Annotated in this window: 53 protein-coding genes, 1 tRNA gene and 1 pseudogene (2 of these 55 only partly in view); 15 read left to right on the top strand and 40 right to left on the bottom strand. The window is 72.5% G+C overall.

Translation table 11 applies throughout. The features are described from left to right. Positions 1-922, bottom strand: partial view of a methylmalonyl-CoA mutase small subunit gene (gene mutA, locus OG764_RS07490; protein WP_328967606.1) — the 5' portion only. 932 nt of this gene lie to the left of the window's left edge; only the first 922 of its 1,854 coding nucleotides appear in the window; the start codon lies at positions 920-922; its stop codon lies off the left edge, out of view. Positions 923-2,032: 1,110 nt separating this feature from the next. Here mutA and OG764_RS07485 point away from each other — a divergent pair. The 9 genes from OG764_RS07485 to OG764_RS07445 all read left to right on the top strand — a co-directional run bounded on the left by OG764_RS07485 (position 2,033) and on the right by OG764_RS07445 (position 14,043). Continuing rightward, positions 2,033-3,037, top strand: a complete 1,005-nt coding sequence (locus OG764_RS07485; protein ID WP_328967605.1) for a TauD/TfdA dioxygenase family protein — start codon at positions 2,033-2,035, stop codon at positions 3,035-3,037. Positions 3,038-3,123: 86 nt separating this feature from the next. After that, on the top strand, positions 3,124-3,687 hold the full coding sequence (gene ssuE / locus OG764_RS07480) for an NADPH-dependent FMN reductase (protein ID WP_328967604.1): 564 nt from the start codon (positions 3,124-3,126) through the stop codon (positions 3,685-3,687). Between the two features lie 153 nt (positions 3,688-3,840). After that, complete coding sequence (locus OG764_RS07475; protein ID WP_328967603.1) at positions 3,841-4,890, top strand: ABC transporter substrate-binding protein; 1,050 nt, start codon at positions 3,841-3,843, stop codon at positions 4,888-4,890. Positions 4,891-4,895: 5 nt separating this feature from the next. Beyond that, on the top strand, positions 4,896-5,762 hold the full coding sequence (locus OG764_RS07470; RefSeq protein ID WP_328967602.1) for an ABC transporter ATP-binding protein: 867 nt from the start codon (positions 4,896-4,898) through the stop codon (positions 5,760-5,762). Between the two features lie 422 nt (positions 5,763-6,184). Further along, complete coding sequence (locus OG764_RS07465; RefSeq protein WP_443056192.1) at positions 6,185-6,973, top strand: ABC transporter permease; 789 nt, start codon at positions 6,185-6,187, stop codon at positions 6,971-6,973. Between the two features lie 139 nt (positions 6,974-7,112). Next, positions 7,113-8,459 carry an LLM class flavin-dependent oxidoreductase gene (locus OG764_RS07460; protein ID WP_328967600.1) on the top strand — a complete coding sequence of 449 codons (1,347 nt, stop codon included), beginning with the start codon at positions 7,113-7,115 and terminating at the stop codon, positions 8,457-8,459. Between the two features lie 130 nt (positions 8,460-8,589). Further along, positions 8,590-8,781, top strand: coding sequence for a hypothetical protein (locus OG764_RS07455; protein ID WP_328967599.1), 192 nt, complete (start codon positions 8,590-8,592; stop codon positions 8,779-8,781). 522 nt (positions 8,782-9,303) lie between these two features. Then, positions 9,304-11,085 (top strand): S8 family peptidase, encoded by a 1,782-nt coding sequence (locus OG764_RS07450; protein WP_328967598.1) that lies wholly within the window; start codon positions 9,304-9,306, stop codon positions 11,083-11,085. A 219-nt stretch (positions 11,086-11,304) separates the two neighbouring features. Beyond that, positions 11,305-14,043 carry a helix-turn-helix transcriptional regulator gene (locus OG764_RS07445; RefSeq protein WP_328967597.1) on the top strand — a complete coding sequence of 913 codons (2,739 nt, stop codon included), beginning with the start codon at positions 11,305-11,307 and terminating at the stop codon, positions 14,041-14,043. Positions 14,044-14,608: 565 nt separating this feature from the next. On the opposite strand, the gene OG764_RS07440 is transcribed toward OG764_RS07445, so the two are convergent. After that, on the bottom strand, positions 14,609-15,403 hold the full coding sequence (locus OG764_RS07440) for an alpha/beta fold hydrolase (RefSeq protein ID WP_328967596.1): 795 nt from the start codon (positions 15,401-15,403) through the stop codon (positions 14,609-14,611). Between the two features lie 101 nt (positions 15,404-15,504). On the opposite strand from OG764_RS07440, the gene OG764_RS07435 reads away from it, so the two are divergent. Next, complete coding sequence (locus OG764_RS07435; RefSeq protein ID WP_328967595.1) at positions 15,505-16,482, top strand: helix-turn-helix domain-containing protein; 978 nt, start codon at positions 15,505-15,507, stop codon at positions 16,480-16,482. 147 nt (positions 16,483-16,629) lie between these two features. Here the strand turns inward: OG764_RS07435 and OG764_RS07430 are convergent, their stop codons facing one another. Continuing rightward, entirely contained in the window at positions 16,630-18,234 is a 1,605-nt protein-coding gene (locus OG764_RS07430; protein WP_328967594.1) for a bifunctional phosphatase PAP2/diacylglycerol kinase family protein, read from the bottom strand. Between the two features lie 318 nt (positions 18,235-18,552). Between OG764_RS07430 and OG764_RS07425 the strand changes: the two genes are divergently transcribed. Together OG764_RS07425 and OG764_RS07420 are read left to right on the top strand one after the other, a co-directional pair. Then, on the top strand, positions 18,553-20,259 hold the full coding sequence (locus OG764_RS07425; RefSeq protein WP_328967593.1) for a glycoside hydrolase family 71 protein: 1,707 nt from the start codon (positions 18,553-18,555) through the stop codon (positions 20,257-20,259). 281 nt (positions 20,260-20,540) lie between these two features. After that, entirely contained in the window at positions 20,541-21,701 is a 1,161-nt protein-coding gene (locus tag OG764_RS07420; protein ID WP_328967592.1) for an aminotransferase class V-fold PLP-dependent enzyme, read from the top strand. 139 nt (positions 21,702-21,840) lie between these two features. Here OG764_RS07420 and cobF read toward each other — a convergent pair whose 3' ends face one another. Further along, positions 21,841-22,593, bottom strand: coding sequence for a precorrin-6A synthase (deacetylating) (cobF, locus tag OG764_RS07415; protein WP_328967591.1), 753 nt, complete (start codon positions 22,591-22,593; stop codon positions 21,841-21,843). A 181-nt stretch (positions 22,594-22,774) separates the two neighbouring features. Between cobF and OG764_RS07410 the strand changes: the two genes are divergently transcribed. Beyond that, positions 22,775-23,167 carry a VOC family protein gene (locus OG764_RS07410; RefSeq protein WP_328967590.1) on the top strand — a complete coding sequence of 131 codons (393 nt, stop codon included), beginning with the start codon at positions 22,775-22,777 and terminating at the stop codon, positions 23,165-23,167. Positions 23,168-23,192: 25 nt separating this feature from the next. Here OG764_RS07410 and OG764_RS07405 read toward each other — a convergent pair whose 3' ends face one another. Next, a complete protein-coding gene (locus tag OG764_RS07405) occupies positions 23,193-23,696 on the bottom strand; it encodes a DUF309 domain-containing protein (protein WP_328967589.1) in 504 nt (167 codons plus the stop codon). Positions 23,697-23,801: 105 nt separating this feature from the next. Here OG764_RS07405 and OG764_RS07400 point away from each other — a divergent pair. After that, a tRNA-Pro gene (locus tag OG764_RS07400) sits at positions 23,802-23,875 on the top strand. A gap of 99 nt (positions 23,876-23,974) precedes the next feature. Here OG764_RS07400 and OG764_RS07395 read toward each other — a convergent pair. Beyond that, positions 23,975-25,210 carry a tyrosine-type recombinase/integrase gene (locus OG764_RS07395; protein WP_328967588.1) on the bottom strand — a complete coding sequence of 412 codons (1,236 nt, stop codon included), beginning with the start codon at positions 25,208-25,210 and terminating at the stop codon, positions 23,975-23,977. A gap of 1 nt (position 25,211) precedes the next feature. After that, positions 25,212-25,463 (bottom strand): helix-turn-helix transcriptional regulator, encoded by a 252-nt coding sequence (locus OG764_RS07390; protein WP_328967587.1) that lies wholly within the window; start codon positions 25,461-25,463, stop codon positions 25,212-25,214. 696 nt (positions 25,464-26,159) lie between these two features. On the opposite strand from OG764_RS07390, the gene OG764_RS07385 reads away from it, so the two are divergent. Continuing rightward, the gene (locus tag OG764_RS07385) at positions 26,160-27,038 is read left to right on the top strand and encodes a DUF5655 domain-containing protein (protein ID WP_443056191.1); all 879 of its coding nucleotides are present in this window, start codon (positions 26,160-26,162) and stop codon (positions 27,036-27,038) included. A gap of 209 nt (positions 27,039-27,247) precedes the next feature. On the opposite strand, the gene OG764_RS07380 is transcribed toward OG764_RS07385, so the two are convergent. The 33 genes and pseudogenes from OG764_RS07380 to OG764_RS07220 form a co-directional block, all read right to left on the bottom strand. Further along, positions 27,248-28,540 carry a DUF317 domain-containing protein gene (locus OG764_RS07380; RefSeq protein WP_328967585.1) on the bottom strand — a complete coding sequence of 431 codons (1,293 nt, stop codon included), beginning with the start codon at positions 28,538-28,540 and terminating at the stop codon, positions 27,248-27,250. A 28-nt stretch (positions 28,541-28,568) separates the two neighbouring features. Next, positions 28,569-29,684, bottom strand: a complete 1,116-nt coding sequence (locus OG764_RS07375; RefSeq protein ID WP_328967584.1) for a DnaB-like helicase N-terminal domain-containing protein — start codon at positions 29,682-29,684, stop codon at positions 28,569-28,571. Then, entirely contained in the window at positions 29,684-30,922 is a 1,239-nt protein-coding gene (locus tag OG764_RS07370; RefSeq protein WP_328967583.1) for a DNA cytosine methyltransferase, read from the bottom strand. Before OG764_RS07370 ends, OG764_RS07375 begins: the two co-directional genes overlap by 1 nt. Next, positions 30,919-31,788 (bottom strand): hypothetical protein, encoded by an 870-nt coding sequence (locus OG764_RS07365; RefSeq protein ID WP_328972909.1) that lies wholly within the window; start codon positions 31,786-31,788, stop codon positions 30,919-30,921. The genes OG764_RS07370 and OG764_RS07365 overlap by 4 nt, the downstream gene beginning before the upstream one ends. A 201-nt stretch (positions 31,789-31,989) precedes the next feature. Continuing rightward, positions 31,990-32,826, bottom strand: a complete 837-nt coding sequence (locus tag OG764_RS07360; RefSeq protein WP_328967582.1) for a hypothetical protein — start codon at positions 32,824-32,826, stop codon at positions 31,990-31,992. A 147-nt stretch (positions 32,827-32,973) separates the two neighbouring features. After that, the gene (locus OG764_RS07355) at positions 32,974-33,408 is read right to left on the bottom strand and encodes a hypothetical protein (protein ID WP_328967581.1); all 435 of its coding nucleotides are present in this window, start codon (positions 33,406-33,408) and stop codon (positions 32,974-32,976) included. Positions 33,409-33,551: 143 nt separating this feature from the next. Further along, positions 33,552-34,361, bottom strand: a complete 810-nt coding sequence (locus OG764_RS07350) for a hypothetical protein (RefSeq protein WP_328967580.1) — start codon at positions 34,359-34,361, stop codon at positions 33,552-33,554. Positions 34,362-34,560: 199 nt separating this feature from the next. Then, a complete protein-coding gene (locus OG764_RS07345) occupies positions 34,561-36,351 on the bottom strand; it encodes a type IV secretory system conjugative DNA transfer family protein (RefSeq protein WP_328967579.1) in 1,791 nt (596 codons plus the stop codon). Positions 36,352-36,390: 39 nt separating this feature from the next. Continuing rightward, positions 36,391-37,167, bottom strand: a complete 777-nt coding sequence (locus tag OG764_RS07340) for a DUF317 domain-containing protein (protein WP_328967578.1) — start codon at positions 37,165-37,167, stop codon at positions 36,391-36,393. Then, on the bottom strand, positions 37,164-38,405 hold the full coding sequence (locus tag OG764_RS07335; RefSeq protein ID WP_328967577.1) for an ATP-grasp domain-containing protein: 1,242 nt from the start codon (positions 38,403-38,405) through the stop codon (positions 37,164-37,166). The genes OG764_RS07340 and OG764_RS07335 overlap by 4 nt, the downstream gene beginning before the upstream one ends. Before the next feature lie 34 nt (positions 38,406-38,439). Continuing rightward, positions 38,440-39,036: a hypothetical protein gene (locus OG764_RS07330; RefSeq protein WP_328967576.1), complete on the bottom strand. Its 597-nt coding sequence runs from the start codon at positions 39,034-39,036 to the stop codon at positions 38,440-38,442. 19 nt (positions 39,037-39,055) lie between these two features. Then, positions 39,056-39,883, bottom strand: coding sequence for a DUF317 domain-containing protein (locus OG764_RS07325; protein WP_328967575.1), 828 nt, complete (start codon positions 39,881-39,883; stop codon positions 39,056-39,058). Then, positions 39,874-40,239, bottom strand: a complete 366-nt coding sequence (locus OG764_RS07320; RefSeq protein WP_328967574.1) for a hypothetical protein — start codon at positions 40,237-40,239, stop codon at positions 39,874-39,876. The genes OG764_RS07325 and OG764_RS07320 overlap by 10 nt, the downstream gene beginning before the upstream one ends. Positions 40,240-40,392: 153 nt before the next feature. Continuing rightward, complete coding sequence (locus OG764_RS07315) at positions 40,393-41,178, bottom strand: DUF317 domain-containing protein (RefSeq protein ID WP_328967573.1); 786 nt, start codon at positions 41,176-41,178, stop codon at positions 40,393-40,395. After that, positions 41,175-41,564 (bottom strand): hypothetical protein, encoded by a 390-nt coding sequence (locus OG764_RS07310; RefSeq protein WP_328967572.1) that lies wholly within the window; start codon positions 41,562-41,564, stop codon positions 41,175-41,177. The genes OG764_RS07315 and OG764_RS07310 overlap by 4 nt, the downstream gene beginning before the upstream one ends. A gap of 38 nt (positions 41,565-41,602) precedes the next feature. After that, on the bottom strand, positions 41,603-41,845 hold the full coding sequence (locus OG764_RS07305) for a hypothetical protein (RefSeq protein ID WP_328967571.1): 243 nt from the start codon (positions 41,843-41,845) through the stop codon (positions 41,603-41,605). After that, positions 41,842-42,609, bottom strand: a complete 768-nt coding sequence (locus OG764_RS07300; RefSeq protein WP_328967570.1) for a hypothetical protein — start codon at positions 42,607-42,609, stop codon at positions 41,842-41,844. Before OG764_RS07300 ends, OG764_RS07305 begins: the two co-directional genes overlap by 4 nt. 25 nt (positions 42,610-42,634) lie before the next feature. Beyond that, positions 42,635-43,288 (bottom strand): hypothetical protein, encoded by a 654-nt coding sequence (locus tag OG764_RS07295; RefSeq protein WP_328967569.1) that lies wholly within the window; start codon positions 43,286-43,288, stop codon positions 42,635-42,637. Beyond that, a complete protein-coding gene (locus OG764_RS07290; RefSeq protein ID WP_328967568.1) occupies positions 43,285-44,178 on the bottom strand; it encodes a hypothetical protein in 894 nt (297 codons plus the stop codon). Before OG764_RS07290 ends, OG764_RS07295 begins: the two co-directional genes overlap by 4 nt. A gap of 74 nt (positions 44,179-44,252) precedes the next feature. Then, a complete protein-coding gene (locus OG764_RS07285) occupies positions 44,253-44,669 on the bottom strand; it encodes a hypothetical protein (protein ID WP_328967567.1) in 417 nt (138 codons plus the stop codon). A 106-nt stretch (positions 44,670-44,775) separates the two neighbouring features. After that, positions 44,776-45,249 (bottom strand): hypothetical protein, encoded by a 474-nt coding sequence (locus OG764_RS07280; RefSeq protein ID WP_443056189.1) that lies wholly within the window; start codon positions 45,247-45,249, stop codon positions 44,776-44,778. A 226-nt stretch (positions 45,250-45,475) separates the two neighbouring features. Next, positions 45,476-47,275 (bottom strand): hypothetical protein, encoded by a 1,800-nt coding sequence (locus tag OG764_RS07275; protein WP_328967565.1) that lies wholly within the window; start codon positions 47,273-47,275, stop codon positions 45,476-45,478. Beyond that, positions 47,272-48,414, bottom strand: a pseudogene (locus OG764_RS07270) (AAA family ATPase). The gene OG764_RS07275 and the pseudogene OG764_RS07270 overlap by 4 nt, the downstream one beginning before the upstream one ends. Before the next feature lie 194 nt (positions 48,415-48,608). Further along, the gene (locus OG764_RS07265) at positions 48,609-48,830 is read right to left on the bottom strand and encodes a hypothetical protein (protein WP_327419415.1); all 222 of its coding nucleotides are present in this window, start codon (positions 48,828-48,830) and stop codon (positions 48,609-48,611) included. Between the two features lie 393 nt (positions 48,831-49,223). Further along, entirely contained in the window at positions 49,224-49,940 is a 717-nt protein-coding gene (locus tag OG764_RS07260) for a hypothetical protein (protein ID WP_328967564.1), read from the bottom strand. Between the two features lie 373 nt (positions 49,941-50,313). After that, complete coding sequence (locus OG764_RS07255) at positions 50,314-50,739, bottom strand: hypothetical protein (protein ID WP_328967563.1); 426 nt, start codon at positions 50,737-50,739, stop codon at positions 50,314-50,316. Between the two features lie 27 nt (positions 50,740-50,766). Further along, positions 50,767-51,903 carry a hypothetical protein gene (locus tag OG764_RS07250; protein ID WP_328967562.1) on the bottom strand — a complete coding sequence of 379 codons (1,137 nt, stop codon included), beginning with the start codon at positions 51,901-51,903 and terminating at the stop codon, positions 50,767-50,769. Between the two features lie 2 nt (positions 51,904-51,905). Further along, the gene (locus OG764_RS07245) at positions 51,906-52,670 is read right to left on the bottom strand and encodes a glycosyltransferase family 2 protein (RefSeq protein WP_328967561.1); all 765 of its coding nucleotides are present in this window, start codon (positions 52,668-52,670) and stop codon (positions 51,906-51,908) included. Positions 52,671-52,681: 11 nt separating this feature from the next. Further along, positions 52,682-52,921: a hypothetical protein gene (locus OG764_RS07240; RefSeq protein WP_328967560.1), complete on the bottom strand. Its 240-nt coding sequence runs from the start codon at positions 52,919-52,921 to the stop codon at positions 52,682-52,684. Between the two features lie 365 nt (positions 52,922-53,286). Next, positions 53,287-54,066 (bottom strand): hypothetical protein, encoded by a 780-nt coding sequence (locus OG764_RS07235; RefSeq protein ID WP_328967559.1) that lies wholly within the window; start codon positions 54,064-54,066, stop codon positions 53,287-53,289. A 29-nt stretch (positions 54,067-54,095) separates the two neighbouring features. After that, on the bottom strand, positions 54,096-55,589 hold the full coding sequence (locus OG764_RS07230) for an ATP-binding protein (protein ID WP_328967558.1): 1,494 nt from the start codon (positions 55,587-55,589) through the stop codon (positions 54,096-54,098). 25 nt (positions 55,590-55,614) lie between these two features. Further along, entirely contained in the window at positions 55,615-56,037 is a 423-nt protein-coding gene (locus tag OG764_RS07225; RefSeq protein WP_328967557.1) for a DUF6238 family protein, read from the bottom strand. A gap of 46 nt (positions 56,038-56,083) precedes the next feature. Then, a protein-coding gene (locus OG764_RS07220) for an SCO6880 family protein (RefSeq protein WP_328967556.1) crosses the window boundary here: on the bottom strand, positions 56,084-57,224 show its 3' portion. 317 nt of this gene lie beyond the right edge of the window; 1,141 of the gene's 1,458 nt are visible here — the last part of the coding sequence; its start codon lies off the right edge, out of view — the gene reads right to left on this strand; the stop codon is at positions 56,084-56,086.

Raw genomic sequence — 57,224 nt, 5'->3', positions numbered from 1 at the left:
CGTGCTGGCGCTGGGCACCGGCGTCGGGGGCCCCGCAGGCCTCGGCCACCCGGGCCCACAGCCGGCGCGCGGCGCGCAGCTTGGCGATGGTCAGGAACTGGTCGGCGCTCGCCGCGAAGCGGAACTCCAGTTGCCCGCAGGCCTCTTCGACGCTCAGGCCGGCGCCGGTCAGCGCCCGCAGGTAGGCCACCGCGGTGGCCAGTGCGAGACCCAGCTCCTCGCCGGCCGAACCGCCCGCCTCGTGGTAGGGCAGCGCGTCCACGGTGAGCGCGCGGATGCCGGGCCAGTCGCGTGCGCACTCGTGCGCGAGAGCGATCGCATCCGCGAAGTCGAGGGCCTCGCCGGTACGCGCCTCATGGCCGAGCGGGTCGGCGCCGAGCACGGCACGCGCGTCCTCCCGGACCACCCCGCGCTCCTCGTACAGCCGCAGCAACTCCCGTGCCGCGGCGGCCGTGTCGGCGCCCGCGTCGAGGACCACCGGGGCCAGGTCGAGGTAGACCCCGTCCAGGACCCGGGCGAGCCCGGACACGGGTACGCCGCCCCGGCCCACGGTCAGCCACAGCGAGGTGACACCGTTCTCCAGGTCGGCCAGGGCCGCTTCGTTGAGGCGGGCGGGGTCGGTGCCGGCGAGCCGCTGGCGCACGTCCCAGCCGGTCGTGGCGCCGCCCTCCGCTCGTCCGCCCCGTACGAACGGGGCGAAACCGGGGTAGCCGGCATCGGGCGCGGAATTCCGCGCGGTGTACAGGGGCCGGGTGCTGAGCCCGTCCTCGAGCGTCGTGGACAAGGCGTTCTCGGCGGCTTCGCCGGAGACCTCCTTGCCCGCTTTTCGCAGTACGCCTTCCACCAGGCGCTGCCACTGCTCATGCGTCGCATCAGGGAACTCGGCGGCCAGCGAAAGCCCGTCGTCAGGCAGGACCGTCATGGCTCAGACTGTAGGGCAGCGCACTAGAGAGGCAGCAGAGCGTAACGGTGTGACCTTGACCTCTCCGTTTCCTCCGCGGTGGAGCACGGCGCAGCGGCCGGTGCGGCGAGTGGCTGGGGGTACCGCCGGTAAGGTCGGCCGGCGCTCGGGCCGGGGCGTGCCGCGGCGGGTGCCCCGCGCTCCCCGCGTTCCCCCGGACGGGTCGGGCGGCCGCTTCCGCTTCCGCCGGATTCCCTTCCGTGTGCCCTTCCGGAGCTCCCTTCGTGTGGGGGCGCGGGGGTCCGTTTCGCCGCGGGCGTGGCAGTGGTGTTGCGGGGCGGTGAAATCGAGACGGTGGCCTGAACCGGTTCCGGGCGGGCCGCGATCTTGTGGTCGGAGACGTGGCGACCGGCGGGAACGAGCAGGTCAGAGGCCTTGCGGAGAGGGCTTCGGGCAGGTGTCCGGCGTTGCCCCGCAGGCACTGATCCAGCCAGGTGGGGAGAATGTTGCGGGCCCGGTGACGGCCTTGACCGGTGCCGGGAGCGCTGACACGCTCCGGCCCATGACCGCGACGCACTTCCCCGCCCCGCGGCTCCACACCCGCCTCTGTCCCCCGGCCGGGTGTCCGGGCCGCTGTCGGGCCCCCGGCCGCATCTGACGCCGGTCCGGCCCGCCCCGCCCCGGCGCACGGCGCCCGTACGGCACGTGCCGTAGGCCTTCCCCACCCTTGGGGACCTGCGCGAGCGGTGACGTCCTGCCGCGCCGGCCGCACGGCACGTCCGTGCGGATGCACGGGCTCCACGGATGCAGTGGCTCCAGGAATGCACGGGCTGTACCGGGAGCGTGTCCGCGTCCGCCGGACGTGACCGTCGCCGTGCCGCCGTGCCGTTCGGCCCTCGCCATCCGATCCCCGGGCAGCCCGGACTCCGTATCCCGTACTCGTACCCCTCTCCTCCGTCGTCCGGGCCCGTTGACTCACCCGAGTCACCTGACTCACCGATCCCGTCCGCGTCCAGGACCCCGTCCGACCGGCGGCGGCGACCCCGCCTGCCCGGACGGTCCTTCCGGCACACCCTCCGACGCATCCCGCACCACCGCCCCGCCGTACCCACCCACCCCGAGAGGACCGTCATGACCACCACCACCCACGCCCACACCGCACCCGGCACGCACACCGGCCGCGCCGACGGGCCCGCGGTCCCCGTCGTCACCCGGACCGGCGGGCGCATCGGCGCCCTGATCGAGGGGGTCGTGCTCGGTCCCGACCTCGACGAGTCCGTCGTCGCCGCGGTGCGCGCCGCACTGCTCCGGCACAAGGTCGTCTTCTTCCGGGACCAGCACCACCTCGACGAAGACGGCCACGAGGGCTTCGCCCGGCTGCTCGGCGAGCCGGTGGCGCACCCCACCGTGCCGTCCGCGGACGGGCGTTACGCCCTCGGCATCGACTCCGAGCACGGCGGCCGCGCCAACCAGTGGCACACCGACGTCACGTTCGTCCCCGCCTACCCCGCCTTCTCCATCCTGCGCGCCGTGAGCATCCCCCCGTACGGCGGCGACACCCTGTGGGCCAACACGGTCGCCGCCTACGAGAACCTCCCCGAGCCGCTCCGGGTCCTCGCGGCGAGCCTGCGGGCCGTCCACTCGAACGAGTACGACTACGCCGCGCTGCGCCCCGACGCGCTCCCCGAGGCGCTCGCCCAGTACCGCGAGGTGTTCACCTCGACCGCCTTCCTGACCGAGCACCCGGTGGTCCGCGTCCACCCCGAAACCGGCGAACACGCCCTGCTGCTCGGCAACTTCGTCCAGCGCGTCAAGGGACTGACCGGGCGGGACTCGCGGGCGGTCGTGGACCTCCTGCAGTCCCACATCGAGCTGCCCGAGAACACCGTCCGCTGGCAGTGGCGCGCCGGCGACGTCGCGATCTGGGACAACCGGGCCACCCAGCACTACGGCGTGGACGACTCCGGCGACCACCAGCGCACCCTGCGCCGGGTCACCGTCGACGGGGACGTCCCCGTCGGGCCGGACGGGCGCGGCTCGGTGCTCCTGAAGCCGGAGGCGGTACCCGCGCCCGCGTTCGGGATCCCCTCCGGCGCCTCGGGCGACCGGCAGCGCGGGGTCGCCGACGCCGTGTGACGCGGCGGACGGCGCCGGCGCGCCCCCACCCGCCGGCGCCGTCCACCCGGACAGCCCTCATCTCCCTTATCTGCCCAAGGAGTTCCGTGTCCCGCCTCCTCGCCGTCTCCGGCAGCCCCTCCGCGGTCTCCCGGACCGCCCTCCTCGTGGACCACGTGCTCGACCGCCTCGCCGGGGCCGGCTTCGACACCGGTCACCTCGCCGTGCGGGACCTCCCGGCCGCCGACCTGCTCGCTGCCCGCACCGGGCAGCCCGAACTGCGCGGCGCGCTCGCCGCGGTCGCCCGCGCCGACGGCATCGTGATCGCGACCCCGGTGTACAAGGCCTCGTACACCGGCCTGTTGAAGTCCTTCCTCGACCTGCTCCCGCAGAGCGGACTGGCCGGCAAGACCGTGCTGCCGCTCGTCACCGGCGGCAGCCTCGCGCACGTCCTGTCGATCGACTACGCCCTGCGCCCGGTGCTGTCCGCGCTGGGAGCGCGGCACGTCGTCGCCGGCCGCTTCGTCCTCGACTCGGCGATCGGCCGGGGTCCCTCGGGGGCCGTCCTCGAACCGTCCGCCCTCAGTGAAGTCGCGCAGGCGGTGGCCGAGTTCAGCGAAGCGCTGCGCGTGGGCGCCGCCCTGGAATACGCGCTCAGTCCGACGCCCTGAGCCCCGCCCGTACGAGCCCCGCCCGTACGAGCCCCGGCCGTACGAGTAGCAGCCGTACGAGCCCCGGCTTGCCGGGCCCCGCGCCCACCCCTCGATCCGCACTTTTCAGACCGTCCCCCGGCGCCATCCCGCCCGACCCGACAAGGACCCGTCATGCGCACGACCGTAACCGTCCCGACGCCGGCCTCCCGGCGCGCCTTCCTCACCGTCCTCGGCCTCTCGGCGGCCGCGGTGGGCTGCGGCCGGGCCACCGCCACGGGCGGCTCCCGCGGGGCTGCACAGACCAAGAAGCTCCGCTACCAGGGCTCCGTCGGGCAGGTCACCCTGCCCGAACTCGCCGAAGACCTCGGCTACTTCGGCGACGTGAAGCTGGAGTGGGTCGGCAACACCATCAGCGGCCCGCAGGACATCCAGTCCGCCGCCACCGGCCAGACCGACTTCGGCGGCGCCTTCAACGGCGCGGTGGTCAAACTCGCCGCGGGCAAGGCCCCGATCAAGGCGGTCATCAGCTACTACGGCGTCGACAAGGACACGTACAGCGGCTACTACGTGCGCGCCGACAGCCCGCTGCGAGGGGCCGGGGACCTGGCCGGCAAGAAGGTCGGCATGAACACCCTCGGCGCCCACGCCGAGGCCATGCTCGACATCTACCTCAAGCGCGCCGGCCTCTCGGCCTCCGAGGCCGACCGCGTGGAAGCGCTGGTCGTGCCGCCCGTCAACACCGAACAGACCCTGCGGCAGCGGCAGATCGAGGTCGGCGTGCTCGGCGGGGTGCTCCGAGAGAAGGCCCTCGCCGCCGGCGGGATCCGGCCCCTGTTCAGCGACTACCAGTTGCTCGGCCGGTTCAGCGCCGGTACGTACGTGATGACCGACCGGTTCCTGAAGCAGAACCCGGACACCGCGCGGACGTTCGTCACCGGAGTGGCGAAGGCCATCGAATGGTCGCGGACCACCCCGCGCGAACAGGTCATCGCCCGGATGGCCGACATCATCCGCAAGCGCGGCCGCAACGAGGACGGCTCCGTCCTCAAGTACTGGCGCTCGTACGGAGTCGCCGAGACGGGGGGCCGCATCGGCGACCGCGAGTTCCAGCTGTGGATCGACTGGCTCGCCGAGCGCGGGGACATCCCGAAGGGCCGCATCAAGGCGGCAGACCTGTACACCAACGCGTACAACGGCCTCGGCGCGAAGGCCGGGGGCTGAGCGACATGTCGAAGATCGTGTTCGAGCGGGTCGGGAAGACCTTCCCGGTCAAGGCGTCCGGCCGGACCTCCGGCTTCGGCTCGGGCCGCCGGCGGCCCGGCGAGTTCACCGCACTCGACGGGGTCGACCTGGAGATCGAGGCGGGCGAGTTCCTCGTGGTCGTGGGTCCGAGCGGCTGCGGCAAGTCCACCCTGTTGGACCTGCTCGGCGGCCTCACCCCGGCCACCTCCGGCCGGATCCTCCTGGACGGCCGGCCCGTCAAGGGGCCGGGGCTGGACCGCGGCATCGTCTTCCAGCAGTACGCGCTGCTGCCCTGGCGGACCGCCCAGGGGAACGTCGAGTTCGGGCTGGAGGCGATCGGGGTGCCGCGCCGTCAACGGGCCGCGAGGGCCCGGGAGTTCCTGGAACTCGTGGGGCTCGCCGGATTCGAGGACCGGCACCCCCACGAGCTGTCGGGCGGCATGCGTCAACGCGTCGCCATCGCGCGGGCCCTCGCCTACGACCCGGACGTCCTGCTGATGGACGAACCGTTCGCGGCGCTCGACGCGCAGACGCGGGAAGCGTTGCAGGACGAGCTGCGGGGGATCTGGGAGCGGACCGGCAAGACGGTCGTGTTCATCACCCACGGCATCGAGGAGGCCGTGTATCTGGGGCAGCGGGTGGCCGTGATGACGTCGCGGCCCGGCCGCATCAAGGAGGTCGTACCGGTGGAACTCGGGTCCCGCACGGGTGCGGGTGCCGGTGCCGGTGCCGGTACCGAGGACGTCCGGTCCAGCCCGGAATTCGCCCGTCACCGGCGCGAGATCTGGGGGCTGCTGCACGACGAGGTGGCTCGCGCCCGGCAGCTCGAAAAGGAAGAGGTCACCGCATGAACGGCCGCGTTCAGCCGTATCGGCTCATCTGGGACCGCCTTCAGCTGCGCGGGCGCGCGGGGAATTACCGGCCTGGCCGGGGCGTGAGGCGCGGGTCCGGGTGGAGCCCGGTGCCCGGCGGAGCCGGGTTGTCCTTCTGGGGCTCCGCCCCAGACCCCGCGCCTCAAACGCCGGCGGGGCTGGGATGGGCGTCGCCCGAGGCTGCGCCTCAAGCGTCGGCGGGGCTGGGGGTTGCCCGTGAGGCCGTTGTGCCTCAGGCGCCGGCGGGGCTGGGATGGGCGTCGCCCGAGGCCGCGGCTCAAGCGTCGGCGGGGCTGGGAGTTGAACCTCAGGGTGCCGGCGAGGAAGGGGTGGGTGTCGGCCGGCCCGCGGCTCAAGCGCCGGCGGGGCCGGAGGTGCCTGGTGTTGTGCCTCGGTCGGCGGTGGCCCTGGGGTTCGGGTGGGTCGGGCGGTGGGTGGGGACCGTGCTGCTCCGGTCGGTCGCGGTCGCCGCGTTGCTCCTGGTCTGGGAGGCCGCGCCGCGGCTCGGGCTGGTGGACCGTACCTTCCTGCCGCCCTTCAGCGAGGTGGCCCGCGCCTGGTGGGAGCTGCTCGGTGACGGTCAGCTGGGGGAGCACACCCGGGCCAGCCTGGTCCGCTCCTTCGGCGGCTTCGGGATCGCCGTCGGCGTCGCGATCCCGCTGGGGCTGCTCATCGGCTGGTACCGGCCGGTCGCCGATCTCCTCGGCCCGCTGCTGGAGGTGTTCCGCAACACCGCCGCCCTCGCCCTGCTGCCCGTCTTCACGCTGCTGCTCGGGATCGGCGAGACGTCCAAGGTCTCGATCATCGTGTACGCGTGCCTGTGGCCGGTGCTGCTCAACACCATCAGCGCCGTGCGCAACGCCGACCCGACGCTGGTGAAGCTGGCCCGCTCCATGGACCTGTCGACGCCCAGGCTGTTCCAGAAGGTGATCCTGCCCGCCTCCGTCCCGGCGATCTTCACGGGCATCAGGCTCGCGGGCGCCGTGTCGATCCTGGTCCTCGTCGCCGCCGAGATGATCGGTGCCAAGGCGGGCCTCGGCTACCTGATCAACGCCTCGCAGTTCAACTTCGCGATCCCGCAGATGTACGCGGGCATCGTCACGATCTCCGCCATCGGGGTGGCGTTCAACCAGGTCCTCGTCACCGTGGAGCGGCGCCTCGGCAGCTGGCGGGTCCCCGCCTCACCGTGACCCCCGGCCGCTCGGCCGCCCAGGGCTCGCCGTTCCCCCCGGCCCCCGGGCCCTCCTCCACGCCCCCGCTCCATCCGTCCGTACCCGAACCCGTGCCGGTACCCGTACCCGTACCCCCGCTTCCGAAGGACTCGACCACATGACGTCTGCCGCGCCCCGTCAACTCCACCTCAACGCCTTCCTGATGAACGCCGGCCACCACGACGCGGCCTGGCGCCACCCGGACAGCAGTCCCGAACGCGTCACCGACCTGGCCTACTTCCAGGAGCTGGCCCGTACCGCCGAACGGGGCAAGCTCGACTCGATCTTCTTCGCCGACGGGCTCGCCCTGTGGGGGCAGGCCCGCTACAACGCCCTCGGCGGCTTCGAGCCGTTGACGCTGCTGTCCGCGCTGGCCGCGGTCACCGAGCGGGTCGGACTGATCGCCACCGCTTCCACCACCTTCAACGAACCCTTCCACCTGGCCCGCAAGTTCGCCTCGCTCGACCACATCAGCGGTGGCCGGGCCGGCTGGAACATCGTGACGTCCGGCACCGTGGACGAGGCCCGGAACTTCGGCCGCGAGGAGCACCTGGAACACCGTCTGCGCTACGAGCGGGCCGACGAGTTCCTCGACGTCGCGACCAAGCTCTGGGACAGCTGGGAGGACGACGCGATCGTCCTCGACAAGGAGCGGGGCGTCTACGCCGACACGGACCGGCTGCACCCCGCCGCCCACCGCGGCGCCCACTTCGGCGTGCGGGGCGCGCTCAACGTGCCCCGTTCGCCCCAGGGCCACCCGCTGCTCGTGCAGGCCGGATCCTCCGAGGACGGCAAGGAGTTCGCCGCCCGGTACGCGGAGGCCGTGTTCACCGCCCAGCAGACCCTCGGCGACGCCCAGACCTTCTACAAGGACCTCAAGTCGCGCCTGGCGCGGCACGGTCGTTCCGGGTCCGACCTGCTGATCCTGCCGGGCATCTGCCCCATCATCGGTTCCACCGAAGCCGAAGCGAGGGCTCTGGAACAGGAATTGACGGATCTTCAGATCCCTGAGTACGGGCTGGCGCAACTGTCCGGGATGCTCGGCACCGACCTCACCGGGCTGCCCCTCGACGGGCCGCTGCCCGAGCTGCCCGAGGAGCGGGACATCAACGGCAACAAGAGCCGCTTCACCCTGGTGGCCGAACTGGCCCGCCGGGACGGGCTCACGCTGCGGCAGCTGATCGCCCGGCTCGGCGGCGGACGCGGCCACCGGGTGGTCGCCGGCACCCCCGAGCAGATCGCCGACCAGCTCCAGGAGTGGTTCACCCGGGGCGCCGCGGACGGCTTCAACATCATGGCGCCGATCCTGCCCACCGGGCTGACGCACTTCGTCGACCAGGTCGTCCCCGAGCTCCAGAGCCGCGGCCTGTTCCGCACCGAGTACACCGGCCGCACCCTGCGCGAGCACTACGGCCTGCCCCGGCCCGCCAACCGGTACGCGGGGGAGGCGCGGCTCCCCGCCTGACGGGAGGGGGTGGCGAGGCGCGCGGGCCGGGAGGTGCGAAATGGTGCACATGGGCTGTATTCGGACGCACGCCGGATCGGGCGCGCGCCTCGAAGGGCGGGAGCGGCACGATGGAGCTGACCGGGACCTCGTGACCTCGCGCCGGGACCGGTTCGGCCCGCTCCGTCGCCTGGAGGACTTCGCCCGGGCCGCGGCCGGCGCCAGGGTGTGCGTGCGGACCCTCGTCCTGCCCGCCGACGGACACGATTTCGACACCTGGCAGCGCATGTATCCCGAGGTCATCCCCTGGCTCGGCGAGAGGCTGACCGCACCGAAGGGCTGACGGGGGGCGTACGGCAGGAAGGTGCGGAACAGGACATCACGGGACGGCGGGGTCGCGCGGGACGCGGCCCCGCCGTCCCGCGTCCCCGGCCGGGCTCGTTGATCTTCAATATGTGCGTTGACCAGGCAAGTTGGTGCGTCGCGGCGGCAAGGGCGGCAAGGGGACCAGGGCTGTAACAGGGGCCGGACAAGGGTTTCCCCTGTATCGAGTTCATCCGCCGGTTGCCTACTGTCTGCCCACCGGCGAACGATTCCGGCCGAACGGCCCACCCGCCAACCCCACATGGCGGGATGAGCCGACCGGGCCGGACGGATCCCGGTACTGCCGTTGCCCCCGCCCCGCAGAAGCGGCAGGGGCAGCGCGGCGCGCAGCGGTGGCCGGGGCGGCTGGAGCGAGCCAGCCCCGGTCCCCGCGGCGCCGTACACCTCCCACACCGCACCAAACCGGCCGGACCGGCCCGTCATTGGCGGAACGGCCGCGAAAGGGAACAACGTGCACGCATCACGACGTAGGCTGATATCCGTGGCGGCGATCTCCGTCACCCTGCTCGCCGGCACCGCCACCTCCTCCCTCGCCCTCTCGCAGCCCGCCGCCGCCCCCGCCGTGCCGGCCGCGGCCGCGATCACCCCGCTGCCGGTCGCGCCCGTCGAGAACCTGATCGTCGGCTACAAGTCCGGTGCCACCGAGGCCCGTTCCAACGCCGCCGCCGCCGACGACGCCACCGCGAAGGGCCGCAAGGCCGGCGAGAAGGTCGCCTTCGAGCGCCGCCTGGGCACCGGAGCCGCGCTCGTCGACCTCGGTGGTGCGCAGAGCCCCGCCGACGCCGCCGCCGTGATGACCGCCTTCCGCGCGGACCCGGACGTCGCCTACGTCGAGCCCGACTCCCGTGCCTACGCGATGGCCACTCCCAACGACACCGAGTACGCCAAGCAGTGGGACCTCTTCGAGCCCACCGCCGGCATGAACGTGCCGACCGCCTGGGACAAGACCACCGGCTCCGGCGTCACCGTCGCCGTGATCGACACCGGCTACGTCGCCCACTCCGACGTCGCCCCCAACGTCGTCGCCGGCTACGACTTCATCACCAGCTCCTCCGCCGCCCGCGACGGCAACGGCCGCGACAACAACCCGGCCGACCAGGGCGACTGGAGCGCCGCCGGCGAGTGCGGCACCGGTTCCAAGGCCAGCGACTCCTCCTGGCACGGCACCCACGTGGCGGGCACCATCGGCGCGGCCACCAACAACGCCAAGGGCGTCGCGGGCATCGCGTACGACGCCAAGATCCAGCCGGTGCGCGTGCTCGGCAAGTGCGGCGGCGCCACCTCGGACATCGTCGACGCGATCACCTGGGCGTCGGGCGGCTCCGTCCCCGGCGTCCCGGCCAACGCCACCCCCGCCAAGGTCATCAACATGAGCCTCGGCGGCTCCGGCGCCTGCGGCACCAGCTACCAGAACGCGATCACCGCCGCCGTGAACCGCGGCACCACCGTGGTCGTCGCCGCGGGCAACAGCAACGCCGACGCCAGCGGCTTCTCGCCGGCCAGCTGCAACAACGTGATCAACGTGGCCGCCAGCAGCCGCTCCGGCGACCGCTCCTTCTACTCCAACTACGGCTCGATCATCGACGTCGCCGCGCCGGGCGGTGAGACCCGCCGCGCCACCGACACGCCCGGCACCGTCACCACCCCGGAGAACGGCATCCTCTCCACGATCAACAGCGGCACCACCACGCCGTCGGCCGAGATCTACAAGCCGTACCAGGGCACCAGCATGGCCGCCCCGCACGTCGCCGGCCTCGCCGCCCTGCTCGTCGCCGCCAAGCCCTCGCTGACCCCGGCGCAGGTCGAGTCGACCATCAAGACCACCACCCGCCCGCTGGCCGGCACCTGCACCGGCGGCTGCGGCACCGGCCTCGCCGACGCGACCGCGGCCGTCGCGGCCGTGACCTCCGGCCCGGTCACCCCCACCTTCGAGAACACCACCGACGTGGCCATCCCGGACAACGGCGGCGCCGTCTCCTCCTCGATCGCCGTCACCGGCCGCACCGGCAACGCCCCGGCCGCCCTCAAGGTGAACGTGGACATCCGCCACTCCTACCGCGGTGACCTCGTCATCGACCTGGTCGCCCCGAACGGCACCGTCAAGCGCCTGCAGAACTCCTCCAGCGACAGCGCCGACAACGTGATCACCACTTACACCGTCGACGCCTCGGCCCTGCCCGCCAACGGCACCTGGCAGCTGCGCGTCCAGGACGTCGCCGCCGCTGACACCGGCTACATCAACTCCTGGAGCCTGGGCTTCTGAGCCGCCCGGACCCCTCCCGCACCGACCGCCTGACCCGCGGTTAGTACGGACCAACACAGCCCGCGGGACCTGCCGGTACATCCCATACCGGCAGGTCCCGCGGTGTTTCCGGCCCGCCGGCTGATTTCTGCGTCACAATCCGGGCCCGCCACGCGGCCGACCTCGTATCCTCAGCGCTCACAGGACAGGCACAGGACTGCGAGAGGCGGGTGGCCGTGCGTGGCGGCGACGGGGAACGCTGACACGAGCGTCGGGCGAGCCGAGCTCATCGAGGCCGTCGGCCGTGCGCTGACCACGCACGGCCGCGCGATCCTCACCGGCCCCGCGGGGGCCGGCAAGACCACCGTGGCCGCGGAGCTGGCCGACGCCGCCGCGGCCCGCGGCGAGTGCGTCCTGCGGCTCGCCCCGGAGGCCGCCGACCGCTGGATACCCGAGGCGTCCGCCGCCGCCCTGCTCGCCTCCGTACCCGGGGACGCGCTGGAACGCCTGGCCGGACCCCAGCGCACCGCCATCGCCTGGCTGCGCCGCGAAACCGACGCGCCGCGCGCCGGCCGCGACCACGTCGCCCTGCGCCTCGCCGTCGTCGCGGTCCTGCGGACCCTCGCCGCCGCCGACCCCGTCCTGCTCGTCGTCGACAACGCCCAATGGCTCGACGCCGAGACCACCGACCTGCTGCGCTTCGCCCTGCGCCTGACCCCGCCGCGGGTCCGGGTACTCGTCGCCGAATGCGTCCAGGGCGGCGCCCCCGTCGCCGAATCCCTCTGCGGCCCCGGCACCCCCGGCCTGCGGGTGCCCCCGCTCGGCGCCGACGACCTCGCCGAACTCCTCGTACGGCACGGGCTGCCCGCCCGCCTCGCCGGCCGGATCCACCAGGCCAGCGGCGGCAACCCCCGCCTGGCCCTGGCCCTGGGCCGCTCGCTCGCCGAAGCCCGCGAAGGCGTCCACCACGCCGACACCCTGCCCATCTCCGGACAGGCCCGCGAGGTCGCCCGTCGACTGCTCGCCGAGGCACCCGCCCGCACCCACCCCACGCTGCTGCTCGCCGCGCTCGCCGCCCGCCCCACCACCGCCCTGCTCCGCCGGGCCGGCCGCCCCGACGCCGAAACCGAACTCGCCGAGGCCGAACGGGCCGGACTCGTCACCGTCGGCGAGGACGGCGCGGTGCAATTCACCGCCGGCGCCCTGCCCACCGCCCTGGCCGCCGACGCCGGCTGGCCCGACCGCGCCGCCGGACACGCCGCGCTCGCCGGAGCCGTCGACGACCCCGTCGAAGCGGTCCGCCACCGCGCCCTCGCCGTGGACACCCCCGACGAACCCCTCGCCGAAGAGGTCGCCCGGGCCGCCGCCGACTGCCGGCGCCGCGGCAACCGCGCCCTCGCCGCGGAACTCGGCCTGCTCGCCGCCGAACGCACCCCCCTCGCCCGCCCCGCCGCCGCCCTCGCCCGGCTCGTCGGCGCCGCCGAGGACGCCGGCTGCGCAGGCCGCGCCGACCTCGCCCGCCGCGCCACCCTCGCCGTCCTGGCCCGCGACTCCACGCCCACCGACCGGGTACGCGCCCGCCTCGCCGTCATCGACGCCGCCGGACAGGCCCTCGCCGACCTCGACGAGACCTTCGCCCACGCCATGGACGACGCCGCAGACGACCCGGCGCTGCTCGCCGCCGTCCAGCTGCGCCTGGCCTGGAAGCTCAACCTCAGCGACGGCGACCCGGTCGGCTCCTGCGCCGCCGCCGCGCACGCGGGCCGGCTGGCCGCCGCCGGCGGCGACCCCGGCGCCCAGGCGATGGCCCTGACCGTACGGGCCCGGATGGGCCGGATCCTCGGGGACCCGGCAGCCGAGGACATCCTCGCCGAGGCCCTCGCCCTGCCCGCGCCCGACGTGCCCCTCGTCATGCGCAACGCCCCGCAGTTCCTCGCCGTACGGCACGCCCTGTTCGACGACCGGCTCGCCGACGCCCGCGCCCAGCTCCTCGTCCTGCTGCCCGCGGTCGAACGCTCCGGCTCCGCCGAGGACGTCTTCGAGGTGCTGCGCAGCTTCACCGAAGTGGAACTGCGCCGCGGCCGGTGCGCCGCCGGCGCCGGACACGCCCGGCGCGCCCTCGAACTGACCATCGCCGCGGGCCTGTCACCCGGACCGGCCTGGTACGTCGCGGCCATGGCCGAGGCCACCGGCGGCAGCTTCGCCCGCGCCGCCGCGTACGCCCGCCGGGGCATCCAGGCCTCCGAAGAGGAACGCGACCAGGTGTTCCTCTCGCGCAGCCTGTACGCCCTGGGCCTGGTCGAGCTGGCGATGGGGGAGACCGCCAAGGCGGTCGCCACCCTGCGCCGCGTCGCCGAGCTGGAAGCCGCCCAACAGGTGGTCGACCCCTCCATCCTGCGCTGGCACGGCGAACTGGCCGAGGCGCTGGTCGCCGCCGACGAACCGGAAGTGGCCGCCGGACTCCTCGACGAGGTCCGCGCGGTCGCCGCCGACCTCGGCCGGACCTCGGTGCTCGCCGCCCTCGACCGGGCCCGCGGGCTGTGGCTGTCCGCCTGCGGGGAACCGGCCGCCGCGGTCGCCCTGCTGGAGGCCACCGCCGACCGGTTCGGGCGCCTCGACCTGCCGCTGGAACGCGGCCGTACGCTGCTCGCGCTGGCCCGGGTGGAACGGCGCCGGCGGCGGCGCGCGCCGGCCCGTGCGGCGTTGTTGGCCGCGGCCGACGTCTTCGCCCAGGCGGGCGCGAAGCCGTGGGCCGAACTCGCCCGGGAGGCTCCGGCCGGGCCCGGCCATCCGGGGGCCGCGACCCTCACCGAGGCCGAGACGCGGCTCGCCCTGCTCGTCAGCCAGGGCGCCAGCAATCAGGAGGCCGCGGACAAGCTGTTCCTCAGCGTCAAGACGGTCGAAGCGCGGCTGACCCGCATCTACCAGAAACTCGACGTCCGCTCCCGAGCCCAACTCGCCACAGCCCTACGCCGCTGACCCCGCCGACAGCCTTGCCGGTGCCGGGGTGCAACCTCCAGCCTCGCCGGCGTTTGAGGCGGGCCTGAGCGGGGCCCACCCCGGCCTCGCCAATGCCCTGGGGCGCAACACTCCAGTTTTGCCGGTGCCCTGCGGCGCAACACCCCAGCCTTGCCGGTGCCGGGGGCGCAACACCCCAGGCTTGCCGGTGCCGGGGCGCAACATCCAGCCTCGCCGGCGTTTGAGGCGCGGGGTTTGGGGCGGAGCCCCAAGGACAACCCGGCTCCGCCGGGCACCGGGCTCCGCCCGGACCCGCGCCTCAAACGCCGGCGAGGCTGGAGGTTGTCCCTCGGGCAGCCGGGGAGGCTGGAGGTTGCGCCTCAAACGCCGGCGAGGCTGGAAGTTGTCCCTCGGGCAGCCGGGGAGGCTGGAGGTTGCCCCTCAAACGCCGGCGAGGCTGGGAGTTGCCCCTCGGGCAGCCGGGGAGGCTGAAGACGCTCCAGGGTGTCGGCGAGGCTGAAGGTGCCCCGGCGAGGTAACGGGTGGCACGGGTCGGCCGGCGGAGCCGAGGCGCGCCCGTAGCCGGTCAGGCGGTCGGCGTGAGGCGTACGCCCTCGCCCGCCGCCGCACGCACCAGCACGTCCGCCAGTTCCTCCGGCGCGGAGAACATCGGCCAGTGCCCGGTGCCGAGTTCGAAGAAGCTCACCGCGGGATCGGCCAGCACCCGGAACCGGGGATCACCCGAATCCAGCGCCGCCTGCGCCATCCCGATGCCGAACCCGGCGGCCGTGCAGAACACCCCGGTCGACGGCAGCGCGGCCGCCGCCCCCGTCAGCCGCAGCGGCGAGGCGTACGTACCCAGTGGCTGCGGCGCCGCCAGCCGCACCATCCGGGCCAGGCCCTCCTCCGGGACACCGGTCACGTTCCCCCAGATCTCCCGCTCGCCCGCCGCGGGCGCCGGCACCGACCGCCCGTCCGGGCTCTGCGCCGCCCGCTCCCGCACCATCGCCGACACCGCCGGGTCCGGCAGGGTGCTCAGGACCGAGTCGCCGTCCCGCGGCATCGGCGCGTCCACGTACACCACCCGGGAGATCCGCTCCGGCCGCCGGTCGGCGGCGCCCAGCACCGGGAAGATCCCGTAGCAGTGCCCGACGAGCACCACCTCCCGGCCGTCGGCGTGGTCGATGTGGTCGATCACCTGGACCACGTCATCGACGTGCGTGTCCAGATCCGTGTCCGGGCCCGCCAGGTGACGGCGGTCGCCCATGCCGGTCAGCGTCACCGGGTACACCTCGGCCCCGTCCCGCCGCAGCCGCGCCGCCACCTCCCGCCACGCCCAGCCCCCCGTGAACCCGCCCGACACCAGCACGAACGTCGTCATGACTGCCTCCTCGCATCCCTCGGTACGGACGCCCGGCCGGCCCGTTTCGCCGTCCGCGTCCGCCGGTACGGTAGGAACTCCCCCTGAGGGAGGTTCAAACCGTGTCACCCGACGACACCTGGAGCATCGGCGAGCTCGCCGAGCGCGCGGGCGTTACCGTCAAGACGGTGCGCTTCTACTCGGACGGCGGCCTGCTGCCCGAAGCCGGCCGCAGCGGCGGCGGCCACCGCCGTTACGGCCCGGAGGCCCTCGACCGGCTCCGCCTGATCCGCTCGCTGCGCGCCCTGGACCTGCCGGTCCCCGACGTGGGCCGGGTACTGGAACGCGAGGACCTGCGCGACGGCGTGCTGGAGGACGTCATCGCGGACCGGCTGCGCGAACTCGGCTCCCAGATGGCCGCCTTGCGCTGGCGCGAGGCCGCCCTCCAGCTCGTCCAGGACTGCCCCGCAGCGGAACGGGCCGACCGGCTGCGGCTGATCGGCGCCGTGTCCGCGCCGCCCAGCACGGCCCCGATGGCCGCGTTCTGGCGGGGGCTGCTGCCGCCGCGGCTGTCGGCCGGGTTGCGCTCCGCCATCGTCGAGGCGGCCGTCCCGCAGCCGCCGGCGGACCCGACTCCCGCCCAGGTGCTGGCCTTTGCCCGGCTGCACGCCCTCGTCGCCGAGGTCCTCCCGCACGTGGATGCCTGCCGGCCCACCGCCCGCCGGAGCGACGGGGCCGGGCGGCCGGACGTGCTCTACAGCGGGCTCGGCGAGGCGTACGCGCTGGCCGCCGACGCGGTGCGGGCGCGGCGGGTGCCGCAGGGGGGTGAGGCGCTCGACGCGTTCGTGGGTGCGTATGCGGGGGCGCGTGGGGTGCGGGACACGGGGGCGTTCCGCCGGGAGCTCGGCGTGGTGCTCGCGGGGGCCGCGGATCCCTTTCTCGACCGTTACTGGCGGCTTGTGGGGGAGGTGTCGGGCGGATCCGCCGGGGCGGCCGAGCCGAACATGGGTGACGCGCATGAGTGGCTGCGGGCCGCGTTGGGTGACGGTGTCACCGTGGGGACGGTCCAGCCCAGCGCGGGTGCCGGCGCGGCGACTTGACGGCCACGGGCGTCACAGCCCTCGGGGCTCCGCCCCGGACCCCGCGCCTCAAACGCCGGCGGGGCTGGGGTGGGTTTCGCCCGGGACCCCGCGTCTCAAACGCCGGCGGGGCTGGGGTGGGCTGCGGGCCGGTGGTTGTCTCGGGTGCTACGGGGTCGTGGCCGGGCGGTAGACGAGTAGGGCTTCCGGCAGTTTGTCCAGGCGGAATTCCGTGGGGGCGGTCGCGTACTCGCCGTCGTACGCGAGGGGGGTGCCCGGCGGGACGTCCGAGATGCGCAGGGAGCGCACCCGGGTGGCCAGGTGGACGGGGGAGCGGGTCAGCGGGCCCGCCATGGCTGCGGCGAACAGCCGTGGTCCCGGGCGGCCGCCGCCGCGGACGACCCGTACGTCCAGCAGTTCCTCGCCCAGGCCCAGTCGGCGCTTGGGCGTCGGTCCGGTCCCGTGGTACGTGCCGTTGCCCGCGAACAGCAGCCACACCGGGCGCGGCCGCCCGGCCAGCCGGAGCCGCACCGGCCGCTCGGTGCGCAGCACCCGCCAGGCCGCCAGCAGCGCGGCCGGCCCCCCGCCGATCCGCGGCGCCCACCGCAGCCGGTGCCCGAGCAGCTCCGGATACACGCCGATGCTGAACGTGTTGAGGAAGTAGCCGGGCTCCGACGCACGCCCGGGCCCGTCGCCCGGCCCGCCCTCGGGCCCCCCGTCCGGGCCCGGCGGGCGCACCGGTTCGGGGCCGGGGGTGAAGCGGCCCACTCCGACGCGGACCGCTTCGCCCGCGGTGAGGGCGCGGACGGTGTCCATCGCGTCCAGGATGCCGAGGTCCTGGGCGAAGTGGTTGAGGGTGCCGCCGGGGAAGACGGCCAGGGGTACGCCCGCGCGCAGGGCGGCCGTGGCCGCCGCGTTGACCGTGCCGTCGCCGCCGCACACGCCGAGCACCGTGCAGCGCGCGGCCGCGGAGGCCAGCGTGTCGGTGAGTTCCGGGCCCGTGCACGTGACGAGTTCTGCCCGGGGCAGCCCGGCCAGCACGTCGCCGGCCGTGTTCGCCGTACCCGACTGCGAGTTCGCGACGAGCACCAGCCCGGCGCCGTCGGGCAGCGCCGGCGCCCCGTCCGCCTGGGCCGGGCCGCCCGGCACGGTCCGGATCCGGGCGGCGGCCGCCGTCGCCGCGGCCGCGTTCAGGGGGCGCACGACGAGCCCGGCGGTCACCCCGAGGGCCGCGCCGGCCGCCACGTCGGCCGGGTAGTGGACCCCGGTGTAGACGCGGGAGAACGCCACCGACGCGGCCACCGGACCGAGCAGCACGCCCCAGGCCGGGGCGAGCGAGGCGACACCCGCCGCGAACGCGAAGGCCGAGGCGGCGTGCCCGGACGGGAACGACGTGGTCAGGGGCGCGCGCCGGAGCTGCCGGATCGGCGGCACGGCGTCGATGACGGGCCGGGGCCGGCGTACGGACCACTTGCCGACGGTGTTGACGGTCGCGGAGGCCAGCGCCAGTGAGGCGAGGCCCGCGCCCGCCGCCCGGCGGGTACGCGCCGAGCCGCCCACGGCCAGCGCGGCGGCCAGGCCCGCCCACAGCACGCCGTGGTCCGCGGCCCGGCCCAGCCGCGGCAGGACGCGGTCCGCGCCGGGCCAGTGCCGCCGGGCGACCGCGTCGAACAGCTCACGGTCGACACGGGCGAGCGCGCCCTGCCAGGTCACGGTCGCCTGGCGGGCCGCGGCGCCGGCCTTCAGCGGATGGAACCGGAATTCGGCGGGCATGGTGATGAGCCTCCCTCGCGTCTGGTCGTATGTTGCCTCTCGTACCCGCAAACGTAGCTGCAAACGTAGCCGCGGACGGCGCCGTGCGGCGGGTCTGCGCGGGTGGTGCGCGCGGCGCCCGCGCGCGGCGGGGCGGTGGCCGGCGGGCGGCGCGCCGGTGGCCGCGGGGCGGCGCGGCGGCGTAGTCGGCGTGGTCACTGTGACGTACGTGCCGGAGCGCGACCCACAGGAGAACGGTTGTCCGCGGGCCGCGAATCCGCTCTACTGCTGAGATGCCTGCGGCGCAGGCATATTCACAGGCAAGCCCCTGGAGGGACGATGAGCGCGGATCCGGTGAAACGACATGGCCGGCGACGGCCGTTGACGCACCGGCGCAAAGGCCGCGGCGGCAGGAGATCGCTGCTGGCGTTCCTCATAGCCGGCTTCCTTGTCGTCGGCGCGTTCGCGGCCACGGGCATCGCCTGGGACCCCTTCACCGTCGGCGCGCGCGCCGAGCGGCCCGCCGCCCCGCAGATCGGCAAGGCCTGGTCCGCCGGGCCGGTGGACGGCCGCGGCGACGGGCGGGACGGCGACGCCTCGGCCACCCCGGCGCCCCGGCCCTCCCCGAGCGCCTCGCCGCGCACGGTGCGCCCCCTCGTGCCGCCGCGCACCACGCCCAAGGGCACCTGGCGGCCCAGCGCGGCGCTCCCCTTCGACATGCCCTCGCCCGCGCGGCTGCGCAAGAGCGGCAAGCTGGTGTTCGCGCACTACTTCACCCCGTACCCGCTCTCCCTCGACAACGCCCGCCCGGAGCGCGACTACTACACGCGCAACTACCTCAACCCGGCCGGTGAGAGCGGAAAGCACGAGAAGTACGGCGGGCTGCTGCGCGACCGGCCGCTTCCGGTGGCCCCGAAGACCGGCAACTGGGAGCTGGCCAACCTCAAGCAGGAGGTCCGCACCGCGCGCGACGCCGGGCTCGACGGCTTCACGCTCGACCTGCTGTCGCTCTCCGGGAAGAACTGGGAGCGGTCCGTGATGCTGCTGGACGCGGCCCGCGCCGTGGACCCCGCCTTCAAGATCATGCTGATGCCGGACATGACCTCCCTCAACACCGATCCGGCCGGCCTCGCCAACTCCCTCGCCAAACTCGCCGGTTCACCGGCCGCGCACCGGCTGGGCGACGGGCGGCTGGTCGTCTCCCCGTTCAAGGCCGAGGCGAAGAGCCCGGCGTGGTGGTCGCAGGTCATGGACAACCTGCGGCAACGGCACGGCATCCGCACCGCGTTCGTGCCGCTGTTCCTCGACTTCGGCGCGCACTCGGGGGAGTTCGCCCCGATCAGCTACGGCTTCTCCGAGTGGGGCAGCCGCAGCTACGTCGGCCAGGAGAGCGCCACCCGCGACGTACGGCGCGCCCACGGCATGGGCAAGGTGTGGATGCAGCCGGTGTCGGTCCAGGACGCCCGCCCCAACCAGGGGATCTACGACGAGGCCGGCAACACCGCCACCCTGCGGTCCACCTGGAACCACGCCATCGACGACGGCGCCGACTGGGTGCAGCTGACCACCTGGAACGACTACTCCGAAGGCAGCCAGTTCGCGCCCTCGCTGCACAACGGGCACGCCTACCTCGACCTCACCTCGTACTACCTCACCCGCTTCAAGACCGGCAGCTGGCCGGAGATCGTGCGGGACACGCTCTACCTGAGCTCCCGGGTCCAGTTCACCGGCACCGACCCCACCGGAAGGCAGTCCCTGGTGATGTCGCTGCGCCGCGGCTCGGCCGCGCCCCGGGACCGGGTGGAGGTCCTCAGCTTCCTGACCGCCCCGGCGGACGTCCGCACCGAGACGGGCCGGACGCGCGCCACCCACCGGGCCCCGGCCGGAGTCCACTCCGAGCTGGTCCCGCTGCGCCAGGGCTTCAGCTCGGCCACGGCGCTCCGCGGCGGCCGCACCGCCGCCGAAGTCCTGTCCGGCTACCCGGTCCAGCGCGTGGTCGAAGTCCAGGACCTCCAGTACTACGGGCACACCAGCGGGAGGCGCTGAGCGCGGGGAACGGGCGCGGCGCCGGCGGCGGACGGAACGCGGCCGCGGCGCCGGGGGGCCCGCTTCGGCGGGGTGGTCTTTCCGGGTACGGGGACTTGCTCCCGCGCCGGGGACCCGCTCCCGCGCCGGTGGCTCGTGCCGGGGACGGGTTCCGGTGACGGCGCCGGAGCGGCATGATCACAGGGACACCCATCGGTGCCCGGACCCGGGCCCCGCGCGGCCGACCCGGCTGCCGGGACCGGGGCACCCGTACCCCGCCGCACACCCTGGAGGCGCCTGCCGTGAGCCAGACGATTCCCGCACCCGTCCCCCCGTCCGTCTTTCCCGAGGGCCCCGGACTGTTCCGGCTCGACCCCGGTGTCGCGCACCTCAACCACGGCTCGTTCGGCGCCGTGCCGATACCGGTGCGGGACGTGCAGGTGGGACTGCGGGCCGAGCTGGAGGCCGATCCGGACGCGTTCTTCCTCGCCGCACCCGACCGCATCGAGGCCGCCCGCCGCCGGATCGCCACGCACCTCGGGGCCGAGCCCGACGGCATCGCCTTCGTCTCCAACGCCACCGAGGCCGCCAACATCGCCTTCGCCGCGCTCCGGCTCGCCGAGGGGGACGAGATCCTCGTCACCGACCACGGCTACCCCACCGTCAGCGCGTCCGCGGCCCTGCTCGCCCCGCTGCGGACCGTCACGCTCGACCCCGCCCTCCCCGACGAGGACGCGGTCTGCGAGGCGGTCCTGGCCGCGCTGACGCCCCGCACCAAGGTGGCCGTGCTCGACCACATCACCTCGCCCACCGCCCGCATCGTCGCGGGCCCCCGGCTGCTCGCCGCCCTCGCCGAGCGCGGCGTCACCACCATCGTCGACGGCGCGCACGCCCTCGGCATGCTGGCGGACCCGCTGGCCGGCGGCGCGGACTTCTGGTTCGGGAACCTGCACAAATGGGGCTACGGGCCCGCGGGCAGCGCGATCCTCGCCGTCGCCGAACGCCACCGCGGCTCCGTCCGCGCCCTCGTCCCCTCGTGGGAGGACCACCACGGGTTCCCGCGCAGCATCGAGAACCGGGCCACCGCCGACTACACCGGCTGGCTGGCCGCCCCCGAAGGCCTCGACGTCCTGAACCGGCTCGGCGCCGACAAGGTGCGCGCCCACAACACCGCGCTGGCCGCGTACGGCAGTTCGCTGCTCGCCGAGACGGCCGGGCTCACGCCGCTCCCGTACAGCGAAGGCGTCGCCATGCGCACGCTGCGGCTGCCGCCGGGCGTCGCCGAAACGCAGGACGCGGCCCGCGCCCTGCGCGTCGAGGTCTTCGACCGGCTGCGCGCCCGCGTCAACACCTTCGGCCGGCCGGGCGGCGGCGGCCTGCGCGTCTGCGGCCAGATCTACAACCGGCCCGAGGAGTACGAGGCCCTGGCCACCGGAGTCGCCCGGCTGCTCGACGGCCGCTGAGCCGCCGGGCGGCGGGGCGGCGGGCCGTCCACGGCATCCGCCGGCCCGCGGCGGTCCGGCCAGGTCCGGCCAGGTCCGGCCAGGTCAGGTCCCGGCCGGTCCGGCCCGGTGGGGTCCGGTCCGGCCGGGCCGGACCGGCTCAGTTGCGGCGCAGCAGGTACGTGTCCATGATCCAGCCCTTGCGGGCACGGGCCTCGGTGCGCAGTTCCTCGATGCGCCCCGCGACCTCCGCGAGCTTGCCCGAGACCAGGATCTCGTCCGGAGTGCCCACGTAGGCGCCCCAGTAGATGGTGAGGTCCTGGTCGAGGTGGCGGGTGAAGGCGTGCCGGGCGTCCAGCATCACCACCACGTCGTCGGCGTCCTGCGGCCAGCCCTCGGCCAGCCGGCGGCCGGTGGTGATCTGGACGGGACGCCCGACCCGGTTGAGGTTCGTGCGGTGCTTCGCCAGCAGCGCCGACACGCTGCTGATGCCCGGGACCACCTCGTACACGAACGGCACCCGGCCGCGCTCGGTGACCTCTTCCAGGATGGCGAGCGTCGAGTCGTACAGCGACGGGTCGCCCCACACCAGGAACGCGCCCGTGCCGTCCTCGGCGAGGTCCTCGGCGATGAACCGCTCGAAGATCTCCGCCCGGGCGCTGCGCCAGCCGTCGACCGTCGGCGCGTAGTCGGCCGGCGTGCGGTCGCGGTCCGGGTCGCGGCCCTCGACCAGCCGGTGACCGGGCCGGGCGTGCGCCGCCAGCATCGCGCGCCGCAGGCCGGTGAGGTCCGCCTTCTCCTCACCCTTCTCCAGGATCAGGAACGCGTCCGTGGCCCCGATCGCCCGGACCGCCTGAAGGGTCAGGTGGTCGGGGTCGCCCGCGCCGATGCCGATGACATAGAACTTTCTCACCCGGCCGAGTCTGCCCCATGCCCTCCCGCCCCCGGCCGCCAGGTCCCCGCAGACCGCGCCGTCCGGGACGGTCTCCGTGCCGTGACCGTGCACGCCCCTCCGGCGGCCCCGCACCGGGATCGGAGGCGGGCTCGGCACCGGGATCGGACGAATGCCCCGTCCCTGCGGTGACAATGACCCCATGCCCACGCACATCGCACTGACCGCCCTCGTCGTCACCGACTACGACGAGGCCATCGACTTCTACACCCGGGCCCTCGGCTTCGACCTCGTCGAGGACACCGCGCGCCCGGACGGCTCCCGCTGGGTCGTCGTGCGCCCGCCCGGCGCCACGGAGTCGGCCCTCCTGCTCGCCCGCGCCAAGAACGACGCGCAGCGCGCCCGGGTCGGCGACCAGACCGGCGGGCGCGTCGGGTTCTTCCTGTACACCGCCGACTTCGCCACCGACCACGCCCGGATGACCCGCGCCGGCGTGCACTTCCTGGAGGAGCCGCGCCACGAGGCGTACGGATCGGTGGCCGTCTTCGAAGACCTGTACGGCAACCGCTGGGACCTGCTCCAGCCCGCCGGCTAGTGCTGTGACCGGCAAACCTTGCCGGTCACAGCACCAGCCGCGGCGCCTCGGCCGCCGCGTCCACCGGTTCCGAGGCGGCCGAAACCCGCCCGGCCAGCTCCCGCGCCCACTCCACCAACCCCGGCACGTCGATCCCGGGCACGTCGGCCCCGGGCGCGGGCGGTACGGGCTCCAGGCCGGCCAGCACCTGCGCTCCGCGCAGCAACAGCCGGGCCCCGCCGACCGCATTGCCGCGCGCCGCATGGGTCAGCCCGACGGCCAGCTGCGCCAGCCCCCGCCACAACCCGGCCTCCGCCTCCGGCCGCGACTTCCACGCGTCCTCGAAGACCTCGTGCGCGTGGAAGGGCATACCCGCGTCCAGTAGCCGCTGCGCCTCGCGAACCGTCTCCGCCGGCTCCCGCACCACCCCCTCGGGCTGCCGCCCGACGCCGGTCTGCCCGTACGGCAGCGGCCGCCCCAGCCCGTCCCGCGGCCGCGCACTGCGCGCCCGCCCCGTCTCGTCCCGATCCCGCCCGTCCGTCCCGTTCACATCCCCATCCTCGCCCGGCCGGTCACAGATGTCAGGGCACCCCTCTGCGTGGGGTAATGTTCCTTCTGCACGCCGACGCGGGGGAAATCCCAGGTCAGCAGGCATCGGGACGTGGCGCAGCTTGGTAGCGCACTTGACTGGGGGTCAAGGGGTCGCAGGTTCAAATCCTGTCGTCCCGACTCGAAAGAGTCGCAGGTCAGAGGCCGTTTTGGAGCAATCCAAAACGGCCTCTTGATCGTTTTTGGGGACCAGTTGGGGACCAACGCGGTCAGTGCGGGTCAGACGGCGATAACGGCCGTGACTGGCAGCGAACGAGGTGCACGGAGCACCATGAGGTGCGCAGACAGCGCGGCACCAGCTGCGGTGATCTGGCCGGCGTCGGGGTGCAGGTAGCGCTGAGTGGTGGTCAGCGAGCCGTGTCCAGCGATCTTGCGCAGGACATGCAGGGGGACGCCTGCGTCGGCGAACCAGGTCAGCCCGGTGTGGCGCAGGTCGTGTCGTCGAAGGTGCTCGAAGCCGAGCTCGGTGACGACGTTGTCCCAGTGAGTGGCGTCGCGCAGGACGGCGGTGGAGATGCGTCCGCCGCGGGGGCCGAAGAAGATCCGGGCGTCGGGGCTGTTGCCAGCGGCGAGCAGGCGTTGGGCCACCATCGGCCGTACCTCTTCGATGAGGGGCACCTTGCGGGCGCGCTTTCCCTTGGTGGCCTTGTCGACGAGCCCGCCTCGGGCGGGGGTGGTCTGCCGTCGTACGGTCCAGATCCAGTTGTCGGTGTCGATGTCCTTGACGCGGACTCCGGAGACCTCACCGATACGGGCTGCCGTGGATGCGGCGAAAGTGACCACGTCGCCCCAGCCCTGGTACTGGCCGTATGAGCGAGCGACCAGGGCCTTGGCGAGGGCCTGTAGGGTCTCCCAGTCGGGCAGGGCGAGCGCACGCGGGTCGTTCAGCTCGTCCTCGACTTGCTGGTACTGGCGCTGCCAGCCGCTGACCCGGGCGGGGTTGACCTTGATGAGCCCGTCTCGAACGGCCTGCTCCATGACGCGAACGAGGACGGCGATGGTGTTCTTCACGGTGGAGCGGCTGTATTCGTCAGCGATCCATCGGTAGACGGTGCGGTCCACTGCACCGTTGGTGATCATCCGGACCGGTAGGTGCCCGAGGGAGGGCACTACGCGCAGACGCCAACCGGCCATATAGGGGTCGAGCGTCTTGAGTTCCAGCCCTCGAAGCGCGAGGTCCATGTTCGCGGTGCCGTAGTCGGCCAACGGCATGGTGGCAAGCGACGGGTTGATGCCGGCCTGGGCGGCATCGACCAGGGCCGAGATCCACTCCTGGGCTTCGTCCTCGGTCTCCTTGGCCTCGGAGATGGACTTGCGGGACTTTGTCGCGGGGTCCCACCAGCGCACCCGAGCTCGGTAGGGCGAAGGCCGGTTGGGTCGGTATTCGACATCAGCGGTGAGGCGGACGCCAACCGGCACGGCCTCGACGGCGGAAGGAGGTGTCGCTATCGCCATGTCAGGCCGCCTGTTCGGGATCGACACGGCGTCTGCGCAGCCAGTGCTCGATGTCGATCGCGCTATAGAGGGTGACGCGATCGGACACCGGAACAAACGGCGGCCCTTGTGGAGGGCGAGCTGTGCGCCATCGTCGGAGCGTGGAGGGGTCGATGTTCAGGATGCCCGCGAGCTCGTCGGTCGTGAGCCATTGGCCCGTGACGAGCGTGGGTGAAACGTTTCGTCCACTATTCGTGGATTCCTGGAGTGGCATGGGGTCCTTGCGATGGCACACAGTGCCGATTGGGCGAGTCGGTGCAAGAGGCAGGTCGGTCACGCTCCCTGTCCGGAGTAGGGGTGGACGACGACCATAGGGGGAACGTGGGAAAAGTCCAGCGAAAGACCACCGGATTCGCACACGGAGAACAACCTCTCCGACGAGGTCGGCGAGCGGCTGGGCGCTCTGAGTCACCCTCCGCGCTTGGAATGCGGGTCACGGTGGTCGCTATGTATAACTAAGTCAACTTTCCCTCTAGTTGGCGTAGGGGCAGTGCGCGGATCGAGCTGTGGCGCGATGGCTCGCCAGGGGGAGTGGCGCGATGGACTAGATGCGTGCCTTTCGACAAGCGGGCATTGGCGGTGGAGATTCGATCATCCGGACGATCCCCGGTTTCGGAAACCGGGAATGGGCGGCTATATTTCGCCCGCTGACTAGGCTGTGGGTCGGTAGGCGCTGGGAGTTGGCAGACTCGAAATTGGCTGCTGGTTCCTGGGGGCGCCGTGACTTGGTCCCTGGTAGCTCGCTGCTTCGGTGGGGCCGCACTGCCGCGGTCCCTCGGGGTTTCTGGCCGTCCTTGCTGCGAAGATCGCCCCGTTGTCGGAACGTAAATTCGACGAGCTCCCTGCCTGAGCCGGAAATAGTCGCGACCTCTCCTGTGTTGAGTCAGTTCTACGGAGGGGGTGGCGGGGGCTGAAGCTGTTCAGCACGAAGGGCGGCGTAACGGAGGTTGCGCCGAGACTGGCCGACGAAGAGGCGGAGGTGCAGGGTCTCGTCGAGGCCCACATGGAGGCCATGCTCGGGGTGCGCTTCCTGGCGAGCGAGTACAGCACCGGCCCGGTGCACGGTGGCAGGATCGACTCCCTGGGCTTGGACGAGAACGGTGCGCCGGCGATCGTGGAGTACAAGAGGGCGACCGATCCAGGCGTGATCAACCAGGGCCTTTTCTACATGTCGTGGCTGGTGGACCATCGGGACGCGTTCCGGCGCCTCGTCCGCGACCGGCTCGGACGCGAGGCAGCTGCCGCGGTGCTGTGGAGCGCTCCGCGACTGATCTGTGTGGCCGGCGACTTCACCCGCTACGACATCCATGCGGTCCGCGAGCAACGGCATTTGATCGATCTGGTGCGCTATCGGATCTTCGGAGACGATCATTTCGGCCTGGAGACCATCGCGTCGGGCGGCGGAGGCCAGGCGTCACCGAAGGCGTGGCGCCGGCGAGGACCGGCCTCCGAACAGCGTGCCAGCGGACCGGACAAGGTGACGGCTGAACTGGCCGCGGCTGCTGACGAGGTCCTGCTTGGGCTAGGCGAGGGCATCACCAAGGTCGAGAATCAGACCTATATTGCGTACCAGCGGCTCCAGAACTTCGCCTGCTTGGTGCCGCGGAAGGCCAGGCTGCTCGTCTATCTCAAGGCCAGCCCGGCCAAGGTCGACCTGATCCCCGGGTTCACTCGGGATGTGACAGGGCTCGGCCATCAAGGCACCGGCAACCTGGAGGTGCAACTGCGCTCCGTGCGCGACGTGGAACGGGCTCAGGAGCTGTTCCGGATGAGCTACGCCGCCGCGTAGCCATAAACGATCTCGCAGCATCCTCACCGAGGCCGCCGTCGGCAGCTGCACCAGGAAGCAGCAGCCATCAACTCCGGAGACGAACCAACAGCCCGGACCAGCCTCGTCGGAAAACGGACGTCACATTACGAACCACTCTCACCGTGGCAGTCCTCGTGACGGTCCTGACTCGGTAGGGCGCCACCTGCACTGTGCCGTGGTTGCCGGGCTCAGCGGACCCGGGCCCGCGGCTGAGGAAGGGGCGGGGGAAGACGGGGAAGGGGAGGTGACCGCCGTGCTGCGAAAGGTGGAGGAGAAGCCAACTCGGCGGCTGCGGCGGTGAGCTGGATGAGGAGGTCGTGGAGCGCGCCTGCAGAGAGGCGGATGGACCAGGCGGGTCGGTTCGCGTCGCCGCCGAAGGCGGTCCACCGGTCGTCGGCCGCGTGTGGCAGGTGCTCGAAGGTGACGCTGCGGTTTGGGGCTTGCCACGTCGTGCGGGCCGGGTGGCTTGCCACGGACCAGCCGGCCTCCTCCAGAGGAGTGTGGGGATCCGCTGCGTCTACCGGGAGCGGGGCGTCGAGGTGGTCGGTGATCGCGTGGATGAGGCGGACGGGGGTGCCGGCAGTGATGGTCGCCCGCCAGAGCCTCTCGCCGACGGGCCCGTCGTACTCGGCGATCGTCCAGGCGATGTCGGTGCGATGGCGGGCCTCGTGGTCTAACTCGGCCCGGATGGTGAGGTTTTCGTGCGAGGCGATGGTCGTCTCGTCACTCCAGGTACGGTGCTTGGCCCAATGCTGGCTCGATTCGAACAGGGCGTTGAGGAACTCCTCGTGTTCGCCGGGACCGGCGACCGTCGGCGGGGCCGCCTGCGCTTCCGTGAACTGGACCCTGGGCAGCGGTGTGCTCTCGCCGCGGAGGGCTCGGCGGACGCTTTGTTCGAGGTCCGTGAGCGGGGCGGGGCCCGGGCGGACGGCGACGGTGTAGAGCCTGTGGAACTCTGCCACGGCCTCAGTTTCGTCCTCGTAGGCCGTGGCGACTTGGCGGACGTGGTTCTCTCCGTGAAGGTGGACGTGGCGGTGGACGCCGCTGGCGTACGTGCCCACGGCGACGGTGGTGTTCCCGTCGTTGGCGTGCAGGTGGATGATCAGGCGGCCTTCGGCGATGTCGTCGTGGATGCGCTGGGCATCGGCGCTCACCTCGCGTACTTCATCGCGGGTGCACCACGGGAAGGGATAGTTGCCCCAGGTCCATTCCGTGTCGATCTCGTCCTGGAGGGCCGTCTCGATCTCGACGGTGAAGCCGTTTCGACTCAGTTGCTTGGCTGCGGTGTTCGCGTAGTACGGCTCCTCGTGGTCGATGCGGGCGAGGACCATGGCGTCCGGTCCGATGCTGCGGAAGCCGAGGTCGTGCAGGTGAGAGCGGGCGGCGTCGCTCGTGGAGCCGGAGGTCGTGGAGATGACGGCCGGGTGGTGGTCTGGGTGGAGGGTGAAGCGGATGTGCGCGTCGGCGGGGGCGTGAGGCATGAGGAGCTTTCGGTCGGGGCGGGAATGGTCATCGGCCTGGCCGGGCTGGGGTTCGTGCGGCGGGGCCGGCTCGTACGACCGGAGTTCGTGGGGCGGCTGACGGGCGGGATGGGGGCTTCTCCCCAGGGTCGTTTGTGGCGTGGTGCCAGCGGGTCCGAACGGAGGACAGTGCGGAGAGCGCCCGGCGGCTGCCGGTGGCCAGCTGGTGGACGGAGGTTGCCTCGTCCGACGTCAGGGTTGCGATCCGGGCGGCGACCGTGACGGCCTGACTGAGGAGGGCGCGCTGGAGGATCTTCTGGCCCCAGTGCTCGGGTGCCCCGGCGGGATGGGAGACCAGGTCGAGGACCTCGTCAGGGCCGAACCCCGTGTGAAGCAGGCCGCGTTGCTGGGCTTCCCACAGCAGGGTGATGGGGTCCACGGGTGCACCTCGGCGGGCGAGTCCGGTCAGGCAGGCGAAGAGGGCGGCGTGCGCGGGGACGGTGAAGTCGCTTTCGTGTAGCCAGCGCATCCGCGGCAGGTCGTCGGGGCGGGCGGTCGCTGCGGCCAGCAGCATCCGTTCCTCGTCTTCCGACTCCGCAGGCGCCTCGGCTGCCGGGTCGGGTGCCTCCGGGGTTCGGGGCATCGACCCGGGGTGAGAGGGGAAGGCCGTGGCCAGCTCGTCGAGGTAGACGGCGAGCTGGTCGGCGCAGGCCAGCACCGTTCCGGCCGGGTCGGGCCCCGGGGCGCGGGCGGCCTGGGAGAGGAGCCCGGCGTGTCGGCGCAGGAGGCGGCGGGCATGTCCGGAGCGGACCATCTGGGCGTAGGCCGGGGCATGGGCGTCCGTGGGGCAGTTGCTGATGAGGATGTGCAGGTAGGCGGCTGTCAGGGCGCGGGTCTGGGCGGCGGCGAGGAGCTGGTTGGGCCATACCGGGCTGGTGCGGTGGACCTCGGGCGTGGGCGGGGACACCGTGCGCATCGCCGCGAACAGGCTGCTGTGGGCGGCGCTGGCGAAGTGCTCGGGCTCGAGCGGGCCGATGGTCTTCAGGCGGTCGGGTACCAGGAGCAGGGCGCCGAGCAGGGCCTGCTCGGCGTAGTGGACCACCGGCAATGGCGGCGGATCGCCGAGGGGCTCCTCCTCGGCTGCGGCGCGGGCGTGGTCGGCCATCAGGTCGCCAGAACGAAGTCGTCGCGGTTGAGCATGCGTTCCACGTGCGGAGCGATCAAGTGCCCTGCGAGCAGCGGGGGGACGGCGTTGCCGATCTGGGAGAAGCGCTGGCCCTTGTTGCCCTGCCAGGGATAGGCCGCCGGGAAGGATTGCAGGATCCCGGCTTCCTCGGCGGTGATCCGGATTGCTGGCGCCGCCGCGGAGCCCAGGGTCGTTGTGGAGCGGGTGGTCCAGATGCATTCGTTGGCGCGATTACCGAAGAACAAGGTGGCGGCCGGCTCGGTCACGGGGCGGATAGCCGCGTTCGCCTGGCTGTTGCTGCGCAGAACCCAGTCCGGTCCAGCCGTGCAGCGCGGCGATGGCCGGACCCCTTCCCGGCACCTGCACGGCGAGCCGGTCTTGGAGCTCCGGGAGGGTTCCCTGCGGGGCAGGGGGCTTTGCCAGGCGCCGCGGTCGCGGGCGTCGGACAGAGTCTTACGGGAGCCGGACGGGAAGGGTTCGGGCCCGCCCCCGGGTCCGCCGCCGGCGCACACAGTGGGCACGGGCCCGTCCGTGCGTCCCCAGCCCAGGGCTTCGGCCATGGACACCCATCGCTGGCGGCCGGGCCCGAAGAGGGATTCCTGCTCGCCGAGCTTGGCGTGCGTGGGTCCGGGCGGGGCGGCCCGACGGGTGCGGGAGGCGATCAGGATCGCCCTCCTCCTGGTCTGCGGTACGCCGTAGTCGGCCGCGTTCAGGATGCCGCTCCAGGTGGAGAACCCCCAGGTGCGCAGCACGGCGGCGTACTGCTTCCACAGCGGTGCGACGTTGGGCACCTCCTCCATCAGCACCCATTCCGGCTCGCCCACGGTGTGGAGGGCATGGAGGTATCGCATCGGCTCGGCGGCCAGTAGCGACCGCGGGTCCTGGCAGGCGGCAAGCAGCTGGGGCCGGGTGTCGCGGCCGACCGCGAGGTCGGCAACGGCCTGGTGGACAAGGGGCTGGTCGACAAGCCCGAGACGTTTGCCTGCCATGCTCCATGCCTGGCAGGGCGGGCTCGCTATCAGCCCGCGGGTCCGCCCCACGAAGGGCCGGACCGGGTAGAGCGTGACGTCGGTACGGATCGTGGTCTGCCCGGCTGCGGCGCGAGTCTTGCAGGCCCATTCGTCCCACTCCAGGCCGACGTCGCGCACACCCAGCACGTGCAGGGCGTGCCCCCAACCGCCCGGACCGGCGAAGAGGTCCACGATGAGGTCTCTCATACGGCCAGCCCGAAGTCGTCCCTGACCGGTTCGGGCTGCTCGCCCCGGCAGGCCCACGGCGAGCAGCCGTCCACGACACCGGCTTCGAGAGCCTCTGCATCAGGAGCGTCGTTCTCCTGCTGGAGGGCAGCCCATTCGGCTGCAGTGACATGGTCGATCGGCGCCTCGGAAAGGGGTACCCGGGACCGGTGCAGAAAAGCCTGGCCGAGGAGCGGGTTGCCGCTCGCGTTCGCGCGGGCATTGCCCTGACGGATGGCCGCATCGAACTCGACTACGTCAGCCCATTCGCTGGGAGAGCTGTCCCTGATGCTGCGCCATTGCGCATTTCCGTGAAATGGGCAACCGAGGCAGCTCGACTTGGGCGTATCGGCCAGTCCGAGCCGCTCCAAGTAGCGGAGGCAGTCAGCCCTTGACCAATCTATATCCAGGAGTGGGTGTATGTTGTGCATGTACTGGACGCCGGAGTCCTTGGCCCGATGGAACTCATCCGTACTGATGCCGACCCACTGCTCGACAAACACCCCCTTTGGCACCCTGGCGGGATAGGGGTACCCGAGGATTTCTCGGACCTTCTTTTTGATAGGTTTTATCTTATATTCCCCGGTGCATTGGCGCCGGGTCATTCCTTGCTTTCCGTCCTTGTTTAGGATGTAGAGCGGCATGGAAGCGAATCTGTGGCTCGGGTCAAGGGCGTCGTTGCGAATGTTTCCCGAAGACACACGAAGGATCGGAATTCCGGCCGGGGCGGCGATCTCGCGTTCAAGGCGGTCGAGGTGCTCGTACACCTTCTTCGGCTCCCAGCCGGTGTCCGCGAAGATCGCGACATCGATCTTGGGGAGGGTGCCGTCGGCGGACAGGCACAACAGGACCGAGCTTTGGACCCCGGCACCAAGCGAAAGGGCGCGGAGGGCCGGGCGGAGGGCGGTGGCCGCGGTGTTGGTGGCCGACTGGTGCGGTGTGGTGGAGGTTTTGGCGGTGGTGGGGATGGCAAGTCCTTGCGGGTGGTGCCGCCCGCGGCGTGGGCGGCGTCGTTCATGGGCGGGTCGGGAAGAGGGGAAGCGGCTCCGTCAGCGGCCTCGTGCCGGTGTCGACGTGGCGGGCACTGGGGGTACGGCAGGGGTGGCGGACGCCGGGGTCGTGGGGGGAGCCGCGAGGAGGGCAGCGACGGCGGTCGCTCCGCCGGCGGTGAGGCGGATGCGGTCCTGGGCCGGGCCGTTGTCGTAAGCCGGTGGCGCGGTGGCGGGCTCACGCGTGATCAGGCCCTTGCCTTCCAGGGAGCGCAGGGTGCCGATCCGGACGCGGCCGTCGCGGCTGTGGACGTACTGCCGCCCCAGGCTCTGGGCCATCACGACGTGGCCGCGGGCGGCTGCGTGGAGAGCAGAGAGTTCGGCGGCGGCCAGGCCGTCGGATGCCCCTGCCGCGGCAGGCCGGCGCCGTTGCGTTTCCCGGGCGATCCCAGTGGCGGACTCGACAGCTGCCTCCGGAGCGAGTGCGGTCAGCTCCTGCGCCAGCCGCACCTGGCGGTCGACGCCGTCGGGCGGGCCGGCGTGTTCGGGGTTCGTTAGGGATGCGGCGGTGACCACGGCCTGCGCCTCGGCCAGGTGGCGGGCCGCTTCGCTGCTGAGGTAGGAGATCTGCTTGATCCGTACCGTGGCGTCGATCAGGGCGGCGCTCGCGTACAGCTGCTGGTCCTGGACGGCCTTGACTGCCGCGAGGGACTCGTGGGCCAGCTGCGCCGCGGAGTTGGCGTGCGCACCCAGCTCTGGACCGGAGGCGTGGGTGGGCCGGAAGAGGGCGAGGGCGTCGTTGTGCCGGGTGTAGTTGCCAGACAGGGAGAGGAGGAGTTCGACGGGTGTGCGGGGCTCGGGCATGTCGAACAACTGGCCGTCGGTGGGCTCGGTCATAGGCAGGGAGGGCCTTCGGGTGGGGCCGGGTGCCGAAGCGCTCGGGACGCGGCGGGGCGGGAAGCCGGGAAATCCGGGAGGGGTGGGGAGGCGGGCCTCAGCAATGCGCGGGAAGTGCCACGTTCAGTGCTGCCGCCGAGGTCGGCTTCAGAGCCGGGATCGTGCAGCTGATGCGGCAGGCGCAGGGAGGCTGGGTGCTGGCGCGGCGGGCGTGCCGGGCTGCGTGAAGGCAGGTGCTAGCTGTTGGAGTTCGCTGGCCAGGTGCTGGGCGAGTGCCTGGCTGGTGACGAGACGGGCGTGCACCGTCTCTGGCAGTCGGTTCCAGCGGGCCTGGAGTCGGGCCCGTTCGATGAGCGCGGCGGCGGCCTCCAACTGGGCAGAGAGCAGGCCGAGCACTGCCTCCTGGTCGTCGTCGTGACCGGTGGCCTGGAGCAGCTCGTCCCCTGGCAGCGGAGGGCGTTCGAGTGGAAGGCCGTACAGCTGGGCGTGCAGTGTGTTGGCGAGGCCGAGCACGGGTCCGCCGGAGGAACGGAAGTCGTAGCGGGACTCGGCGCTGCGCAGCAGGCCGAAGCTGACGGTCACGACGTGTGGCGGAGGCGGCGGGTTGGTGGAGATGCGGGTGGCGAGGGCGCGTGCGATGTCGGCGGGGGTGGGTGCGCCGAAGTGGTTGGTGGGGGGCGTGAGATCTCCTGGGTGGGTACGGGGCGGTGGTGTGGTCCGGCCGCTCAGCGGCGGGCAACCGCCGGGCCTGCCGAGTTCGTTCTTGCCGGAGCAGGGGTCGTGGCGGTGACGGAGCGGACCCGACGGGTACTGGCTGAGAGCAGGGCCTGGACGCCGGTGGTGGTGAGCCGCAGACCGAATCGGTCCTGGTGTTCCGGGAGCGGTGTGACGGTGATGAGTTGTTTGGTGGCGAGGGCGTCGACTGTGGCCGGCAGGACGTGTGCGGACAGTGGGGATACGACCTCCCGGATGCCGTAGCGCTCGCGGAATACGCCGTCGCCCCGCGCCAGGGAAGCGAGCCCTTTGCGTTGGGCGTCGCTGATCGTGACGGTCTTGCCTCCCGGGCTCAGGCCCTCCCGCGCGGCACGTATCTGGGCGTAGAGGAGGCCGTCGTGCCGCAGCAGGGCGGCGCGGATTGGCTCGACGGCCGAGGGCGCTCGGGACAGCGGGGCGCGGGTCTGTTCCAGGAGGCCGCCGGCGGAGGCGGTGTCGTCGTGAGCGAGAGCCGAGATGGTGTCCGCCGCCCGTGCGGCGGCGGTCGTGGTGGCCTCGGTCAGCTGGCGCAGGAGGGCGACGGCCTCCCGGCCGTCGAGGGTGGTCGGCGCGTCGCTCAGCGCCGCCTTGGAGAGCAGCTGGCCGCAGAGCAGCGACGTCCGGTGCAGGGTGCCGCTGATCCGCACCATGTCCTCCAGCTGTCCAGGGCCCGCGCTGCGCTGCTTCTTGAGGCCGTCGAACCCGTACGCGGCATCGAGCAGCAGGTTGGTGAGGAGCAGCAGTTCCTCGTTACTCGGGCCGAGGGCGAAGGACTGGGGCAAGGGGTCTCCTGGGATAGGGGAAGGCGGATGCCTGATGGCGCAGGTGCGGGCGATGGGGCGGCCCACCGTGGCGGCCGGTCGCCGTAGCCCGGTCTCGGCGGCGGCGCTGACGGCAAAGGCCATCCAGGCCGGTGGCGGCAGCGTCAGGCCTGGATGAAGGCATTCGTGTAGCGGAACCGCACGGGTGTGAGGTGCGGGATCACGCGGCCTTCTTGAAGTCGGCCTGCGTAGGGGCGGCTTTGGCGACGGCCCGCGCGGTGATCGCCTCCGAGGCTGCCTTGGATGCGGCGGCCAGGTCGCCCGCGCCCGGTTCGAGGTACCAGGGGCGCAGGTCGAGCGCGGCCGGGCGGAGCCCGGTGGCGAAGAGGAGGGCGGTGCCCTTGGGCAGCGCGCGGATCCGGTCCGCGGGCAGGATCCGCTCCTGCCGCATGCTGATCGAGGTGGACTTGCCCGAGTCGGAGATAGAGGTGGACTTCGTCTCGACGTCGTGGTCGCCGATCAGCCGGCTGAGCTTGTCCGCGAAATCGGGATCATCGATGCCGGCGCCGATGACCTTGATCGTTGCCGCCGACCACATGGCGTCCATGCCTGCGTCCGACCACACTTTCTGGCCCTGCCGGTAGCTCTGCAGGATCGTGATCGGGATGATCCCGCGGGAACCCAGGTGCGAGTACAGATCCGGCAAGTCAGAGATTTTGCATACGTTTGCGGCCTCGTCGAGGATCGCGAGCATGGGCGGGTCGAGGCGTCCGCCGCTGCGTTCGGCGCGGGAAGTCGCCGCCCGCATCACCGAGTCCGCGCACGCCGCGATCAGCGCGGAGGCTCCGCCGCCACCGTCCTTGGAGAGCAGGAACAGTGTGTCGGTGGAGGCCACGAAATCGACCGGGCGGAACTCCGGGACGTCCTTCTGCGGGGTCACCCAGGTGGCGATGTCGGCGCTGAGCAGGGCTGACGCGTACTGTCTCGCGGTCTCATACACACCGTCTCTGGTTTCCGGCGGGCCCTCGACCGTCCCCTTCAACTGGGCCGCGACAGCGGTGAATCCGTGGTCGCGCAAGATGTCGAGGGGGCGCCGGTCCGCAGGGAAGGCCAACCAGGTCATCACGTCCGTGATCGGGCGGTTATCGAGGGCTGCGGCCAGGAACAGCTGGCTCAGGACGTTGCTGCCGGCCTTGGACCAGAAGTCCCCCTGCTGGCTCGCGTCCACGGACGCGGCGAGGAAGTGTCCCGCCAACCGCCCCGCGCCCTCCAGGGACTTCGCGTCCGCCAACGGGTTCCACCACATGGTGCGCGGTGCGTGGGCGATCTGCTGGGGGTCCATCGACCACACCCGCCCTACCTTGCTGCGGGCGTCGAAGCAGGTCGTATAGGCGTCCCCAGCTGCTTTGTTGCTGGTGAGGAGTACGGCGCCGGGCGCGGCCAGGATGGAGGGAATCGCCAGCGAGGTGGTCTTGCCGGAGCGGGGGGCCATGATCGCGACCGCTACGTCCTCCCACCCCATCCGGACTTCGGTCTTGCTGCCCTGGAGGTTGCCGAGGAGGATCCCGGTGTCGGACGGGGCGATGCGTTGGGCGTACTTCAGGCTGGGGCGCAGGCTGCGGGCTTTGTCGGTGATTGCGGTGGCCAGGACTGGTGCGATGTCCTTGGCCTTCGCGGTGCCCTCGATGCGGCGCTTCTTGTTGCCGCCGAGCGTGCCCTTGTGGCGGCTCCACCACAGGCCGCTGGTGCCGGCAAGGGCGAGCAGGGCCAGGATGGGCAGGATCCGCGCACCGATCAGCAGGGACGTTTCTCCCAGGCTGGGCCAGAGCTGGTCGGGGCGTATGAGGGCGTCGGCGGGCCGGTAGGCGGCCCAGGTGTTGCCGGTGGCCAGGGCGGTGAGGTTTCCGCCGAGCCAGGCGAGGTGGGCGAGGGGGACGGCGACGGCGAAGGCCCCGAGGAGGACCTTGAAGGCTATGTCGTAGCCGTCGGAGGAGGAGCTGGGCTGGGACAAGGGCGCGCGATTCCATGGAGGGGTCGGGGACGAAGGGGGTCAGCGGGTGCGGCGCGGCAGAGATCGGCCGGGTGGCTGCGGCGGCAGCGGTGTGCCGGTGCGGTGGGCGGCGAGGCGGTCGACCCGGTCCCACAGGGCGTACTCGGCCTGATGGGCGGGAACGCGTTCGCGGGCGATGCGGACGCTGTAGCGCAGGAAGGGGGCCATCTCCTTCTCGTCACGCAGCAGGGGCTCGGTGGAGACCATGCCGGCGAGGACCGCGGCGGCCAGGTGGGGCGGGGTGTGGTCGGAGAAGTACGCCCGCCAGGCCGTACGGGCAGTGGGCTCGGAGGTCCAGGGGCCGTCGTGGGCGGTGACCTCGATGTGCAGCGCGCCGAGAGGGTGCCGGGAGACGGTGACGAATCCGTCGGGCGAGGAGATCTGGTGCTCCAGGACGGAGCGCTTCCAACGGGCCTGCTCCAGGACCTGCATCGGATCGGCCGCGCTGTCGGCCGGGCCGGTGGTGAGGGTGTCTGTGGCGGCGGCGATGATCTCGGCCGGGGTCCGGGCGCCGAAGCGCATGGTCCACGCCTTCTCGCCGGCGGTGGTCCCGGTGTGGTGCAGGGTCCACCAGTGTTCGTCCGGGTCCGGTGACAGCAGCAGTTCTGCTTGGCGGTCGCGGCGGGTGAGCCGTACGACCGGGCTGAGGGGGATGTGGGCGGGCTGCCAGCGGAATGCCTTCTGCAGCGGGGCTGTCACCCAGCGCGGGTCACCGCTGCCGGCCAGATACCGGGGGGTGACCTGGGCGAGTACCGGCGGCTTCTCGGGCTCGTTCACTCCCGCCCGCTGTCCGTGACGGTGACGGCTATGTGGTTGGCGGTGACCGTACGGCGCGCGACGGCGAGTTCGAGGGTGTCGGCGTGGGTGGCGAACAGGCCGATGCGGGCGGAGTCGAGGTCGCCTGCGGGCGGCAGGAGGACCTCGTCGCCTTCCTCCATCAGCCAGGCCGGGCCGTGCACCCACCCGGCGGCCTCGGTGAACCCGCCGACGATGGCCCGCTCGGCGAGGGTGCCGGAGGCGGGGGCGTAGAGGACCTTGATGGTGACGGCCTGGTGCCGGGCGGGGGTGAGGTCGGGGGCCCAGCCGACGGCCAGGTCGGCGGCGATCCGCGGCAGGGACAGTCCCGTTGCCCGCCAGACCGCCCAGCCGATCCAGTCCCCGCCGATCCTCGCGTTGACCTCGATTACGCGCGGTCCGGAGGGGGTGAGCCGCAGTTCCACGTGCTGGATGCCGTTCATGGTGCCGGTGGCCTTCACCGCCGCCGAGGCGATGGGCGCGACGGTCTCCAGCAGCGGGTCGCCGGCGGTGAGGGTGTGGCCGATTTCCTCGAACAGCGGCTCGGCCCCGAGTTCCTTGCGGGTCACCGCGACCGCGGTGGTCACGCCCTGGTACGTCACGCACTCGACGCTGACTTCCTCGCCGGACAGGTACTCCTCGACCAGGACGACGGTGTTGTCTCCGCCGTGGAGCTGGACCCCGCGGGTGGCGAAGGCGTAGGCGTCGGCCAGGTCCTCCTGCGTCTCGGCCTTGATGACGCCGATGCTGCCTCCGACCGAGGCGGGCTTGACGACGACCGGATAGCCGATGGCAGATGCTGCCGAGAGGGCCTCGTCCAGGGAGTTCGCCGCGGTGGACCGGGCCGACGGAACACCGTGGGCAGCGAACGCGGCGCGGCTGGCGGCCTTGTCCCGGCAGGTGCGGACCGACTCCACGCTGGTAGTGGCGAGACCGAGGTGCTCGGCCAGCCGGGCCACCGCAGTCAGGTGTCCTTCGGCCCAGGTCACCACGCCCGCGATCGGGCGGCGCTCGGCAAGCGCCTCACCAGCAGCGAAGAGGCCGGCCTCATCCTCGATGTCGCTGACGATCTCGTGGTCGACCACGTGGGGTCCTTCCCAGGTGATCGGACCGGTCGTGATGACGGCGACGTCGTAGGCATCGGCAACCTGGCGCAGGCAGTAGCCGCGATAGATGTCGTCACCCGGGGCGACGACGAGGACGAACGGACGCAGGGACAAGCGGACTCCAAGGCAGAAGGGAAGAGAGATTGGTTCAGCGGCGGGTCGTGCGACCGGCGGTGGCCGGCGGAGCAGGTGGCGGCGGGGTGGTGGTCTCGATCCGAGGGCCCGCGGCGCTGCGTACGGCGGAGGTGTGGATCTCCAGGACGGCACGGCCGTGGACGAACCAGCCGTACAGGGCGTTCCACGCCTCCGCGTTACGGGCGTCAACTGCAGCCTGGCGGGCCTCCGCGCTCGCATGAGGATGGGCAGCGAGGAGGGTTCGGCACTCCGTCCTGATGGCCGCTATCTGGTCGAGCGCATCGCGCAGTTGAGTCAGTTGCCAGGCCCAACGGTTCTGGACGGAAGAGGCGGGGACCCGTTCGAGGTCGGCCTCGGCGGCGTCGAGCAGGACGCCGGCCTCCTCGCTGACCGGTTCGAACGCCTTCCACACCACGTGGTCCCGGTCGGCCTTGCGGTCGTCGTAGCTCTCCGGGTCGTACGGCCAGCCATCGAGATCGGTGTGCTCGTCGGAGTACAGGTCCCAGGCGTCGACCGCCGCATCCGCCGCGCGCAGGAAGGCCGCAAGACGGCTGACCATCGCCTGAAGGCCGGGGGCGGCAGTGCTGCCGGAGGGGGCGGATTGGGGCAAGGGCGGGCCTTCTCGGGTTTCAGGGGCGGGATGTACGGGAGTGCGCCGGACTTGCCGGGGCGGCGGCCGGGGCCGGTAGGCGGGTGGTGAGGTGGGTGCGGCGCTTGGAGCGGGCCTGTGCCCGGGCGGCGTCGATGCGGGTGAAGTGGGCTTCGACTGCCTGCTGGGGAGTGAGCGGGCTGGGGTTCTGCCGGGCGCTGTAGTGATCGAGGTCGTACATGCCGCGCAGGACAGGGGCGGCCGAGACGAGCTGTTCGGCCAGGCCAGCCATGAGGTGCTCCGGGACCGGGCCGCTGATCCACATCTTCCAGATCGGCGCACCGATGTGGTCGGGCTGGACGATGCGCCAAGCCAGGTGGTCGGAGGAGTCGTTGAAGATCGGACGCAGTTCGGCGCGGATCGGCAGCTCCGGTGCCGGCGAGCGGGCCTGGCCGGTGCCGTCCGGCTGGCGCTCCACGGCCCAGCCGGCCTTCTGCATGTGCTCCCACGGACTGCTGTCGCCCCGGCGCGGTCCGTGGAGAAGGCCGTCGGTGAATCCGGCGATGATCTCCGCCGGCACCATCCGGTCGAAGGAGGCATTCCACGTCCAGTCGACGGACTGGATCCGCCACGGCGAGCCGGAGGCGAACGGATCGATCACCATCTGGTGCCGGGCCTCGTCGGGGCCAGCCAGGGCGATCCGGAGGTCGCCGGGGGCGGAGGTGAGGGTCCAGCCGGCGGCGAGCAGGGCGTGGGTGACGTGGCGTGGGTCGCCGGGCCCGGCGAGGGGGCGGGGCGTGGTCTCGAAGGGGATCTTCGTGGCGTGGTCCTCGGCGTACGAGGCCCGCTGGGCGGGGCTTACCGCCACGGGACCGCCTGGGCGGGTGCCCTGCGGACGGAGGCAGTCCGCAGGGGTTCCAGGGTGAGGTCGAGCAGCCGCAGGTCCTGCAGGACGGATGCGGCCTCGATGTACTCGCCCAGGGTCGTCTCGACGGTTTCGGTGCGGGGAACGGTGGTTTCCTGGGCGAGGTAGCGGGCGATGCCGCGCAGGGCTTCGCCGAGGCGGGCTGCGGTACCTGTATCGGCGTCGACGAGCGCGGCGATCAGGGGAAGGGCATCGGCCAGGCTGGGACCGGTCCGCAGGTGGGCGGCGAGGCGGTGCAGGGTCTGGGCGGACGCGCGGATCTCTTCCGCGGTCAGCTGGGTGGTGGGTTCGTCGGTCATCGAAAGCTCCGGGGAGGGGAAAGGCGGTTCAGGAGCGTGGGGGTGTCAGGCCGTGACTGGGCGGTGGAGGCGCCGGGTGCCGGGGGCCTGGTGGTCGGGGTGAGATGTCGCCCAAGGGCGCGGCCGAGGAGGTGCGACGATGGACCGGGCCTGTTATCGGGTTCTTGCATAGCCGGGTGCCTTGCTGGTCCGGGCACGGGATGAGACCCAGTTGCGGCCCCAGGTGGCGGCGCGGGCGGCGGAGAGGCGGGCCTGCTGCCAGGCGCCGAGCTGGTCGGGGCGCACGGACACGGAGGTCACGCGGATCCGGTTGCTGAGCGGGACGTGTCCGCGCGGGCGCATCACCGGCTCCGGGTCGGCCAAGGCGGTGGTGAGGGACTGCATCAGGTTCAGCGGGGTGCTCGCGGTGGCCTGCACGTTCCACACGGGCCCGTGCTCGTTGCGGGCGCCGACCCACCAGTGGTCCTGGCTGCCGTCACCGCCGGCTTTGACGTACTGCACGACGGCGTGCCGGTCGGGGCTCTGGGCTACGAAGTAGTCGTCCTGCTGCATGCTCCACGACTTCTCGGTGAGCGGCGCCCACACGTTCGGGGCGTGTGCCGAGCGCGGCTTGGTGAGAGCGTCGGTCAGGCCCGCGACGATCTCCACCGGGGTCTGCGGGGTGAGGGTGACCTGCCAGGCTGGCTGATGTCCCTGGGCGGCGCCGTGGATCTGCCAGCCGCCAGGCGGCTGGTAGGCGACGCGCACCATCTGGTCGGGCGAGTCGAAGGCGAGTGTCGTGCCGGACTTGCGGGTGATGTCCTTCCAGCCCGAGGCGCGGAGGAACTCGCTGACATGCCGCAGGTCGCCGCCGCCGGCCAGGTAGCGCGGTTCGATCAGGTAGTGCTGCTCAGCTTGCTGGGCCTGACCCCAGCCGGTCCACTGCTGCTGTCGGCTCACCGGTGCCTCCCGCGCGCCACCAGGGCGGTGGCCTGCGTGGCCGCCGGAGACGACGTGGTCAGGGGGTGGCGCGTGGCGATCTCCTCGAAGACTTCCTGGTGTTCGTCCAGGTCGAGGGCGAGGTCGTACAACGTGTTGGCGGTGCGCCCGAGAGCCAGCCACATCTCCGCCGGGAAGACGCCGCTCTGGGCATGGTGCTTGGTCACGTAGGTACCGGTGCCGACCAGGGCTGACAGCCTGCCGAGGACGCCGCTGTCGGCATCCAGGACCTGCCGGAGGATCTGGGCGGCCTGCTGCGGCCCGGCCTGGGACAGCCGCTCGGAGAGCTGGTCGAGCTGCAGGGTGATGCGCGCGGTGAGGGCATCGGCGGTGACGGGTGGGGTCATGGGTGGTCCAGGGTGCTGTGCGTTACCCACGACGGCGGTCAGCGGGTGTGGCGGTGGATGGAGGCGGCCGGTGCGCCGACGTGGCGCGGCGGTGACATCGGGGGCCGGGGCCGGTCGGTGCCTGCGGCTTTGACGACGGCGGCGCGCAGGTAGTGGCGCAGCAGGAAGCGGGCGAGCGCCGGTCGGCGGGCCGCGGTGAGCAGCGGGACACGGGGCCGACCGTCAGGAGTGTCAGCCGATGGCTGGGGGCGGTTGGTCTGGCGCGGGGCGGGCGCGGTCACCGGGTTCGGGCGGTGGTCCGGGCGCCGGGCTGGGGCGTGGGCAGCGTGGTCTCCGCGGCCGGGCGGGCGGCGGCGCGCAGCACTGTGGCGATGCCGAGGCGTGCGAGGCGGGCGCCGGCGGCCCGGACGGCGTGGGCCTGGGACCGGGTGTCGTCCCCGCCGAGCACGTACGCCTTCGCTGCGCTCTCCCAGACGAACCCTTCAGCGAGAAGGACCTCGGCTGAGGGACGGGTGGTGGTGACCGCGGCGAGGGAACCGTCCTCGAGCCAGGTCATCACCACCTGCTCCTGCTGCGTACCGGGCCCGGGCTGCGGGGGGTTCATCGCGTTGTGCCGGACCTGGGCCAGGGCGATGTCGTAGCGTGGCAGCAGGTCTGCGGTGACGGCGCGGGCGGCGCGCTCGGCGTCGGCGGGCACGGCGATCCCGTCGGGCTCGCGTACCCCGGCGTACGCCTCGGGGGCGACGCCGGCCGGAGCGATGGCGGCGACGAGGAACTCCTCCTCATGCCGGGGGTGGACGGTGACGTACAGGCTCATGCCGTCGTCGCGGACGAGGTGGGCGTCGGCGCCCACGGCGTACTCGGCGAGCGCGGCTGCTACCTCGTTGAGGTCCCATACGTTCTCGGCGTGGGTGAACTGCTCCTCGTGCCGGGCGTGCTGGTGGTACTGGATGGTCCAGTGGCCGGGGAGTTCCTCGGAGAGGACGGTGGCGAACGATTCGACGTCGCGGCTGTCGTCGGCGGGCAGGGTATGGGGGGCGGGCATGGGCTCCTCGAACTTGGGGCGGGGGTCATCGGGTCCGTCCGGAGGCGGTAGAGGCGGGTGAGGCTGGCAGGGCGGCAGCGGGGAGGGCTGTGCCAGGCCGGGCCGGGGCCGTGGTGCGGTCGGCGAGTTCGGCGCGGGTGTGCAGCAGGTCGGCGGTGATGGGACCGAGCCGGTGCTCCGCCAGGTAGCGCATCCGGGCCGCGACGTGCCGGTCCGCAGGTCCGCCGAGGCCGTCGTAGACGGAGGCAAGGGAGTGGAGAAGCTGCCCCAGGGAGGCGAGGATGCCGTCGTGCGCGGCGGTCACCTCCTCCAGCCGGTCGGACACCTCGGCCGGGCTGCCCGCTTCGCGGATGGACTCTGCGAGGTTCGCGATCGACCGCCCCGTCGTCACGTAGCGGGAATCGGTCGTCGAGGTCGCGAACTCCGCGTCGGCCTGTACCCGGTATCCGGCGGCCTGGAGCCGGGCGACGGCGAGCTTGGCCACGGCCGCCTGGTCCGCCGGCTCGACGGTCGGCGACATCCGGTGCCAGGTGCACCCGCGGACCTCACGCAGGAAGAACGTGCGTTCCAGGATGCCGTGGGCCAGCCCGTCACCGCCGCGGGCGGTGATCCGTCCGGTGTCCGCGTCCCTGGCGACCGTGATGGGCGGCGCCTTGCGCGGGTCGACAGGTTCGTTCACCGGGCCATCGCACGGGCCGAGGTGGCTGCCTGCACGGGCAGTGTCGGCGCAACGGGGGCCGGAGGCGCGGGAGGCTGGAGTCGCGAGGCGATCTCGCCCAGCTGCTCCTGCAGCCCGTACAGGCGGCGGGCTGCCCAGAACAAGTCCCGTGCGGCGGCGTCGGTTTGGTCGCCGGGCAGTGCGGCGGCCTGCCGGCCGACCTCCTCCACGAGCTGCCGCACGGCGGCGATCGGGCCGGACTGCTCGGCGGCGAGCTGTCGCAGGATTCCCGCGAGCGGGCCTGTCGCGGTCGGCACCCGCGGGGAGACGGTCACCGCCGGACCGGCCGACGGATCCTGGGGGCCGGAGCGCTGCTGGGGGATGGAGTGCAGAAGGAGGTCGGCCGCGATGTTCCGCGCCTCGGCGACCAGGGCCTGCAGGAGCCGGTGGGGAGGGGCACTCCAAGTGCCGTCGGCACGGACCAGGTTGGCGATCACGTCCAGGCGGCCGGGCTGGCCCTGGACTGCGATCCACCGGCATGCCGCGTCGTCGCCGGGTGGCGCGATGCCGGCGACACGAGCGATCCGATAGCCGATCTCGGACCACTCGGCGTGGTTCAACTCCCGGTCCAGCGGATGAAGGTGTGCGGTGATGTGGAGGATCGCGCGCCGGTCGCCGTCGGGCCCGGAGGCGAGTGGGTGCTCCAGCGACGGGTCGGCGAGATGGTCGGCCCACGTCGCCGACTCCCATATCCGGTCGTCGTCGGTGTAGTGGTCCAGCCGGTTCCAGTGGGCCACCACCGTGCCGCCGGGCTCGGTGGTCAGGCCCTCGGCCATGCTGATCTCGCGGCCGAGCGCCTCGGCGAGGGCTTCGTCGGCGGTCACGTCACGGGAGTGGACTGCAATGATCATGGTCTCGCTCGGGGTCGGGCTTTCGAGGGGTGGCTGCGGGCCGGCGGCTTCGCGCCGTGGCAGGACTGCGGTGATCACCGGCCGGGGCGGGCGTCGGCGATGTGGAGGAGCTGATTGGCGGCGGTCAGGGAGTACCAGCTGCAGTCCACGGCCTCCTCGGCGTCCCCGAGGCGCTTGACCAGGTATTCCCGCAACGCCTTCTGATGCATCAGGCACTCCGGGCACCGCTTGGACAGGTGCACCAGGTAGCGGGGGTGGGCCGTGACATAGGACCGGTCGCCGCCATTGGGATCGAGCAGCCTCCATCCGTCCTCGTCGGTCGGGGTGTGCCAGGAAGGGGCCACGATCTTCATCGCGTCGCCCCACAGCTCTCCGCCGGCGGCGCCCTTGAGGACCACGACGTGCTCGCCTGGGCGGAAGTGCTGGTGGGTGATGTCCCGCTCCGGGGTGAGCGGGTCGGGCGGCAGGTACACGGGGCGGGTCTCGGGCACGGAGGTCCTTCCACGAAGACGCTGGGCGGCGGTGGAAGACAAAGGGTCCGGAGAATCCCCGGTTTCCGAAACCGGGGATCGGCGGCTATATTGCGCGCCGCCCGGCCTACCGGAACGGGTTCTCCGTGGGCCGGTCGCGGTCGTCGGCGGCCTCCAGCAGCTCGGGCAGATCGGTCCCCTCAGCCTCGCGCTGGTCGACCCACCACCCGGCTCTCGTCAGCAGCCGGACCTGCTCCTCCAACTGGGCCCAGTCGGCTTCGTCCCAGGTCCCTTCGGTGACCAGCGCGGTGTAGGCGCGGGTCACCAGCTGGTGGCGGGTGCGCTCGCCCCAGCCCTGGATCTTTTCGGGTCCCTCCAGGGGCGGCATGTCGAACTGGGTTGCCCAGTCCGCAGCGGCGGTCTGTTCTTCGGCGCGCTTGGCGGCCAGCCACTCGGCCGTGCTGGCGGCATCCGCCTGGTGATCGGCCCGCCAGCAGTCGGTGCACTGCCGGGCGGCGAGCCAGCGGGCGTATCCAGCGCGCTGGTCCGCCGAACCGCTCGACAGGTCATGGGTGTTGGTGTGTCCACAGCTGTGGACGATCTCAAAGGACGTGGGGACCCCCGGGGAATTCCGTTTGATGGGCGTTACGTTCGAGGTCGGGCTGCTGGTCTGGGGCTTCAAATCGAGTGCCTTTCGTTGGCGGTTGGGGTGGTGGCCTGCGTCGCTGCGGAGGGTCGTGCATCAGGTGCACGATTCATGCGGCGAACGGAGGTGGTCTGGAGTGCTTGGCGGTGGTCTCGGGGACGCTTCCGCCTTCTGCTCCGTCTCAGCGTGTTCTGCGGATGGCCTCTGTGGCCGCCGTGGCGATGGCGACGGGAGCGCTGGAGGGCCGGGGCAGGTGCAGCAAGGTGGTCCCCGGCAAGTGGAGGGACTCCGCGGTGAGGGTGAGCTGGAGTACGGCGCAGCCGGCGGTCGTGAGCTGCTTGACGCGGGTGACGGCTTGAGCGGTTTCGTCGCTGCCGTACCAGGCGTCGGTGACGATCACGAGGAGGCGGCCGGCGCCGGGGCGGCTGAGTTCGAGGCCGTGGTCGAGTGCGTCGATGGCGTCGCCGAGGTTGTGCTGGCCGCCGTTGGCATCGAACGTCGTCACGCGCTCTGGTGCTCGGTGGGTGGGTCGGATCAATGCGGTCAGGTGCCTGTCATAGGCGATGGTGGCGGTAAGGGAGTCGGGGTCGGTCAGGGCTGCTGCGCGTGCCACGATCCAGGCAGCGGACGCGACGGGCGCGCAGGCGGCACGCATGGAGCCGGAGACATCGACGGCGATACCCACACGCAGCGGTGGGGTGGGGGAGTTCCGGCGGCGGGTGTGGGTGAACGGTTCCGCGGTGGGGACCGACCCGGCCGCGCGCTGAGCGTCCCGGGCGAGGGCCGCACGCATATTGAGGCGGCCGGGCGGGGTGGGGCTGGTGGTCCGCTCCTCGGTCCGCTCGCGGTAGGCGGCGGCACGCAGGGCGCGGCTCAGGCGTGCGGCGGCACTCTGCTCGGCGGCGGTGGGCCTGCGGGTGCCGGTGACCGGGTTGCCGTAGGGCGCCGGTGTGCCGTCGGGGGCGACGGTGGTGCCACGGGCGTTGAAGACGCTCTTGGCGGTGGCGGCGGCTTTGCGTCGCTGGCCGGCTCGCTGGGCGCGGTCCTGAGCCTGCGCCTTGGACTGCGCGGCCTTGGCGTTGGTCGCTGCGGCCTGTGCCGCGAGGTCGGCGGCGTCGGTGGCTGCCGTGCTGTCCATGACGACCCCCACGGCGCCGGACAGCAGATCGGTGAGGTTCTCCGGCACGGGCAGGGCGGGGGCCGCGGTGTCCAGAGCGTCGCACCATTCTTGAGCGTGCGCGAGCATGGTCGTGGCGTCGTGGTCGGCGCACTGGTGGGCTGCGGTCCAGATGCGGGTGAGTGTGGCCAGCAGGTCTGCGCCCAGCACCTTTTCGCACAGGTCGGCGACGGCCCGGGTCTCGCCGGCGTCCAGGATGCCGACGTCACGGCGGCCGAGGACCAGGGCCGCCACGGCGGCGGCGTGCTCGATGCCCTGGAGAGTGGTCTGGTCGATATCGGGCATGACCAGGGTTCGGGCACTGGTGCGCAGGTACGTGCGGTCCGTGGGCCGCGTGATCAGGTGTGCGCCTTCGACACGGCTCTCCTCCAGCAGGAGCGCGGCCTCGACGACACGGGGGTTCGCTCCGGCAGGCGCCGTCCAGACGGAGTGGGCCGCGTGCGCGGCCTCGTGGACGAACACTCCCCAGGCGGCGGGATACCGCTCCTCGTCGCCCACGATCCGCGGATGGATCTCGTGGGGCTGGAGCGGGGCGAACAGGCCGGCGTCGAACTCGACCTCGCCCAGAGTGGGGAAGAACGCGGCCGGTGCGCCGCTGCGCGTGCCGGGGCGGCAGGTGACAAGGAGGTCCTGGCGGCCGGAGAGGGCGACCAGCCGATCGCCGAGTTCGGCTCCCACGCGCAGCCACGCGTCCGGGGAGGAACGGGGTTGCGCGGGCGGGGCGCCGTCGTCGTCCCATCGCGCGAGGTCGGCGTCGTCGTCCGGCGTGGTGGCGGGGGCCTGGACGTGGTGGTGGGCGCTCATCGCGAGCGGCCCCGGTGCGCGGAGCCGGTGATGCCCGGGGGCTGCCGGACGGCCGAGGCGGAAAGCTGCTTGCCGAGGGTGAGGGGAGCGACCTCCTTGACCCCGACAGCCTTGATGACGGCAGCGGCGACGGCGTCACGATCCTCCAGAGGAGCGATGCCGACCAGGTTCGCGAGCGCGGCCTTGGTGCCGAGGACGGCCTCGGTCTTCTGGTAGCTGAGCAGCTCCCGCAGTTGGGGGGCCCAGCCCAGCTCGCCGAGCTCGACCTGGCGGGAGAGGTGTCGGGCGACCCGGACCACCCGGGCATCTATCCTCAGCGCCAGGGCGAGGTCCTAGTCCGTGCCGATCTGGATCTGCACGCTGAACCGGCTCGCGAGCGCCTCCGTCAACACCGCCCCGTGGACGCCGGGATTGTGGCCAGCCACCACGTAGAAGCCCGGCTCGGCCTTGATGGTCTCGCCCTTGTGGGCCTTGACCTGGATCTGCCTGCGCCCGTCCATCGCGGGATACAGCGCCGCCAGGACCTTCGGTGAGATCAAGGTGGCATCGTCGATCAGCAGGGCGCGGCCCTCGGTCATCGCGGTGACCAGCGGACCGTACTGGAAGACGTAGGCTCCCGCGTCGTCCTGTGTGTACTCGCCGATCAAGTCGCCGACCGTGGTGTCGCCGTCACCGGCGACGGTGAGTAGGTCCGGGAACGCCGCCTCGACCAGACTCGTCTTGCCGGTGCCCGGAGGGCCGTAGAGCAGCACCGGCACGTCGGCGTCGCGCAAGCGGTTCAACGCCTCGACGTCGGGCAGGTCGGCCAGCTCCCGGGGGTGGTAGAGCTGGCCCCCCGCGCGGCGGATCGGGCCGGTCTGCCTGGGCGTGGCTGCTGCGGGACTGGTCGTGCGGGCCGTGGCCGCCTGGGCGCGGGGAGAGTGGGTGCCCGGTGGGCTGATCACAGCGGTCTGCGCGGCTGCGGCGGTCTTCCCGTTCGCCCGGAACTCCGGTTGTCCGGTTCCGCCTTGGTCGGCCTCGCCGCGTCGCACCAGGGTGAGGGCGGCGTTGCGGACGGCGCCGTGGGAGTGGCCCAGCTGCCTGGCCATGTCCCCGATGGTGAGCGTGTCCGCCGGCCGGTCGGCCAGCAGTCGGGCCACCTTGGCCCGCAGTTCGCCGCCCTTGGTGCGCGCTGAACTGGTAGGCGTTCCAGGTGTGGTCAAAACGAGGCCCCTTCAACAGGTACGGGTGCGGGCGGGGTGGGCGATGCGCTGGAGAGGCTGGCCGCTCTCGGAGCGGATCACGGACTGTGCCGACATTGGCGACCGGGCCAACCGGGGCGTACCGTCGGCGCTCACCGGCCGACCGAGGGCTCGGTCCAGGTGCACGGGATGGCCGGCGACGAGCAGCTCGCTGGCTGCCGAGCAGGCCCGTGCGTCCGCTCCGTACCGGGTTCCGTCGCTCGGCAGGCGCAGCCGGGCGTCTCTTCGAAGCCGTCCTGGAGCAGGATCCGCCGGGCGGCGGCGTTGTAGCCGGTGGTGGTGATCTCGCCGGTGATGGTGTGCCGGATCGTCATGAACGGCTCTGCTGGTGCTTCGGGCATGGAGGATCTCCTATCGGTGGTGGCGGGAAAGCGGTGGGGTGTTGGGCGAAGGCGAGGCGGGCCCGGAGCTTCCAGCACATCAACGGTGCGTGGCTGGACCACGAACGATGGGCAATGACTGCCGACATGCTCCAGGGCGGGCCTCACCGCCCCTCAGCTACCTGACTCGCCTTTCCGCACGTTCTGATAGCCGGGTGTACCAACAATGGCCACGGAGAACTCCTTGCAACAGAAGGGGTGGAGGGCTGGACCGGTCGCGTGAGCCGGTCGCACAGCGGTATGGCGAGGCGCCCAGGAAGCCGGGGGCAGTCGGCGCCCGCGACGGCCAGCGGGTCGGACTCATGCCCGGAGGGCGGGGCAGCCTGGTCAGCGGGAGCGTGCTGCGCTCAGTACGGGCGCCGGTCCCGGCACGCGGCGGGTGGCCGGTGGCGGTGCGAGCCGGGGCCGGTCGGGGTTCCGGGCGAGATCGATTAGCTGGTCCCCCTCGGTGAGCCAGAGCGACATCGCGACCGTCCCGTCCTGCCCGTCAGACTCCAGAGTTGCCTCGAAGGAGTCGAGGAACGCCGTCTCGTGCGGAGACAGCTGCAGAGCCTGGGGTCGGCGCACGTGTGCGATGAGACGAGGGACCTGGTTGAGGAACCTGGCGAGCGCCCCGGCCAGAGCGGGATCGAATGGTTCAAGGATCTCGCCGGGTTCATAGGATTCCTGGGCCCAGCGCAGGTCTTCTTCGGCCTCGGCGAGCTGACCGCGCAGGAGTGCGGCGGTGTAGTCCGGCAGCAACCGGTCCCGTACGGCAGCGGCAATCGCTTCGATGGTGGGCGCGGTGACGCAGGCAGGCCCCTCGGAGGCGACCGTGTCGAGTTCGTCCGGGCCGGGGAGCATCGCGCCGACCACGTAGTGGGCGTGCCACGCGTCGTGGACGAGGACGAGCCAGGCGCCGTCGCCGTCGTGCCGCAGATGGGCGGAGACCGACGGATGGCTGGTCTCCAGGGCCTTGTGAAGCGCTCCCCCCGAAGGGCCAGAGGCCCATACCGACTCCAGCAGGCCCTGCTGTGCGTGGCGTTCCGGATGCGCGGTCACCATCACCGTCCACCGCCCGGGCAGGGCGTGGGCGATGCGGTCAGCGACATCGCCGAGGAAGGGCCGCTCGCTGAGGATGACGGCGACGTCGAGGTCTTGCGCGCTCTGACGCAGCTGGTGCAGTGCCTCGCGGGCCTGGCTGGGATCGTCCAGGGGCAGTTGGTGGATTCCGTACTGGTCCGCGGTGAATCCGGCGAGGGTCAGGCAGGTCTCGGCCCACTGGTGACGCGCTCCGGATGCGTGGCCGGTCAGGGTGCCGGCAGCGGTGCGGTGGAGGGTGATGGTGGCGGTCGGCGGCAGGGCAGGTGTCCTTGGGTCGGGTTAGGGGTTGTGTCGGTGCGGTGTGGCTGTCAGGCCGGGGAGGGGCCCGTCGTGGTCACCGGGTTCGTCTGGCAGCCGAGGAGTGGGCGCCGAGGGTGGGTACGGGCACGGAGGCGACCTGGGGGGTGCTTACGCGGTGCTGCGGAGGTCGGGCGGCGGCGGCCCGGGCGATGCGAGCCAGCCGTTCGGCCGCGGAGTTCGCTCGGACCGGGGCGTTCGCCGGGGCCGTTTCGGCTGGATCGAGGGAGAGGTCCGCATGCACGGTGAACCCATGTCGGCGGAGGTCATGGACGGTCTGCCGGGCGCGGCGCCGCAGGTCGTGATCGGGCTGGGTCAGCCGGAACAGATCCGCTCGGCCCGGTACTGGTTCGAACTGCTCGCGCTCCAGGTACCAGGCCGCGAGGTGGGAAGTGATGGCTGTGGTGGGACGGGCGACCACACCGTGCTCGGCGTGCAGCCCGAAATGGAAGTGCGGTTGCATGGGGGGCGTCCTGATGGTCGGGGGAGGTCATCGGCTGCGGGGCGCTCGTCCGGGGACGGAGGGCGCGGCCTTGCCGGCAGCGGGAAGTGCAGGCCGGACCGTGGTCGCAGGGCCGACGGGTCGGGTGGCGCGGGCATGCCGCAGCAGGGCCGGCGCGTCGGTGCGCCATCGGCGGAGGGTCTCGGCTGTGCCTGGCGGCAGGGCGGCAGGCGAGGACTGTGCCGTCGGCCACGAGGGTTCCGCCGCGTCCGGGTGAAGGAGCTGGTGGAGGCGGTCCAGGGAGGCGGAGTCCTCGGAGCCCGACACGGGGCGCACACGGGAGAGGAGTTCAGCGGCGTGGGGGCGCACGCGGCGCCACTCCACGGAGCTCTCTTCGAGGTACTGCTGCTCGGTGTGTCCGAGCGCGGCCGGGTCCAGGCGGGTGCCGTCGCTGTAGAGGCTGGACTGCTGGATTGAAGTCCACTCCACATGGAGTTCCTCGAGCCTGCCGTGCGCCGCTTCGGCGGCAACCAGCAGCCGTTCGTGGACTGCCTGCTCGTACGCGGGCAGGAATGTGCCGGTGACCAGGCCGGCGGCGTGGGCCGCTTCGGAGGGCAGCACGACTGAGCGGGGGGCGTGCGGGTCGGCGTAGTTGTCGTCGAAGGTGGCGCTGGCGAAGGCGCCGAGTAGGTACTCGTGTGCGCTGCCGGGCCGTTCGACGAGGAGGAGTTCGATGCCCGCGCCGTTGGTGAGCTGGGCGGCGTATGGGATGCGGATGTACTCCACGGAGTCGATGAGTTCGCCCGCGTCCCACAGGAGGGGGACGAGGTCTTCCTGCCACACCGGGTGGGCGTAGACCTCGACCTTCACCGTCCACGTCCCGGGCAGGCCGTCGGCCAGCGCGGTGGCGTAGTCGCCGAGGTACGGGCGGGTGCCGCCGAAGAGGTGGACGCGGTGTCGGCGCGCGTTCTCTGCGAGTGCAAGCAGGTTGGGTTTTGCGGTGTCTACCTCGTGCAGGGCGTACGTGCCGTCGGGGCGCCGCTCGAATCCGGGCGTGAGCCGCAGGGTGGTGTCGGCCCACCGGTACTGCTCGCCCACGGGGACGGCGACCAGGCCGTCGGCCGGGCTGAGGGCGAGGATGATCTGTGCCAGGCCCCTGGAACGGGGCGTCGTGCGGTCGTCCATGCTCACGCCCGGCTGGCGAGGGCGTTGCGCAGGCCGTGCCCGAACGCGTGGGCATGGCGGCGGGCGGCCAGCTCCAGCTCCTCGTACTGCTCGCCGCGGGTCATCTGCCCGCCGTGCTTGCGGTACCGGTAGACGGGCAGCGGCAGCAGCACGCCGGGGGCCAGGGCGGTGACGCCGACGGCCGCCATGTAGTCCTCGCCCTGGACGAGGCCGCCCATGCCGCCCGCCGCGCGGACCAGGCGGGTGCGGGCCAGGATGGTCGTCGGCCCGACGGGGATGGTGTCCTGCGGCCGGGGCCAGTACGTCACCACGTCGCCGGCGGCGTGATAGCCGGGCGGGGCCGGGCATTCCCACAGGCGCCGGGAGCCGTCCGGCAGCCAGTCCTCGCTGTATCCGGCGACCCACCCGAGCTTGTCGGTGAAGGTCTCCAGACGTATGCCCAGGCTCCAGTCGGGGAAGACGTCATCGTCGTCGGCCCAGTTCACGAACTCGGTGCGCACCTCGTTCAGGCCGAGGTTGCGGGCGCAGGCGGCACCGACCGGGCGGGGCAGGACGAGGGTCCGGATCCGGGGGTCGGCGGTGATCGGGGCAGGCACGAGGGCGGGGTCGGCGCCGTCGAGGACGAGGACTGCCTCCCAGGGCACGGTCTGCCGGGTGAGGCTGGCGTGCATCTCCTGCAGGTAGGGCAGGCGTTCGGGGCGGAGTTGGGTGGCGATGACGACGGTGATCTGCGGGGCGGACAGGGACATCTCCGGGGTGCGGTCCATGGGCGGGGCGTTCAGCGGGTGATCCGCGGTCGGGCGGGTGCGGGTGCCGGGGCGACCGGCTTGGTGATCTTCAGTGGGGTTGAGGGGGCCTGGATGGGCGCGGGCCGGTTCGAGTCCCACAGGGAGGGGGTGCCGGAGATCCGGGAGAGGGGGTCGGTGTCCCAGGACACGATGGGGCCGCTGTCGTACCAGGTCAGGGCGATGACCTCGATGCCGTCGTCATGCAGGACGTAGCCCCATTCCAGGCCCATGGCATCGGCGTTGGCGTCGGTGACCGGGATCGGCTTCGCGGGGGTGCCGTCAACGTTGAAGACGTTGTCGAAGGGTGCGCTCGGGCCGCGGTCGCCGGGGGGGTCGAGGCGCTCCCGGACGTTGTCGGGGGCCCTGTCCAGGAGGTCCGTGCCGAGGTTCTTCCAGTCGTGGGGGCCATCGATGAGGTGCCGGCGCAGGGCGTCGAGGTCACCGCTGAAGCGGTAGCGGGCGGCGCCGAGCAGGAGGGGGAGCTGGTTGTCGGGATAGCCGTCGTAATGGCAGTAGATGCCCTCGTAGCCGCCTTTGGGGGTGGGGCGGGCGATGAAGCTGCGGGTGCTGATAGCGGTTCCCTTCGTGCAGGTGGTCAGCGGGCGCGGGCGGCAGGGGCTGCGGGCAGCGCGGATACCGGCCGGGCCACGGCCGGTGGGCTGGGTCGGGTGGCGGTGGGCGTGGCGTGACGCAGGTTCACACCGATCCCGGCTGCGGCGAGCCGCAGTGCGACGGCCTGGATGCGTACGGCGCGGTCGGCCTCGCCGTAGGAGGTGGGGAGGAGGAACGCGGCCTGGTGGGGCACGTACTGGAATCCGTGGATGTACAGCACTTCCCTGGCTTCCTCCAGGACGTCCTCGTACGGCGCCCCCACCACCCCGTCTTCGTACCAGGTCAGGGTGAGGGTTCGGTCGACCTGCGGCGGGGCCTTGCGGCGCGGGGGTTCGGGCCGGTCGACGAGGCTGCGGCCTACCGCGTCGTGGGCGGCTTCATATCGGGGGAGCAGCCGCCGGGCGATGCGGGCTGCGGCCCGGACGGGATCGTTGGGGACCGCGATCCCGTTGGGTTCCTCGATGCCCACGAAGTGGTGCGGTTCGACGTCGGGGCCAAGCGGAGCAACGACGAACTCGCCTGGCCGCAGAGGCCGGTCGGTGACGTAGAGGTGCTGGCCGTCCGGACCGTGGAGTACGGCCTCGTGGCCCAGGACGTACTGGCTGACGATGTACTCGACGTGGCCGCGGTCCCAGAGACGGTCGATGGTGGCGCACTGGTCTTCGTAGGTGAGGTGCTGCCGGTAGTTGCTCGTCCACTGCCCGGGGAGACGGGCGGCGAGCGCGGAGGCGAACAGGGACAGGTCGGCGCGTGCTGAGGGCATGGGTTCCCGGGTTGGTTGAACGATTCTGTTCAATGCATGCGTGCGTCTGTGTCGAAAAGCTGCAGTTCAGCGGGGTGTAGCTGGTGCTGGACCACGAAGCTTCGGCCTGCGACCTTCCACAGGCCGCGGCCCCTGGTGAGGTGGGAGAGCGCTCCGGATTCGACGTTGGTCAGACCGAGGAGTCCGGCGGCGGCTGCGAGCTGGTCGGTCTCTTGGCGGTAGATCACGCGGGTGGAGCAGTCGGCCAGCAGGCCCTCGGCCAGGGCCCGGCTCTGGCTGCCGGCGTCGCCTGCGGTGAGCAGGTCGGACAGCCGGTGGATCACCATCAGGTTCGCGATGCCCAGGCCGCGGCTCAGCTTCCACTGGGCCTGCATGCGCATCAGGAGTGCCGGGTGGCGCATCAATCTCCATGCCTCGTCGTAGACCACCCATCTCCGGCCGCCGTACGGGTCGGTGAGGGCCGCCTCCATCCAGGCGGAGGCGCAGGTCATGGCGAGCACGAGGGCGGCGTCGTCGGTGCCGCCCAGGCGTGAGAGGTCGATGGACAGCATGGGCCGGTACGGGTCGAAGGCAGTGGTGGAGGGAGCGTCGAACATCCCGGCCAGGTCACCGAAGACCAGTCGGCGCATGGCGTGGGCGAGGTCGCGGGCTGCGTCTCCGAGGCGCCCGGCGAGCATGCCGCCGGCCAGGTCGAGACCCGGCCCGTCGGCGAGGGCGTGGGCGACGTCGCCGAGCAGCGGGGGCCTGCCGGACGCCGCAGCCCGGGCGACGGCGGTGCCGAGCGCGACGTCCAGGACGGTGTGCTCCATCGGCAGCAGGTCGCGGCCGAGGACCGTACGCGCCAGGGAGCCGAGCAGCAGCAGGCGGCGCTTGCGCACCTCCCCCTCCCACTCCGCCTCCGGTACCGAGGGAGGCCGGGGAGGCGCGTCCAGCGGGTTCAGCCTGCCGGGGAGCCCGGGTCCGAGGGCGATGGATGCACCGCCCAAAGCGTGGGCGACGGCCGTCCATTCCCCCTTCGGGTCGCACGGCACGTACACCCGGTACCCGAAGGCGACGCTGCGCAGCGCCAGGCTCTTGGCGAGCGCGGACTTCCCCTGCCCGATCACACCGGCCAGCAGCACGTTGGGATTGGTGAAGCCCTCGACCTTTCCGTACAGCTCGAAGGGATCGAACGTGAAACTGCCCTCTGCGTGGAGGTCTTTGCCGATGTAGATGCCGTCGGCGCCGAGTCCGCCTTCGGCGAGGAAGGGGTAGGCGGCGCTCGCGACGGCGGTGGTCATGCGGTGGGCGGGGAGCTTGAGGCGGCTGCCGCGGGCGGAGGAGGGGCCCGGCCGCCCTGCGGGTGGGTAGGCCGCCTCGGGGTAGACGGCCTCGGCGGGCTGCTGCTCGGAGCTGGGGCCGGCGGCGGCCCGGGCGCGGGCTTCGGCGCGGGCGGTCTGCTTGCGCAGGGCACGGCGCTGGGCCCGGCCGATGCCTTGTGGCGTGAACAGGGGGGTCGCGCTGGCTTCGCGGCGGTGGGACAAGAGGACGCTTCCGGGGTGGTGGCGGTCAGGACGCGAGGTCGGCGGGGGTGGTCTTGCGCCGCACTACGTGGGAGGCGGCGAGGTGCCGCTGGCAGATGGTCAGCACGGGCGGGCCGTCCGGGAGCCGCTCTGGGTGGCAGCCGGTGCCGTCAGACGCGGCGGGGAGCAGGTGGAAGGCGGCGTGGACGGCGTCGGCTGCCTGCCATAGGCGGGTGTGGGCCGTGGCCAGGTGACGTCCCGAGGCGGGTCGTTCGGGCCGAGTGCGCTCGGCGAGCTGGTCCAGGAGGCGGTGCAGGTCGGTGAGGTGGGCGTGGAGGGTGTCGAGGTGGTGTCGGTCGGTTGGCTGACCGGCACGGGTGGCGAGGATGCGGGTGTGGTGGCGAAGGCCGGCGGTGGCCGCCCGGAGGTACGGGTGGGCGTCGCCGACGGGGTGTTCGTCAGGGGACAAGGGGCTCCTCGTGGAGGGGGACGCCGGGGGCGGCGGGCGGATGGGGCTAGAGGGTGTTGCGGGCGAGGGGGAGGGCGCAGGCGGTGAAGGCGTCGGTCTGCTGGAAGAGCAGGCGCCGCAGGTCGACCTGGGCACTGGCAGCGGCGGTCTCCAGCTGGGCGCAGGCGGCGTCCAGGGCCTGGTCGGTGTCCGCGGAGACGGTGAGCAGTCCTGTCAGGGCGACGTCGGCGTGGCCGGAGATCAGTTGCTTCTCGCGGGTCTTGACGTCGGCGTACTCGACGTTGTCGGCTTCGGATTCGACCTGGCCGCGGCGTCGGCGCTCGGAGGCGTCCGAGATGATCGCGGACTTGCGCCGCTGGACGTCCCGCAGGGCGGACTCGATGCCCTGCGGCGCGTATATAAGGGAGAAGCTGCGGCGGACGCCGGTGCTGAACATGATGCTGTGCAGGAAGCCTGAACTCGTCTCGGTCCTCGGCCAGTTCTCGATCCAGTACGTCGCGTGCCGGGCGCTGTCGGTGATGACCCGGTCGTTCTCCTCGACCTGGGCGACAGGGCCGGCGGCGGCCGGGTCGGCTTCGGCGCGGCCGGTGGAGGACCACTGCTGCAGCCGGGCTGTGGCGGCGGGGTCGTACGCGGTGCGCAGCACGGCGGCGATCTCGCGGGAGCCGAGCCAGCCGGTGACGGTGAGCCCGGCGCCGCGGGCGGCCTGGGCGACGGACGCGGTGGTCTGCGCCATGACGGTGAACGCGCCGTGGAGTCCTCCGCCTGCCTGGCCGATCAGGCGCTTGGCGGCCTTGAGGTCCAGGGCGATGGCCAGGTATGCCTCGTGGGGTGCGGCGGCGGGGCCGGCGGAGTCGACGAGCGCGGAGTAGATGTGTCCGGCCACAGGGGCCTGAGGGTTGCCGTGCTCGGTCCAGTGCCGGGCCAGGCTGTCGCCGGAGTCGGGCACGGTGCGTTCCAGGACCTGGACGGTGGCGATGTGCCCGGTGCGGGCGATGCCGGCGAGCGCCCTGCCCCAGGCGCTCACGTTGGCGTTCTGGGTGGCCGGATCGAGAAGCGCGAAGGCGCGGGAGCTGACCCGGGCGACGGCCGTCAGGGTCTGGCGGTGGGGGTCGTGGATCGCGGAGGCTCCGGAGGCGGCGGTGGCCACGCGCAGGGAGGCGGTGGTGCCGGGCAGGTGCAGCAGT

Source organism: Streptomyces sp. NBC_00239 (genome assembly GCF_036194065.1).
Lineage (GTDB): Bacteria > Actinomycetota > Actinomycetes > Streptomycetales > Streptomycetaceae > Streptomyces.
Note: the sequence above shows the minus strand (reverse complement) of the source record. Positions and strands in the feature narration are given on the sequence as shown.

Excerpts from the sequence above, each read along its gene's own strand:
- OG764_RS07370 (WP_328967583.1), bottom strand. The coding sequence starts at position 30,922 with ATGAGAGACCTCATCGTGGACCTCTTCGCCGGTCCGGGCGGTTGGGGG.
- OG764_RS07375 (WP_328967584.1), bottom strand. The coding sequence starts at position 29,684 with ATGGCCGACCACGCCCGCGCCGCAGCCGAGGAGGAGCCCCTCGGCGAT.
- OG764_RS07425 (WP_328967593.1), top strand. The coding sequence starts at position 18,553 with ATGAGCGCGGATCCGGTGAAACGACATGGCCGGCGACGGCCGTTGACG.
- OG764_RS07360 (WP_328967582.1), bottom strand. The coding sequence starts at position 32,826 with ATGACCGAGCCCACCGACGGCCAGTTGTTCGACATGCCCGAGCCCCGC.
- OG764_RS07395 (WP_328967588.1), bottom strand. The coding sequence starts at position 25,210 with ATGGCGATAGCGACACCTCCTTCCGCCGTCGAGGCCGTGCCGGTTGGC.
- OG764_RS07275 (WP_328967565.1), bottom strand. The coding sequence starts at position 47,275 with ATGAGCGCCCACCACCACGTCCAGGCCCCCGCCACCACGCCGGACGAC.
- OG764_RS07410 (WP_328967590.1), top strand. The coding sequence starts at position 22,775 with ATGCCCACGCACATCGCACTGACCGCCCTCGTCGTCACCGACTACGAC.
- OG764_RS07265 (WP_327419415.1), bottom strand. The coding sequence starts at position 48,830 with ATGACGATCCGGCACACCATCACCGGCGAGATCACCACCACCGGCTAC.
- OG764_RS07260 (WP_328967564.1), bottom strand. The coding sequence starts at position 49,940 with ATGGTGACCGCGCATCCGGAACGCCACGCACAGCAGGGCCTGCTGGAG.
- OG764_RS07290 (WP_328967568.1), bottom strand. The coding sequence starts at position 44,178 with ATGATCATTGCAGTCCACTCCCGTGACGTGACCGCCGACGAAGCCCTC.
- OG764_RS07485 (WP_328967605.1), top strand. The coding sequence starts at position 2,033 with ATGACCACCACCACCCACGCCCACACCGCACCCGGCACGCACACCGGC.
- OG764_RS07310 (WP_328967572.1), bottom strand. The coding sequence starts at position 41,564 with ATGACCCCACCCGTCACCGCCGATGCCCTCACCGCGCGCATCACCCTG.
- OG764_RS07300 (WP_328967570.1), bottom strand. The coding sequence starts at position 42,609 with ATGCCCGCCCCCCATACCCTGCCCGCCGACGACAGCCGCGACGTCGAA.
- OG764_RS07470 (WP_328967602.1), top strand. The coding sequence starts at position 4,896 with ATGTCGAAGATCGTGTTCGAGCGGGTCGGGAAGACCTTCCCGGTCAAG.
- OG764_RS07235 (WP_328967559.1), bottom strand. The coding sequence starts at position 54,066 with ATGCCCTCAGCACGCGCCGACCTGTCCCTGTTCGCCTCCGCGCTCGCC.
- OG764_RS07240 (WP_328967560.1), bottom strand. The coding sequence starts at position 52,921 with ATGGGCCTGGAATGGGGCTACGTCCTGCATGACGACGGCATCGAGGTC.
- OG764_RS07430 (WP_328967594.1), bottom strand. The coding sequence starts at position 18,234 with ATGCCCGCCGAATTCCGGTTCCATCCGCTGAAGGCCGGCGCCGCGGCC.
- OG764_RS07245 (WP_328967561.1), bottom strand. The coding sequence starts at position 52,670 with ATGGACCGCACCCCGGAGATGTCCCTGTCCGCCCCGCAGATCACCGTC.
- OG764_RS07255 (WP_328967563.1), bottom strand. The coding sequence starts at position 50,739 with ATGCAACCGCACTTCCATTTCGGGCTGCACGCCGAGCACGGTGTGGTC.
- OG764_RS07380 (WP_328967585.1), bottom strand. The coding sequence starts at position 28,540 with ATGCCTCACGCCCCCGCCGACGCGCACATCCGCTTCACCCTCCACCCA.
- OG764_RS07320 (WP_328967574.1), bottom strand. The coding sequence starts at position 40,239 with ATGACCGACGAACCCACCACCCAGCTGACCGCGGAAGAGATCCGCGCG.
- OG764_RS07475 (WP_328967603.1), top strand. The coding sequence starts at position 3,841 with ATGCGCACGACCGTAACCGTCCCGACGCCGGCCTCCCGGCGCGCCTTC.
- OG764_RS07250 (WP_328967562.1), bottom strand. The coding sequence starts at position 51,903 with ATGGACGACCGCACGACGCCCCGTTCCAGGGGCCTGGCACAGATCATC.
- OG764_RS07440 (WP_328967596.1), bottom strand. The coding sequence starts at position 15,403 with ATGACGACGTTCGTGCTGGTGTCGGGCGGGTTCACGGGGGGCTGGGCG.
- OG764_RS07460 (WP_328967600.1), top strand. The coding sequence starts at position 7,113 with ATGACGTCTGCCGCGCCCCGTCAACTCCACCTCAACGCCTTCCTGATG.
- OG764_RS07390 (WP_328967587.1), bottom strand. The coding sequence starts at position 25,463 with ATGCCACTCCAGGAATCCACGAATAGTGGACGAAACGTTTCACCCACG.